Source organism: Streptosporangium heterodermiicola, assembly GCF_051390675.1.
Lineage (GTDB): Bacteria > Actinomycetota > Actinomycetes > Streptosporangiales > Streptosporangiaceae > Streptosporangium.
Map to the genome: position 1 here is coordinate 284,021 of NZ_JBPJSR010000008.1, position 55,788 is coordinate 339,808.

The window sequence follows — 55,788 nt, forward strand, 5'->3', positions numbered from 1 at the left end:
CGGCGGGGGACATGTCCAGGACCACCCTGTCCACGGCCTCGGCCAGACCGCCGATGTCCCTGGGCTCGACGATGACGGCGGTGTCGCCGACCGCCTCCAGGGTCCCGCCCGTCATGGTGGTGACGATCGGTCCGCCGCCGGCGAGCATCTTCTCGGCCAGGGCGATGCCGAACGTCTCGACGAAGTCGGGCTCGGGCTTGGTCGGCAGGACGTAGGCCGCGCAGCCGCGCATGAGCAGCGGCTTCTCGTTGTCGTCGACGTCGGTGAGGACCATCACCCGGTCGTCCTCCTTGGCCAGCGCCCGCACCTCCTCCAGCGCGGTCCCGGTGCCGGCGACGACCAGTTTCACGCGTGACCGGCAGCGCATCCGGCCGTAGGCGGCCATCAGGTCGTCGATGCCCTTGGCCCGGGTCACCCTGGACAGGAACAGGATGTAGCCGTCGCGCTCCAGCCCGCGTCTCGCGAGCGCGGTGTCCACGTCCGCCGGATCCAGGTCGAGGAAGGCGCTGGAGTCGATCGGCGGGTAGCTGACGGTCACGCGGCGCCGGCACTGTTCGGCGAACCCGGTGCCGCAGTGGGCGTCCACCTGCTCGGCCGAGGCGATGATCTCCTCGCGGGTGTACTCGGAGACCGCGACGACCTCGTCGTTGGCCAGGAACGTGGTGAACAGCACGGTCGCCGCGCCGAACCGGCCCTCCCGCAGGCACGACCGGATCACGTTGGTCACGTCGGAGCCGACCGCCTTCGCGACGGTGTGCACGTCGGGCGCGAACCCGGCCGCGCGCGCGGCCCCGACCGCGTCCATGACCACCGAGGTGTGCGGGACGAGGTACATGGACAGGCAGGTCGTGGGCACCGGTTCGGCGAGCAGCTCGACGAGGCGGCCGGTGAGCCCGGCCTGGTGGCGCCCGTCGGGCACCCGGTAGTCGCCGACCGGCTCCGGGCGCTCCACGGTGATCCCGGGGCTGTACGGCAGCAGCCGGTCGAGCGGCTTGAGCGGCAGCCCGGCCGCCTGCAGCGTCGGGATCGTCCAGGTCAGCAGCCGTACGTCGTCGTATCCGCGGGTCAGTGCCACCTCGGCGAGGTTGCGGGCCTCGCCGGAGTGGCCGCAGATGACCGGGTCGGCCCTGACCACGATGACGAGACGGCGGCGGGGGTTGGTCATCGTGTTTCCTTCGGTTTGGCGGGCGGATCGGAAAGGGACGGCGGGCGGGCCCCCCGCCCCCACCCCGACGGCTCCGGGCCCAGCCGCAGGTGCAGCACGCCGCCCCGGTGCACGGTGGCGGCGCTCAGGTGCGTTGCGTGCAGAGGCTTGCCGTCGAGGGTCGCCGACTGGACGTACTGCGCCGGCAGGTCGCGGTCGAGGCCGTCGACGCCGATCGGCGTCTCGCGGTGCCCGCTGGTCTCGACGACGAACTCGCCGCCGCCGGTCCTGAGCACGGACCTGGCGAACGCGGGCGCGTTGACCAGGAACAGGTTCTGGCCGGCGATCGGGAACAGTCCCAGCGACGCCCAGACGTACCAGGAGCTCAGGCCGCCGGAGTCGTCGTTGCCGGGCAGCCCGCCGGGTCCGGTGCCGAACTGCCAGGTCAACGCCGCCTGCACCACCTGGGCCGTACGGTCGGGCCGTCCCGCGTAGTGGTACGCCCACGGCGCTTCCATGTCGGGCTCGTTGTTCAGCCCCTCGAACCGGTTCAGGGCGTATCCGGCGGCCATCTCCGCCAGCTGGGGGCGCAGGCCGGGCTGTGTCACCGGCGCGGCGCCGAAGCCGAAGAACTGGTCCAGCATGCCGGCGAACGCCCGGTCGCCGCCGGCCAGGGCGATCCGCGCGGCCATGTCGTGCAGCAGCCGGAACGAGTAGTTCCACTTGCCGCCCTCGTAGAACTCCGAGTCGCGCAGCAGTCCCGTGCTCGGGTCGAAGGCGTTGGTCCACTGGCGGCCGCGCTCTTCGAGGTCGTCGGCCAGGCGCCGGTCGTTCAGCGCCCGGGCGACCTGCGCGGTGCAGTGGTAGCCGTAGGCGATGTCGAGGGTGTGGGTGATCGGGTGCACCACCCCGTGCTCGAAGAACTCCTCGCCGTACAGGCGCCGCAGGTCGTCGACCATGTGCACGAGCGCCCAGTTCCAGTCGAGGCCCGCCCGGCCGAGGGCGTGGGCGTCCGCCAGCGCGGTGTGCACGAGCGCGCTTCCCTGGCGGTAGAACCGGTCGGCGCCACGGGCCATCCGGTATCCGACGGGGAAGTTGCCCTCCTCCTCGCAGACCCGGATCAGCGACTCCAGCAGGTCCGCGGCCCGGTCGGGGACGATGGCCGCGAGCAGCGGCAGCTGCGTCTTGTAGATGTCCCACATGGTGCACACGTCGAACGCGAACGGCCCGGAGTTCGGCCAGAACGGGCTCTCGTCGTCGGCGAAGCACGGCTTGATCAGCGAGTGGTAGAGCGACGTCGCGAACACGGTGCGGCGGGCCGGCGTGCCGCCCTCGACCTGGACGCGGTCGAGGTGGTCGCCCCAGCGGACCCGGGTCCGGGAACGCACCACGTCGAACGCCTGCCGCGTGGGCCCGCACTCGCTCTCCAGGTTCTGCCGCGCCTGGTCGCACCCGCGCAGCGAGAACCCGAGCCGCACCTCGATCGTCTGCCCCGGTTCGGCGGGACCCATGAAGAGCATGCCGAAGGGCCGCAGCGTGGTGTGCCGGATGCTGTCGAAGTCCAGGCGGGTGCCGCCGTCGATGAGCCTGCGGTCGTACCAGAGCATCTGCCGCCAGCCCGGGCTGTCGACCTCCAGGTACACCGACAGCGGGACGCCCTCCATCACCACCGTGCCCTGGGCCCGGCCGTGGCCCATGCTCTCCACCTGCGCCCGCAACGGCACGGTACGGCCGTGCTCGATGGCGAGGCCGCCGCAGGACAGGTCGACCACCACGCGGGCGCTGCCGTGCTCGGGGAACGTGTAGCGGTGGACGGCGACCTTGGTGCCCACGGTGAGCTCGCAGCGGACCCCGGTGTCCAGGGTGGCCGCGTAGTAGCCCGCCTCCGCCACCTCGTCGTGCAGTGGCCAGGCCTCTCCCAGCGCGTCCAGCGGCTGCACCATCGGGGTGACCCGGACGTAGTTGTAGTACTTGCGGATCGCGCCGGTGCCGGACTGCTGGAAGTGGCTGAACCCGGACGCCTGCAGCCGCCCGAACATCTCCTCGGGCACGCCCTCGGTGTTCTTGGTGTACCGGCCGTAGCCGGTCGGGTACGCGCCGGAGTAGGCGCAGGCCGAGACCATGCCCAGCGGCGACGTGGCTCCCGGGTGGGTGTTGCCCACCTGCGGTTTCGGCCGCCACCAAGTAGCGGCCAGACCGTGTGCCCGAGGCAGGTCGGTGGCCGCTGTACCGATGAAAGGGTCAACGTTGTCGAGGATGGCGGAAATCTACCCAGTGTGATGCTGTCGTAGGTTTCGGGGAGATGAAATCCTCTTTTCACACAGGCTTCGCGGGCTTGCCGCCCTGTCCTATCCCCGCAGGTGAGGGGCTTGGCAGGTCGCCGGGGAAGGGAAGCAGGGGGGCACCGGGGCGTTTCCCGCCCCGGTGGGCACGTCATCGCCGGCCGCGTGCTCGGAGGCGCGCCGACGCCGGTCGGTTACCTGGTGTGTTGGACGGCCGAGGGGTGCGCAGCCGGCCGGTTGTTACCTGGCGTGGTGGACGGCCGAGAGGTCGCGCAGTCGGTCGGCCGCGCGGCTGCCGGAGGCCGCGGTGAGAACGACGAGCAGTTGCCCGAGGCCCTCGGGCAAGGAGACGATCGCGTTCGGCCGGACGTGCGCGAGGATTGTTCCCAGGGCTGTCAACCCGGGATCGCTGGTCCGGGACCGTCAGTCCGGGAGCGCCAGGCCAGGGCCGTTGGTCCGGGACCGTCAGTCTGAGGCCGTCAGTCCAGGACCGCGCCGCAGGTGATGTTGATCGCCGCCCCCGTCATGGTGCGGCCCCAGTCGGAGGCGGCGAAGACGGCCACGTTGCCGACGTCCTCCAGTGACGCCGCCCGCCCGGTCAGGGTCTGCCCGACGATGTCCCGCTCGACGGCCTCGCGCTGGTCGAAGCCGGCCGGGATCGTCTCGGGCAGGCCGCCGGTCTGCAGGGTGACGACGCGGATCCCGTACGGCCCGAGCTCGGCGGCCAGCTGGCGTCGCATCGCCTCGACCGCGTCGAACGCGACCTGCAGGCCGCCCAGGTTGTAACGGCGCGCCGAGCTCCGGTCGCCCGTCCCGCCGAACGCCATGATCACACCCGACCGCTGCCGGACCATGTGCCTGGCGGCGGCGCGTGACGTGAGGAACTTCGAGCGTACGGCGGTCACGACCGGGCTCAGATAGTCCTCGGGTGACATGTCGATCATCGGTGTTCCCTGCACGTCCCGGTCCGCGATCACGTTGAGGGACACGTCGATGCTTCCGGCCTCGGCCGCGACGGCGGCCGCGTGCTCGTCGACCGACCTCTCGTCCAGCGCGTCGACCTCGGCGGTCTCGGCCGCGCCCCCCGCGGTACGGATCTGGCCGGCGACCCTCTCCAGGGTGGCCGTGGTCCGCCCGGCGAGGAAGACGCGGGCCCCCTCGCGGCCGAACGCGCGGGCGACGGCGCCTCCGACCGAGCCGCCCCCGCCGTAGACGATCGCGTTCCTGCCCTTGAGCAACATGGCCTGCCTCCTGAGTGCCGATCGGGTGGTGTTCACCCGTACGACCCGTGGAGGGCGCCGAACTCATCGGCCGGGCCGGAAATCATCCGGTCTCGAAATCGACGGGTCTGCCCGGCTCGCTCAGTCCGCGATCTCGGTGGGGAGGCCGAACGCGGGGAAGATCTCCGGTGTCAGGAACGAGACGACCTCGGCGATCCTCGTGCCGCGCGGCGCGAGCAGGTCGAGTCCCAGCGCGACGTAGACCTTCCTGTCCTCGTCCCACGCGTAGGTGCCGAACGCGAGCTGCCCGTTCGCGTACGCGGGCAGGAAGCGCCACCGGTAGGTCAGCGGCCCCTCGACCAGGAAGGCCCTGATCTCCTCGTGACCCCCGTACCATTCCGGCAGCGGCGGCATCGCGTACCTGGCGTCGTCGGTCAGCATCGCCACGATGGCCTCGACGTCTCCGGCCTCCCACGCGGTCGCGTACCGGTCCGCCAGCTCCCGGAGCCCCTCCTCGTCCAGCCCTTCCTCGTCTGAGGAGCGTGGGCCGCCGGTGCCGGGAAGCCGGGTGCCGAGGGTCTTGCGGGCGCGCTGCAGCGCGCTGTTGACCGACGCGACGGTGGTCTCCATCAGGTCCGCGACCTCGCGCGCCGAGAATCCGAGGACCTCACGCAGGACCAGGACGGCTCGCTGGCGGGCCGACAGGTGCTGGAGCGCGGCGACGAAGGCGAGCTCCATCCCCTCGCGCGCCATGTAGCGGGCCTCGGGACCCGGCCTCTCGTCGGGGTACGGCTCGATCCACGAGGTCTCGGCGAGCGGGGCGGCACCCGGCCTGAAATCGGTGGGCAGCTCCCGGCGGCCCCGGCGTTCGATCAGCGTCAGGCACCTGTTGGTCGCGATCTTGTACAGCCACGACCGGATCGAGCCGCGGTCCTCGAACCGCTCCAGGCCCCGCCAGGCGCGTACCAGTGCCTCCTGCAGGGCGTCCTCGGCGTCGTGGACCGATCCGAGCATCCGGTAGCAGTGCGCGTGCAGCTCACCGCGGAACGGGTCGACCAGGTGCCCGAAGGCGTCGGAGTCACCCCTCCGCGCGGCGTCCAGCAGCCGCGCTCGGGGCGCGTCGGTCCCGGATCCCCACTCGGCCTCGCTCATCTCGCGGAACCTTACCGGCGAGCCCCCGCGGGCGGGGTCAGGCTCCAAGCGCGATCCACGAGTCCGCGAGCAGGGACGCGAAGGAGTTCAGCGGCGCCCTCGCGAACTCGCCCGCCCGCGCGTGGCCCTGGGCGCGGATCGACCGCTCCCAGACCAGGGTGCGAGCGACCTTGCCGACCTGGCAGGCCAGCTCCAGCTCCTCGACGAGCTCCGCGTGCGGGGCGAGGTCGCCGAACACCTCAAGGTAGGCGTCCCTGGGGCGCAAGATCGCCGGGTCGTCGGGGGCGACCCCCAGCCGGGAGCGCAGGAATCCCAGGGCGACCAGCATGCCGGCGAACGGATGGGCCACGACGCTGTCGCCCCAGTCGTAGAACCGCACCCGGAGGGCCGGAGCGGTGCCGGTCACCAGGATGTTCCAGGGGTGGAGGTCGTTGTGGTCCAGGCTCGGCGGTACGGACGCGGCGGCGAGCCGCTCACTCCACGAGACGAAGGCGCCGCGCATGGCGGTCACGCGCCGGTGGGTCTCCCTGTCGGACGGGTCGCCGTACCGCTCCACGTACTCCCCGGCCGCGTGCGCCGCCTCGTCGAAGCGTCGCGGCATGACGGCGGCGCGCATGTCGGTGACGCCGAGGGCCCGCAGGTCCCGGACGTGCGGCATGAGGTCGCGCTGCAACCGGCCGTACTCCGGGAGGACAGTCACCAGGGCGTCTGCCAGGGCGGCGCCGTCCACGCGATCCCCGAGGGGCGTCCCGCCGTCGGGCAGCACGACCCAGCCGCGCTCGACGTCGACGGCGATCGGGGGCGGGATCCGCTCCGGCGTGACCCGCAGCAGGAGCCGGTAGAGCCCCACCTCGAACGCGGTGTCCGGTCCGGGGGCCTTCAGCCACACCGGGCCGTTGGCGGTGGGCGCCCTGAGGACCGTCCCCCACGGGCGCAGGTGCGGCTGGGTGACCTCGCCGGTCCGTTCCGTCCCCGCCGCGGCGAGCCGCTCGTCCAGCCACGACACCGCGCTCCGCCGCCAGGCCGCCGACGACCAGAGCGCGGTTCCGTGCCCGGGGTCCGCCTCCCGGCTCTCCGCGCGTGTCGTGCCTGTCGTGCCTGCCGTGCCTGTCATGCGTGCCTCCTCGTGGGCCGACGGGTTCCGTCACCGCGTACAACCCGCGGAGGCCCGGGAAATCATCGCCCGTGGCCGGGTACGCCGGGCCGGGAGGGGACACGCGCCGGTCGAAGAACCGCCGGATGCCGAACCTTCGCACGTAGAGGGGGCGGAGTCCCGGCCTTCCGAAGTCCAGCGGCGCGCTCCGTGTCAGCTGGAGACCGCGCGCAGGGCGCCCGGGTGGCGGCCGGCGAGGCGGTCGAGCGCGGCGGAGGTGGCGCTGTCGGCGGGGAGGTGGACGATGAGGCGCTGGTCGTCGTCGGCGGGCAGTTCGAGGGTCTCGTACGCCAGGCGCAGCTCACCCGCGTCGGGGTGGACCAGCCGCGTGACGCCGCTGGACTTCGGGAGGCCGGGCAGGGTGTCCACCCGCCCGGAGAAGGCCGCCCCGGCGGTGACGGCCAGCTCGTCGGCGAGCGTGGCGATGTGCCAGTCCGCCCGGAACGGCCCCTGCTTGAGGGCGGCGACCTGTTCGTCGGCGACCCGGTCCCAGTCGGGGTAGGCGGTCCGCGCCCGGCCGTCGGCGAACACGAAGCGGGCGAGGTTCGGCGGGCTGCCGTCCAGCAGGCCGATCGGCCCCGCCAGCCGTTCGTACCCCGCCGTCCAGGCGAGGATCTCGCTCAGCCGGTTGAGGAGCAGGGCGGGGGCGGGCTCCAGCCGGTCGAGCAGCGCCCGCACGGTGGGGCGGACCGTGCGGGCCGGCATCGTGGCGCCCATGCAGGTGAAGCCGCCGTCGGCCGCCTTGGAGATCCGGTGCAGGTGGACGCGTTCGCTAGTGGTGAGCCGTAGCGCGGAGGCCAGCGCGGAGAGCACGGGCGCGGACGGGCGGCGGTCGCGTCCCTGTTCGAGGCGGGTCAGGTATTCGACGCTGACCCCGGCGAGCGTGGCCAGCTCGGCCCTGCGCAGGCCCGGCGTGCGGCGGCGGGGGCCGGTGGGCAGCCCCACCTCGGCGGGGGTGACGGCTTCACGGCGGATGCGCAGGAACATGCCCAGCTCGTTGTCGCTCACGTTTCGAACGTAACAGCCGTGGCCACCGGGGTCGTGGCCCTGCCACTACCAGTCTCGGCCCGGTCTTCCTGGTCCCCGCCCCGCCCGGCAGGTTGGGGACGTGACCTTCACGGTCGCCTCCGACCCGCATCTCCTCTCCTACAGGGAGCACAGCAATGCCCAGTGAGACCCTCAACCTCGCAGTGATCATCGGTAGCGTCAGGGAGGGCAGGTTCGGCCCGGTGGTCGCGAACTGGTTCGCCGAGCGGGCCGAGCGAGACGGCCGGTTCGCGGTGGATCTCATCGACCTCGCGGACACGCCGCTGCCGCTCGAACTGCCGTCCCTGCCGCCCGCGCTCGAACCGAACATGGCCCGTCCCGCCGAGATGGCGGACCTCACCCGGCGTATCGGGGCGGCCGACGCGATCGTCGTGGTGACGCCGGACTACAACCGGAGCTTCCCGGCCTCGCTGAAGGCCGCCATCGACTGGCACTACACCGAGTGGGAGGCCAAGGCGATCGGCTTCGTCGGCTACAGCGGGGCGAGTGGCGGCCTCCTCGCGATAGAGCAGCTGCGCCAGGTCTTCGGCGAGTTGCACGCTCACACGGTCCGCGACTACGTCAGCTTCCCCCGCTACTACGAGCTGTTCGGCCCCGACGGCGTCCTCAAGGACCCCGAGGGCCCGGACCACGCCGCGAAGGTGCTGCTCGACCAGCTCCTCTGGTGGGGCTCGGTCCTGCACGACGCCCGCCGCGACCGCCCGTACGCCGCCGAGGGGTCCGAGGGGTCCGAGGGGTAGGGCCCGCCGGAGAAGCCGTTTGCCGTGGCCGTTCGCCGGGTCAGGCTGCCGTCACGATCCGGCTGATCTTCACGGATCTCACGAGATCTCCACGGTGCTTCCCTGGAGGACCCGGCCGAGCTCGGCGGCCGTCTCGTCCATTTGCTCGGTGGTGACGTGCTCGCCGCACGTGCCGTTCATGAGCCCGAACACCCGGGGTCCCCGCAGCTCGCCCGGCAGGTCGCCCATGCGCGGCACGATGTGGAAGTGCACGTGCTCGAAGCCTTCGAGCTCGGCGAACTGCACCACGTACGTCTTCACGCAGCCGGTCACCTCGTGGAGCGCCCGCGAAAGCCGGGCCTGCCAGAGGCCGAGGGAGGACGCCTCGGCGTCGGTCAGGGCCGCGACGGTCGTGACGTGGCGCCGGGGGACGAGCACCAGCCATCCGGGCAGCGCGCTGTTGATCGCGTGCGCCACCCGCCAGTGGTCGTCGAACGCGATCCGCTCCCGAGGGGGCGACACGTCGAACCGCGCTTCCTGATCGCACGGATAGCAGCCCGTGGAAGTCATCATGACGCCGATGTTACGAGATCTCATGACTTCGCTTGCCAGTTCGAGTCAAAAGGGATGCGGGGGGCGGGAGATGTCGTTTTCCGGAGTGCCCGTTCGTCATGAAGACGGGGCCACACGGGACCACCCGGGTCCGGCCGATGGGGCGGGCCGGAACCGGGTGGCCCCGTGGGTTCCCGGGTGTCTCAGTGGAGCAGTTCGAAGAGCGTGAGCCACCGGTCGGGATGGACGAACGCCACCACGGTGTCGCGGTCCACCCGCGCCTCCGCGAACGCGGCGTCGACCCGGTGGGGGGCGTACCGCATCCGCAGCGAGGCGCGCAGCGAACCGCCCAGCCCGGTGAAGCCGTGCTCGACGAACTCCCGCCAGGCCGCGTCCCGGCCGCCGTCCAGCAGCGGGACGGGGCGCGACACGATCCGCAGGATCGCCGAGTCGACGGCGGGCACCGGCCGGAAGCTCTCGCGCCCGACGCGCCCGGCCAGCTCCCAGGAGTGGCCGGGCCACGTCAGCACGGTCAGCTTGCTCCAGCGGCCGAAGTCGCCGGAACGCTTGCGCGCGTACTCCAGCTGGGTGAGCAGGGTCGCCGAGGTGAGCGCGGGCGCGCGCAGACACCGGTCGACGATCCTGGAGGTGATCGAGTACGGGATGTTCCCGGCGACCGCGAACGGCCCGCGCGGGAACCGCGCGGTCAGGAAGTCACCCCTGACCACCTCGATCCGGTCGTCGTCGCGGGTGCGGGCGGCGAGCCTGCCCGCGTACAGCGGGTCGATCTCGTACGCCACGACCCTGTCGCAGCTTCCCGCGAGGGCGAGGGTGAGGACACCCTCTCCCGCGCCGGGCTCCAGGAGCAGCCCGTGCGATCCGGTCGCCCTCGCCATCCGCCGTACGGCGCGCGGATCGACGAGGAAGTTCTGCGAGAGGGTGCGTCTGGCCCGGTCGCGGCCACCGCGGCCACCGCGGCCACCTTGGCCACCGCCGTTCCCGGCCTTTCTCTGGGTGTGTGAATGGTTTCCGTGCGCGAAGGAGCGCGTCACAGCTTTCGCCCTTTCGGGTCCGAGATGAGGAAAGGTCTCGGAGGCCCTGGGCGCGCATCGGGGACGCGTGGAGAACGGAGAGGAGGTGACGCGTCCCTAGCGGACCAGAGCCCGGCGGCCGCGGGGACGGATCACGTAGCCGACCATCTGGCAGGCGAAGTACAAGCACATGGCACTAGACGGTACGAGCCGTCTCGCTGCCTCGCAACGGGTTTTCCACCGGCTTCCGCCGACTCCTACCGGCTCCCGCCGGGCGGGGAGGTCAGCCCGAGAACAGGCGCCCCGCCGCGTCGCGGGCGATGAGGAAGCCGACGATGCCCAGGGTCCAGCCGATCGCGGAGGCCGAGTTCCTGCGCATCCAGGCGCGCAGCCGTTCCAGCTTCGGGTCCAGCCAGCCTCCGGCGACGGTCTTGACGCCGAGCAGCACGAGCGGCGGCAGGATCATCACGAGCACGTAGGCCGCGAGCAGCGGCACCCATTGGGTGGCGGGCAGGCCCGCGCCGGTCATGAAGCCGATCGCGCCGAGGTAGGGGACCATCGTCGCGACCTCCAGCAGGGCGGCGGTCAGCCCCAGGAGGACCATCGCCCCCGGCCCGCCGAGGCGGGGCTCCCAGCGGCTCGGCCCCTCCCTCTCCTTCCGCTTCTTGGAGTCGAAACGGAAGCTGAGCAGGAACAGCCCCACGCCGATCACCAGCTGGATCCAGTAGGCGGTACGGCTGTACAGGGCCTCCTCGAAGGTGTCGAGGGCCGCGGCCAGCCCGAGCATCAGCCCGACGCCGACGGCGAAGTAGAAGGCGGCGACCGTGGCGAGATAGACCAGCAGGCGGCCGGTCGGTGACCGGTCGGAGGCGAGCAGCAGGTAGGCGGGGATGCCGAGGGTCCCGAAGCTCGTGCTGTCGACGAGCGCGAGGGCTCCCAGGGTCAGTACCAGTTCGGTGGTCAACTTCGCTCTCCGTCGGTGACGCCGGGGGACGCGGCGGCCCCGCCTGCCCCGCCTGTTCCGGTGCCGCTCCGGGTCAGGTGCCGTGGCCGTGAGGGCGGGTACGGGGGCCGCGGAGGCGGAGGCGGGGGCGGGGGGATCGGCGGGGCTCCGGGGTCCGCTTCTTCTCACCTCCGATCATGCGACGCCGGACCCCGCGTGACCTCCTGCGCGACGCCGAAGCCGCCGTACATCTTTCGGACTACGGCCCGTCGTTCCGCGTCGCGTCGCGCGGTTCGTCACAGCGGATCACAGCAGGTCACGGCAGGGAGGGCGTGCCGGGCAGGCCTCGCGAGATGCGGTCGCGCAGCCAGTGGTACGAGGCCTTCGGGGTGCGCGTCCCCGTGGGGAAGTCGACGTGCACGAGCCCGAAGCGCTGGCTGTAGCCCTCGGCCCACTCGAAGTTGTCCAGCAGGGACCAGACGTAGTAGCCGCGCACGTCCACCCCCTCGGCCCGCGCCCGCTCGACGGCCCCGATGTGGCCGTCGAGGAAGTCGATCCTGCCCTGGTCGTCGACCGTGCCCCCGGGGCCGGGCTCGTCGGGCTGGGAGCAGCCGTTCTCGGTGACGTAGACCGGGGGGAGGGCGTCGCCGTACCGGGCCCTGAGGCCGGTGAGGAGTTCGCGCAGGCCGTCCGGGACGACGGGCCAGCCGAAGGCGGTGGTGGGGTAGCCGGTGACGCCCGCGTCCTCGAAGGGAAGACCCTCGCCGGTGGGCGCGGTGATCCGGGTGGGGTTGTAGTAGTTGATGCCGAGACCGTCGAGGGGGGCGCCGATCAGCTCCAGGTCGCCGTCGCGGACGCAGTCGAGGCTCACCCCGTACGTGGACAGGTCGGGGTAGGCGCCGAGGAGCACGGGGTCGTTGAACAGCCGGTTGTGCAGGACGTCGTAGGCGTCGGCGGCGGCCAGGTCGGCGGGGCCGGAGGAGGCGGGCCAGACCGGGGTGCAGTTGTTGGTGATCAGGACCTTCTCCGCGCCGCGCGCCCTGAGCTCCCGTACGGCCAGGCCGTGCCCGAGCAGCTGGTGGTGGGCGGCCGGGAGCGCGTCCAGGATCAGGGTCCTGCCGGGGGCGTGGGTGCCCAGGGCGTAGCCGAAGACCATGTGGATGAAGGGCTCGTTCAGGGTGATCCACAGGGGGATCCGGTCGGCGAGCCTGTCGGCCACGGCCGCCGCGTACTCGGCGAAACGGCACGCGGTGTCGCGGTTCAGCCAGCCTCCCTCGTCCTCCAGGGGCTGGGGCAGGTCCCAGTGGAAGAGCGTGGCGGCGGGGACGATGTCCTTCTCGCGGAGCGCGTCGGTCAGCCGGTCGTAGAAGTCGAGGCCCGCCTGGTTGATCGCGCCCTTCCCGTCGGGCTGGACGCGCGGCCAGGCGATGGAGAAGCGGTAGGAGTTCACCCCGAGGCCGGACATCAGCGCGATGTCCTCCGGCCAGCGGTGGTAGTGGTCGCAGGCCACGTCTCCGGTGTCGCCGTCGCGGACGCGGCCGGGTTCGCGGGTGAAGGTGTCCCAGACCGAGATGCCCCGCCCGTCTTCGGCGACGGCGCCCTCGATCTGGTAGGACGCGGTTGCCGTGCCCCACAGGAACATCCCGACCTCCAAATAGCGTGAGTCTGGCTCATGTTAATCCCCCGGGTCAGTCGTGGGGGATGATGGGGAGATGACGAACGTCTCCGGGGGAACGCTTCGCCGCCGACCCGCTCAGCGCCGCAGCCTGGAACGGGTGGAGCGCATGCTGGACGAGTGCGCGCGGTTACTGGACGAGGTCGGCTACGAGGCACTGACCACCAAGGAGGTCGCGCGCCGCGCAGAGGTGCCAATCGGCACTTTCTACCAGTTTTTTCCCGACAAACAGGGTCTTGTACGCGCGCTGGCGCTACGCAATCTGGAGGCGTTCCTCGGCCGGGTCACGGCCAGGCTCTCCGAGGTGCGGTTGTCCGAGTGGACGGAGATGGTCGACCTCGCGATCGACGAGTTCGTCGCGATGAAACGGTCCACGCCGGGGTTCGCGGTCGTCGACTTCGGGGGGGTGTTCGCCTCGCCCGGCGGTCCCATCCTCATGGGGACCCGCCGCATGCTCGACGCCGCCCTGGAGAACAACGCCATCGTGGCCGACCGGCTCCGCACGATCACCGTCGAGCTGGTCGGCGCCCCGCTCGGCCCCGAGCTCGACCGGGTCCTCTTCGTCGCGGTCGAGGCCGCCGACGCGGTGCTCAAGCTCGCCTTCCGTTCCCTGCCAGACGGTGACCCCGAGCTGATCGTCGAGTGCAAGCACCTGGTCCGCCGCTACCTGTCGGCGCACCTGCCCCAGGAATGACGGCGCCCGCCGCCGGGGGCTGCGGGCGGGCGCCGTCCGGGTGGGCGTGGTACGGGGTCGCCGGCGGACGGTGGTGTCCGGGCGGACGCGGGTTGTCGGTGAGCGGTGTCCGGGCGGGTGCGGTACGGGGGCCGCCGACGGGCGGCGTCCGAGGGGGGGCGGGTTGCGGGGCGGGTCGTCAGCGGGCGGCGTCCAGGCGGGCGCGGTGCTCGTCGTCGAGTTTGAGGTCCAGGGCGCCCAGGGCCTCCTCCAGCTGGGCGAGGGAGCTCACGCCGACGATCGGGACCGTCGTCACGTCGCCGCCGATCAGCCAGGCCAGCACCACCTGGTTGACGGTCGCGCCCAGCTCGCCCGCGATCTCCCGCAGCACGGCGAGCCCGCGCTCGGTGCCCGGGTGACGGTAGATGTCCTGGATCGGCCGGTCCTCGCGGGTGTAGGCGCCGAACATCAGCGTGTTGTACGCCCACAGGGTCAGTCCGGGCTCCGAGCGCAGATAGTCGAGCATGTCGTCCTGGACCAGCACGTGCCCCGACTCCGGCAGCCGCACCCCGGGCCGGGGCCGCAGGTAGGTGTGGCGGAGCTGGACGTTGGTGTAGAGCGGCCAGCCGTTCGCCCGCGAGGTGGCGCGGGCGCGCTCCAGGCGCCAGGCCGGCACGTTGCTCGCGCCGATCTCGCGGACCTTGCCCGCCCCGGCCAGCTCGGCGAAGGCGCCCAGGGTCTCCTCCAGGGGAACGGAGCGGTCCTCGATGTGCGCCCAGTACACGTCGACGTGATCGGTGCCCAGCCTCCGCAGGCTGCCCTCGGCGGCGGCGGCGATCGCCGTGGCGGACAGGCCCTCGGCGGAGTCCAGGGTCCGGTCACCGGGGACGGTCGGCCGTCCGCCGCACTTGGTGCTCAGCACCATCCGGTCACGGTTGCCCCGGGCGGCCAGCCAGCGTCCGATGGCCAGCTCGCTCTCGTCGCCGGTGGCACCCTCGTTCCAGAACGGGTAGTTGTTCGCGGTGTCCAGCAGGGCGCCTCCGGCGTCGGCGAACCGGTCGAGGATCGCGAAGACGGCCCTGTCGTCGAGGACGGTGCCGAAGGGGATGGTGCCCAGGGCGAGGGGGATGCGTGTCATGAAGGCCACCCTGGATGCTGGAGTGGACTCCAGGGCAAGTGGATTATCGGGAAACGGCAGGATTTGACCTTGAGGGGGCTCCAGGTGACATGCTGCCTGATGTGAGTGTGTACACACCGGGACAGGTGGTGGAGGAGACCGGCTTCAGTCTCGACACGCTTCGTTACTACGAGCGGATCGGGCTGCTTGAGTCGATCGGCCGCAACGCGGCCGGGCAGCGCAGGTTCACCCAGGAGGACGTCGGCTGGCTCGGCATGATCCGCTGCCTGCGCGACACCGGCATGCCGATCGCGGAAATGCTCCGCTTCGCGGAGATGACCAGGGCGGGCGACCACACGGTCCGCGACCGCATCGCGCTGCTCGAAGCCCACGACCGGCGGGTGCAGGAGCAGGTCGAGAACCTGCGCGAGAGGCAGGTGGCGATCCGGAACAAGATCGCTTACTACCGCTCGGTGGTCGACTAGAGACCAGGCGCTACCCAGCCCCGCTGGCTTCCCCCGCCCCGCTCGCCTCGCCTCGCCGGGTGACCGGACGGCGCGCGGTTCGTGCCCGCGCCAAGCCCCGGTTCGCGCCCGCGCCGAGCCCTGAGGCTTCCGCGCCGAGCCCCGGCGCCTCCGTGCCAGGCCCTGGAACCTCCGCGCCGAGCTCCGGGGCTTATGGCCGTTCGGAAGCCGTACGACGGCTTTGCCCCTGGTCGAGGTGCCCTTTTCGGTCCGGCTGTTAAACCGGTATCGAGGTCGGGTGTCCGGGGAGGGGCCATGGTCGCACCGCGCGCGCGCCGGATCGACATTCCGCTGCGCCACGTCGCGCTGATGTGCGGGGGGATGCTGTTCGCCCTTCTCGCCAACGTGACCTACATCCAGGCCCTGGACTCCGAACGGCTCCACGAGGACCCGCGCAACAAGCGGACGATGATCGCGCGCTTCGAGAGCCCCCGGGGCAGGATCCTGCTCCGCGACGGAACCGTCGTCGCGTCCAGCCGCAAGGCCAGGAACACCACGTATCGATACCGCAGGGTCTATCCCGGCGGCCCGATCTACGCGGCGATCACCGGGCATTTCTCGCTCTACGGCACCGGCGGCGTCGAGCAGGCCGAGGAGGCCCTGCTGTCCGGGAACGACCCCCGGGTGAAGGTGCGCGGGCTGGTCGACGGCACCAGGGGCGGCGCCACGCTCAGGCTCACCGTCGACCGCGGCGCCCAGCGGGCCGCCTACGACGCGCTGCGCGCCACCGGGAAACCCGGCGCCGTCGTCGCGATCGATCCGCGCACCGGCGCGATCCTGGCCATGGTCTCCCTGCCCTCGTACGACCCGAACCTCTACACGAGCTTCGACGCGGCCAAGCTCGACCGGGTGGACAAGCGGCTGCGGGGCGACCCCGGGGACCCGCTGCTGAACCGGGCGATCCAGCGGAACTACCCGCCGGGATCCACCTTCAAGATCGTCACCGGTGCGGCGGCGCTCGGCTCGGGGCGCTACGACCTCGACACCCGCGTCGGCGCCCCGAAGTCCTTCCGCCTCCCCGGCACCGGCACCTACCTGCGTAACCTCGGCGGCGCCGCCTGCTCGGGCGGCGCGCTACCCCTGCTCCAGGCGTTCAGGTTCTCGTGCGACACCCCCTTCGCGAAGATGGGCGTCGACCTCGGCCAGGACGCGCTGCGCGAGCAGGCCGAGGCCTTCGGGTTCGACACCGACGACCTGCGGGTGCCCATGCCGGTGGCCAGGAGCGTCTATCCGCCCGAGCTGGACGACGCGCAGACCGCGATGTCGGCGCTGGGCCAGTTCGACGTCCGGGCCACCCCGCTCATGATCGCGATGATCGCGGCGGCGGTGGCCAACGACGGCTCGCTGATGCGCCCCCACCTGGTGGACGAGGTCCGTCTCGCCGACGGCACGGTGATCGACGTGACCGAACCCTCCCCGTACCGCCGCGCGCTCGGCGCCGAGGAGGCGGAACGGCTCACGGAGATGATGATCGCCGTCACCGGGAAGGGAGGGACCGGTGCCGCCGCGGCCGTCCGGGGCGTGAAGGTCGCCGGGAAGACCGGCATGGCGGAGAACGCCGTCTCGGGCGAGGACCACGCGGTCTTCACCTGCTTCGCCCCGGCCGTCTCCCCCCGGATCGCCGTCGGCGTCCTGGTCGAGGGCGGCGGGCCCGGCGGGCGGGTGGCGGCTCCCGTCGCCAGGGCCGTCATCGAGGCGTTCCTGGGCGGCCAGACCGAGTAGGGCCCGGCCCCGGGCGATACCGGGCGGGGAAGGCTCCCGCCCGGAGGCCAGGCGGAGGTCGTCGAGGCCGCCGTGGAGACCGCCGCCGGGACCGTCCCGGAGACGTCAGGCCGAGCATGCCCGTCGCCGGGACGGTCCCGGGAGGGTCACGCCGAGTAGGCCCTGGCCTGGAGGCCGTAGAGGTCGGCGTAGATGCCGTCGAGCGTCATGAGCTCGTCGTGGGTGCCGTGCTCGACGACCCTGCCGTGGTCGAGGACGTAGATCCGGTCGGCGTAGCGGACGCTCGCCAGCCGGTGGGTGATCAGCAGCACGGTGCGCCCGTCGGCGTGCCGCCGGATGCGTTCGAACAGGGCGTGCTCGGCGCGGGCGTCGAGGGCCGCGGTGGGTTCGTCGCAGATGAGCAGCGGGGCGTCCCGGTGGAAACCGCGGGCCACCGCGATCCGCTGCCACTGGCCGCCGGACAGCTCGTGGCCGTCCTTGAAACGCCGGTCGAGCAGGGTGCTGTAGCCGTTCGGCAGCTCGGCCACCACCTGGTCGGCGCCCGCGACCTCGGCCGCCGCGACGAGCGCGGGCTCCCCCTTGTCGGTGCCCATGCTGATGTTGTAGCGGGCGGTCAGCGGCCAGCGCGTGTGGTCCTGGGCGATGACCGCGATGCGGTCGCGCAGCTCGTCGGGGTCGACGTCCGCCAGGTCCGTGTCGTCCCAGCTGACCCGGCCGCCGTCCGGTTCGTACAGCCCCGACAGGATCTTGGCCAGCGTGGTCTTGCCCGAGCCGTTCTCCCCGACGAGGGCGATCACCTCGCCCCTGCCGATGGTCACCGTGAGCCCCTGGAGCGCCGGTCCGGCCGAGCCCGGATAGGTGAAGACGACGTCCTCGGCGGTGATGCGCTCGAAGCTCTCCGGCGCCGTCGCCGGGCGTCCGGCGGGCAGCCTGCCCTCGGCCTCGGAGCAGAAGTCGAGGAAGTCGGTGAAGTACAGGCCCTCCTCGTAGAGGCGGTTCGTGGCGTACATCAGGTTGGCCAGATAGGTCTGGCCGGAACGGATCGCCAGCACGGCGGTGCCCGCGACCGCCAGGGGCACCGCGCCCACCGCGAGCAGCACGCCCAGGGCGACGTAGACCACGGCGGTGCCGACGCCGCCCAGCGCCTCGCCGACGACCCGTGCGAGGACCTGCCGCCTGGCCAGGCCGAGCATGACGGCCTGCTCGGCCGTCGCCACCGCGTCGTACATCCGCATCAGGAAGCCGCGCATGGTGAACGAGCGCACCTCCGCGGCCGGATCGCGGTCCGCGAGCAGCTCCGCGATGATCCACTTGCGGCGCCTGGCCGGGATCAGGGCGTACATCGTCGTGTAGCGCATGCGCGCCGAGCGGACCGCGGCCCACGCGTCGGGCAGCACCGCCAGCACCAGCAGCGGCAGCAGGACCGGGTGGAGCACCCCCAGCACGCCCGCCGCGGCGACGATGCCGATGATCGCGGTCAGCGTGTCGATGGCCGTGCCCACCACCTCGTCCGCGACGGCGACCCCGCGCGACCTGGCCCGCTGGAGCGCGTCGTGGAAGTCGGGGTCGTCGAAGGCCGTGAGGCCGACCCGGCTGGTCAGCCCGTACAGGCGCTCCTCGGCGATCCGGCCCACCTGGGGTTCGAGCCGCGACTGCGCCCAGCCCGCGCCCGCCTGCGTGAGGGTGCGCAGGGCCGCGGCCACCCCCACCAGGATCAGGCTGGGCAGGGCGGCCCGCACCCGGTCGGGCGTCGGCCCCGCCTCGAACAGCGCCGACAGCACCCCGGTCGTGGCGAGCAGCCCGAACGCGGTGAACACCCCGCTCAGCAGGCTCAGGGTGATCGCGACCGCGGTGTCGCGGGGACTGGCCGCCCACGCCAGCCTGACGGCCTGCGACACCAGCGCCGGAAGCCTGCGTGCGATGGTCAGGAAGCCGACCTTCGCCATCTTGTCGGTGTGGGCGTACCAGCCGGAGACGCTGATCTCACCTATCTCGGGAACCGGGTCGGCGGGGGAGTCTGTCATGGGAGCAGTGTGAGTCGCCGCACCGGCGATGGCCACCGGGTGAGCGCCGGATGGCCGTGGGCGGTCACGCCGGGGCAGGGTAATCCATAGGCCGGAAAAGGCCTAAGACTGGGCATGGTTCGGTAATTGATGTCACACTTTCTGTGACGGTTCTACCCGCGACCTCTCCTAAGAGCCGATGACCCAGGACACCTCACACGCCTCCCTCACCGGGGGCAACCTTCCCCTAGAGCCCAACGGTTTCGTGGGGCGCGAAGCCGACGTGGAAGAGCTCATCGACCTGCTGGGCGTCGCCCGGGTGGTGACGCTCTGCGGGGCGGGCGGCATCGGCAAGAGCAGGCTCGCGGTCCGGGTCGCGAGCCAGGTGGCGGGGGAGTTCCCCGGCGGGGTCTGGCTGGTCGAGCTGGCCGACGCGGTGCGCGGCGACCAGATCGAGCCCAGGGTGGCCGCCGTGCTCGGGGTCAAGGCAGAGCCGTCCCGCGCGCTCGCCGACACCCTGATCGACGCGCTCGGCGACCGGCGGCTGCTGCTGGTGATGGACAACTGCGAGTCGCTCATCGAGGAGTCCGCGCGGTTCTGCCGCGCCGTGCTCACCGTCTGCCCCGACGTACGCGTGCTCACGACCAGCCGCGAGCCGCTCCGGGTGGCGGGGGAGACCGTGTGGCGGGTGCCGCCGCTCACCCTGCCCAGGAGTGACGGCCACGACCTCGGCACCAGTGAGGGCGTGCGGCTCTTCCTCGGCACCAGCGAGGCGGTGCGCCTCTTCGCCGACCGCGCCACCGCCGCCTCGCGGGCCTTCTCCGTCACCGAGCAGAACGCGGCCGACATCGCCGGGCTCTGCGAGGCGCTCGACGGGATGCCGCTCGCCATCGAGCTCGCCGCCGCCCTGTGCAGGGTGCTGACCGTGGAGCAGATCAACGCCAGGATCAGGGACAGGTTCCGGCTGCTGTCCGCGGGCGACAGGACGGCCCCGGCCAGGCAGCAGACGCTCAGGGCGACCGTCGATTGGAGCTACCAGCAGCTCAACGAGCCCGAGCGGATCCTGCTGCGCCGCCTCGCGGTCTTCACCGGCGGGTGGACGCTCGACATGGCCGAGCAGGTCTGCGCGGGCAACGCGCTGTGGGCGGAGGACGTCCTGGGGGTGCTCTGCGACCTGGTCGACAAGTCGCTGGTCCTGGCCGACGCCCAGGTGGCCGGCGAGACCCGTTACCGCATGCTGGAGACGATCCGCGAGTACGCCACCGAGCAGCTCGACGCCTCGGGAGAGGAGCCCGAGTTCCGGCGGCTGCACCGCGACCACATGATCGAGTTCGCCGCCCGGATCCACCAGACGATCGTACGGTGGCCCCGCCCGGCCTGGACCGAGATCTGCCCGATGCTGGTCCTGCTGGACGAGCTCCAGGCCAACGTGTGGGCGGCGGTGCGCTGGTCGGTCGAGTCCGCGGGCGACCCCGAGAGCGCGCTGCGCCTCCTCGTCCTGCTGCGCTGGCCGATCATCGCCGGGGGCAGGTTCACCCCGGCCGACAAGTGGCTCGACCGCCTGCTCGACGCCGCCCCCGAGGAGCTGACGCCGTGCGTGCGCGGCGACGCGCTCGCGCTGCGCGGGCAGGTCGCCTTCGGCCAGGGCGACCCCGACACCGCGCAGATCGCCTGCGCCGCCGCGGTCGACCTGTGCCGCGAGGCGGGCCTGTACGGACCGCTCAGCGGCGCGCTCGCCATCCTCGCCTGGGTCGCCATCTACCAGCGGCGCCCCGAGCGGGCCAGGTCCCTGCTGGACGACGCGCTGGAGGCCGTACGCACGATCGACGACCCCTGGCACGAGACGGTCATCCGGTCCATGGAGGGCACGTTCGCGCTGTCCGAGGGCAGGGCGAAGGAGTCGCAGCGGTCCTTCGAGGCCGCGCTCGCCATCGCCCACGAGCTCGACAACCACTGGGCCGCGCCGGTCGCCCTCATCGGCCTCGCCCAGGTCGCCTGGCTCCGCGGCGACCTGGCGGAGGCCCGCGCCCACTACGAGCGCGCCCTCGACATGCTCCAGGACATCACCGCCCACTGGCAGGCCATCACCTGCCTGTCGGGGCTGGGCCGGATCGCGCTGGCCCAGGGCGACCTCGCCGCCGCGCGGGGCAGGCTGATCGAGAGCCTGCGGCTCTGCATCGGGACCGGCCAGCGGCTCGGCGTGGCCCGCCGCATCGAGACGCTCGCGCAGCTCGCGCTCGCCGAGGAGGACGACCGCCGGGCGGTGCGCCTGGCCGGGGCCTCCGCCGCGATCAGGAGCGCGATGAGCGGCGCCGTGCTGCCCCCCGGGTTCGGGGCGCGGATGGAGGAGCTGCTCCAGCCCGCCCGGGTGCGCCTCGGCGACGCGCTGGTCGCGCAGCTGTGGGCGCACGGCCAGGAGATGTCCCAGGAACAGGCGGTCCGCTACGCGCTGCAGTTCGACGAGCCGTACGAGACGCCCCTGCTGCTCGGCAAGCAGGTCGTCGCCCCCATGACCACGCTCACCTGCCGGGAATGGGAGATCGCCGAGCTGATCGCCAGGGGGATGAGCAACAAGGCCATCGCCGACGAGCTGGTGATCAGCCCCGCCACCGCGGCCCGGCACGTCGCCAACATCCTGGCCAAGCTCGGCTTCTCCTCCCGCACGCAGGTCGCCACCTGGGTCATCGAACAGAACCGCTCCTAGCCCGGCGCGACCGGACCGCTCCTAGCCGGGTGAGCGACCGGCTCGCCCGCTCACCCGGCTTCACGGGCTCGTCCGGCGCCCGTGAGTTCTACATACTCCGGGATACACATTCGCGGGTGTGAAGATACATCCCGGGATACGCACTCCGGAGCATGTGTCGCGCCCGCCGCGCACCGTACGTTTTCCTGGTGTTCGACCGATGACGTCCAGCCTTCCGCACCGTGCCGGTCACAGTTCCGGTCCGGGACGGCAGGTCCACACCATCCCGGGCGTCTCGGTCGAGCACGCTGCGGACGTCGCGTGGCCCCGTTGATGGCCGAGGTCTTCTCGGAGGGGTGGGGACCTGGGCCATGGGTCACGTGACAGCGGGCTCGAGTCGCGCAGGGCTCGGGCCCGCCCAGCGTTCTCCAGGTTCTTCTCCTGGTTTCTCCTTCCGGTCGCGGCGTCGGGGGCCGCGGACCGGGCACCGTCCAAGGGACGCCGGGTTTCGTGGATCCTCCGAGAGGCTTCAGAGAGGTGCCGGGACGCCGGGACGCCGGGACCGTGAACCGGGCGACAGGGCTCGTGGGCCGGGCATTCCTCAGGGGGCAGGAGGCCAAGGGGCCAGGGGCAGGGGCGAATACACAATCATCTACATACATCTGCGGATGCCCGCGTGGATCGAGCGGCCCTACCGTCGGCGGCATGAGACCCACCTCGCCGTCCACCAGCTGCACCCTCACCGAAGCGGTGTTCGGCTACGCGCACGGTCGAGGTGACCGGCCCGCCCTGATCGACCTCGGCGCCGGAGTGGTCTACGGCTACCGCCGGCTGGCCGCGGAGGTGACGCGGGGAGCCTCGGGCCTGGTGAGGCGGGGTGCCAGGCGGCGCCAGGTGGCCGGGATCCACGTCGACAGCGCGGTGGCCCAGACGCTGGCGGTGCACACGGTCATCGCGGCGGGCGGGGTGGCGGCGCCGATCACCTCCGGATGCGAGGAGATGGCCGACCTGCTGGCCGAGTGGGACGCGCGGCTGCTCATCACCACCCCGCGCCTGGCGGACGCGTCGTTGCGGGCCGTGGAGGACTCGCGGGTCCGGCAGGTGATCGCGTTCGGCCAGGCCCGTGACACCGTCGACTTCGCCGACCTGCTGCTCCTGGAGCCCGTCCCGCTGCCCTTCCTCGACCCGGCGGTGCAGCCCGCCCTCCTGATCGACGACGGGGGCGTGCTCACCCACCACGACCTGATCGTACGGATGAACGTGCTCGACGAGGGCGCCGAGCTGGGGAAGTCGGACGTCCTCCTGGTGACCTGGCCCCTGCGGTGCAGCCTGGCCATGACGACCCTGATCGGGCTGGCCCTGATGCGCGGCTCCCTCGTCGTCGTGGCCCCCGGCCTCTCGCCCGACGAGCTGTCGGCGACCATCCACGACTTCGGCATAACCGTCGTGGCACTGTCCGACGGGGCTGTCCAGCGCGTCTGAGGCGTTCGCCCGGGTCCCCGGCGTGTTCGGGCCGCCTCGCGGATCCCTGACGGACGGCGGTGTCCACGCGTCCCCGGAGCTTCGCGGGACGGCGGTCCCAACGTGTCGCCGGAGCCCTGGAAAAGCGGCTGACCTGGGCGTTCCACCTGGGCCGATTCGCGTCCGGCGGCGTGTGCTCCCGTCCCGTGGGTAGTTAACGACCAGCATGTTCTGCAAAAGGGGATCGTTCTCATGGCGCGCATTCTGATCACCGGCTCCACCGACGGCCTCGGGCTCATGGCCGCCCGGCTGCTGGCTCACGACGGCCACGGCGTCACGCTGCACGCGCGCAACGACACCCGCGCCGACGACGCGCGCGACGCGCTGCCGGAGGCGGAGGCCGTCCTCGTCGGGGACCTGACCACCATCGAGGGGATGCGGTCCGTGGCGGCCCAGGCCGACGAACGGGACCGCTACGACGCGATCATCCACAACGCCGCCGTCGGATACCGGGAACCGGACAGGATCGAGACCGCCGACGGCCTGTCCCACGTGTTCGCGGTCAACGTGCTCGCCCCGTACCTGCTCACGGCACTGATCACCCCACCCGCCCGGCTGGTCTACCTCAGCTCCGGCATGCACCGCGGCGGCGACCCCAAGCTGGACGACCTCCAGTGGAGCACTCGAAACTGGGACGGCTCACGGGCGTACGCCGACAGCAAGCTGCTGGACGTCGTCCTGGCGTTCGCGGTCGCCCGCCGATGGCCGGACGTGCTGTCCAACGCGCTCGAACCCGGCTGGGTCCCGACGAAGATGGGAGGGCCGGGCGCGCCCGACGATCTCTCCCTCGGGCCCGTGACGCAGGTGTGGCTGGCCACGAGCCAGGACCCCGAGGCCACCGTGACCGGCAGCTACTTCCACCACCAGGAGCCGCGTTTCGCCCACCCCGCCGCGCGATCGCCCGAGGTGCAGGACGGCCTCCTCGACGCGTGCGCCAAACTGACCGGCGTCCCGCTCCCGTCACACTGACGGAGGAGATCGACGCGCTCCCGCTGGGCCGATCCCCGCGGCCTGGACGGCATCGCCACGCGGCTACGCGCCGCCGGGTACCGCGGTGCTCCCTGAAGCGGTGCTCCCTGAAGCGGTGCTCCCCGAATCCGGTTCTGGTGTTCCGGCTTCTCAGGGGCGCAGGCCCGAGGGGCTGACCAGGGAGTCGCCCAGCGCGGTGCGGTGGTAGAGGACGCCCCGGCCGGTGCGGCTCCCGGTGACCAGGCCCGCCCCGCGCAGGGCGGAGATGTGGCCGCCCACGGTGCCCAGGCTCAGCTCCAGCAGGGACACGAGCTGGGTGGTGGTCGCCGGGGTCGCCAGCTCCAGCAGGAGGCGGCTCCTGGTCCTGCCGATCAGCCCGGCCAGGCCGTCCGGCGTCTCGGGCGGGATGCCGGTGCCCCGGGCCGGATAGCTGATCGCGTACGGCCAGTGGTTCTCCAGGTAGGAGCCGATCCCGGTGGGGAACACGGTCGGCACGAAGAGCAGCCCGCGCCCGTCGAGCTGGTAGGTCGTCTCGTCATCGCCCTTGGAAAACACCTCGATGACACCGTCGGGACGCCACCGGACCCGGGGGTTGAGGTCGTCGAGTGCCGAGGCCCAGCCGTAGGTCGCCAGGCGGCCCGCCCGCTGGACCACGTCCCGCTCCAGGATCGCGTGGAAACGCGGCCACGCGGGGGAGACGATCTCCTTCCAGATCGCGGTGAGCGCCTCGGCGAACAGCCCTACGACGTCCGGTGAGAACAGCACGTCCCTGACGGGCTCCGGGAGGCGCGGCATTCCCTCCAGGTTCCTGGCGATCTCGTCGTGCGCCCGCGCCACCGGGGTGGCGCGCACCACCGCGATCTCCGCCTCGAACGGGGTGTTCACCCCGGCCGGCGGCGGCGCGGGGAAGTCGGCGTTGTAGTGCCGCTCGCGGAACAGCGCCACCATCGCGCCCAGACCGGGGTGCGTGCGCAGCAGTTTCCCGTACGGCGCCCGCATCCTGCCCGCCCACGCCCGCCACTCTCCGGCCTCCCTCCTGCCGGAGAGGATCCAGAGCGCGTGGTGGGTCACGATGAGCGGGGAGATGGCGAACCTGCTGGCCATGATGTCGTGCGGGGTGACCTCGATGCGGAATACCACTGGATGACCTTTCGGATATACCCGAAAGCTTAGCCAGCCGTCCGGGCATCTCCCAGCATCGTCTCCATGACCACACAAGAGCGCGGCGCGACCTATACGGAGGTCTTCGCGAGCCGGGAGTTCCGTGTCCTGTTCGGCGGCTTCACCCTCCTGGTGGCGGGGGACCAGGTCAAGATGCTGGCCCTGTCGGCGCTGGTCTACGCGCGGACCGGCTCGCCGGGGTTGTCGGCGGCGACGTACATGGTGGGCTTCCTCCCGTACATCGTCGGCGGGACGTTCCTGCTCTCGCTGGCCGACCGGATCCGGCCGCGTGCGCTGATGGTCGCCGGTGAGCTGCTGCGGGTGGTGACCTGCCTGCTCCTGGCCTTCGCGGGAATGCCCGTCTGGGCGATGCTCGCCCTGGTCCTGGCCACCGGGCTGTTCTCGCCGGTCTTCGGCGCGGCGCGCACCGCCCTCCTGCCCGACCTGCTGCCGGGCGACGCGTTCGTCCTGGCCAGGTCCGTGCTGAACGTGACGTCCGCCGGAGCCCAGATCGGCGGCCTGGCGGCGGGCGGCGCCATCCTCGCCCTCGCGGGACCCACGGGGGCGCTCGCCGTCACCGCCGCGCTGTCCGCCCTGGCGGCCGTCGTGCTGCGCTACGGCCTGCCCGACTTCCCCGCCAGGAACGAGGGGAACGCGGGCGTCGCGGGCCCGAAGGGGGAGGGGGCCGTACGGGAGACGCTGCGGGTCAACCGGGCCCTGCTGGCGGACCCCCGGGTGCGTGGACTGCTGCTCGCGCAGTGGCTGCCGGTCTCGCTCGTGGTGGGCGCCGAGGCGATGATGGTCCCCTACCTGGGGAACGCCGCCGGGTTCGCGCTCGCCGCCGCCTCCGTCGGCCTGGCGGCCGGAAGCTTCGTCGTCGGCCGGTTCGTCTCGCCCACCGGCAGGGAAAGGCTGGCGTTCCCCCTCGCGGTCGTGTCGGGCGTTCCCCTGTTCGCCTTCGCCGTCCAGCCGGGGCTCGCCGGGGCCGCGCTGATCGTGATGCTCTCCGCGGCGGCGTCGACCGCCTGCCAGCTGGGGTTGCAGCGGTGGTTCGTGGACGCGGTGCCCGAACCGGTCAGGGGGCAGGCGTTCGGCCTGGCCTCGGCGGGGATGATGACCGGCCAGGCCCTGGGCGGCGCCCTGGTCGGGGTCGCCGCCGAGGTGACCTCCCCGCACATGGCCGTCGTCCTCACGGGAGCCGCGACCGTCGTCTCCTCTCTCGCCCTGCACCGGTCGCTGAGAGCCGGTGCGCGGCGGCCCGCGTGACGACGTTCGCCCGAGGGCCGGGTACGGTCCCGTCCGTGGGCCGGGTCCGCGAACCCGGGGCTCCCGGGGTCCCCGGCCGGGGCTCAGTGGCGGGGGCCGGACCATTCGCGTGAGGCGCGGACGCGCAGGCGGCCGTATTCGAGCTCTCCGGTGATCCGGACGTGCAGCCCGCCCGGACGTGCGCGGCCGGGTACCGAGCAGTTCACGCTGCCCCATCCGGTGCGCACCCCGTCGACGTTCGCGGTCGCGCCGGGCGGCAGGATGATCGTGGCGGAGCCGTAGGGGAGCCGGAGCTCGATGTCGATCTCCGGATGCCGTACGACGGCCTCGGACAGGTCGAGCCGCGCCCCGCCGTACTCGGACTCGACATACAGCAGGCGCGGGACCTGCCAGTCGCCCGACCGCTTGATACGGCCGCCCGTGGTCGTCAGCCGGAGCACGTCGTCCGGGGTGTCCGGGCGGCCGGGGGCGTCCGGCAGGTCGGCGACCAGCGGCAGGAGTTCGCCGTGGGACTTCGCCGTGAGCGCGCGTTCGAGCCGTTCCTCCATCTCGCCGGGGCCGAGGCGGCCGTCGGCGAACGCCTGCTGGAGCTGCTGCACGACCCTGTCGCGCTCTCCGTCGGAGACGCGTATCCGTGGTTCCATCTGCGTCCTCATCTGCCTTTCCTCACCGAGCCGGATCACTGGCTGACGGCCTTCTTGTACAACCAGATGGACAGGGGCACGAACACGACCAGGAGCACCGCCGACCAGAGCAGTGTCGCCGGGACCGCGTGCTGGAGCGGCCAGGCGCCGGGCACCGGCATGGCCGCGTCGGTGTTGCCGAAGAGCTCGCGGGCGGCCTGGACGACCGTGGAGACGGGATTCCACTCGGCGACGAACCGCAGCGGTCCTGGCAGGCGGGTGCTGTCGACGAAGGCGTTGGACAGGAAGACCAGCGGCATCGACACGATGGTGGCGATGTTGTTGAAGATCTCGGGTTTGCGCAGGGCGAGCGCGACCGTCGCGGTCACCCACGAGAACGCGTACGAGAACAGCAGGAGCAGCAGGAAGCCCAGCACGGCCCGATGCGGCTCCGAGTGGATGCGCCAGCCGACGGCGAGCCCGACGAGGGCCATCGCGACGATGCTGCTCACGTTCATCAGGACGTCGCTGGAGGTCTGGCCGGTCAGCACCGCCGACGGGGACATGGGCAGCGTGCGGAACCGGTCGAAGATGCCCTTCTGCAGATCCTGGGTGAGCGTGTAGCCGGTGATCTGCGCGCTCGTCACGATCGTCTGGACGAAGATTCCCGGGATCATGTACTCCTGGTACGACATGCCCGGCAAAGCCATCATGCTGCCGAAGACGTACGCGAACAGGAGCACGAACACGATCGGGAGGATGATCACGCCGCCCAGCAGGTCGGGTGCTCGCTTGATCTTGAGGACGTTGCGTCTGGTGATCGTCATGCCGTCGGCGATCGCCAGCTGGAGAGTGTTCATCGGGTGGGCTCCTTCGTCGCGGTGAGGTCGCCGGCCTGGTGTCCGGTGAGGGTGAGGAACACCTCGTCCAGCGTCGGCCGCCGCAGCCCGGCGTCGCGTACGGCGACGCGTTCGGCGGCCAGGTGGCCCAGGGCCCTGGTGAGTGAGGCCGTGCCGTCGCTGACCGGGATCGTCAGCTGGAGCGCGGTGGTGTCGGCCCGCATCTCCCCCACGGCGAGGGGGGCCAGCGCGCGCCGTACGGCGTCCAGGTCGGTGGCGCTGGTCACGGTCAGCTCGATGCGGTCGCCGCCGACCTGGTCCTTGAGCTCGTCGGCGGTGCCGAGCGCGATCACGCGGCCGTGGTCGACCACCGCGATCGTCCTCGCCAGCCGGTCGGCCTCCTCCAGGTACTGCGTGGTGAGCAGCACGGTGGTGCCGTCGGCGACGAGCTCGGAGATGACGTCCCACAGGCTCGCGCGGGCCCGGGGGTCGAGGCCGGTGGTGGGCTCGTCGAGGAACAGCACCGGCGGGTCGGCGACGAGCGCTCCGGCCAAGTCGAGGCGGCGTCGCATGCCGCCGGAGTACCCCTGTACGGGGCGGTCGGCGGCCTCGGCCAGGTCGAAGCGTTCCAGCAGCTCGCGGGCCCGCCGCCTGCTGCGCTTGACGCCGAGGTGGTAGAGGCGGCCGACCATCTCCAGGTTCTCGGCACCGGTGAGGTGGTCGTCGACGGCGGCGTACTGGCCGGAGGCGCCGATGTGGGCGCGCAACCGCTGCGCGTCGGCGACGACGTCGAACCCGGCGACCGTGGCGCGGCCCGAGTCCGGTTTCAGCAGGGTTGTCAGGATCCGCACGGTCGTGGTCTTGCCGGCGCCGTTGGGGCCGAGCAGGCCGAACACCGTGCCCTGGGGGACGGACAGGTCCAGCCCGTCGAGGGCGACGACGTCGCCGTACTTCTTGACCAGCCCTTCGGCGGTGATCGCGGGGGGCATGCGGTTTTCTCCTTCGTCTCGTTCGTGTCGAGGGGATGAGGGTGTGACGGGGTAGGGAGACGGCGGAATGGGGAGGACGGGCGGGATGAGGGCGTGACGGGGTAGCGGGCGGTCGCCTGGCGACCGTCCGGGGGTGTGGTGATCGGACGGGGTTAGATGTCGAGGTCCTCCACGACGGGACGCTCCGCCATGTCGGCGATCAGGTCGTAGAACTCGTCCGGGACCTTGCCGCGCAGCTCCTGGAAGGTGTTCACGACCTCAAGGGTGGCCTCGCCCTGGACGAAGCCCCAGGTCGAGTCGGCCAGGCCGAGATAGGTCCGCCAGGCGCCGCGCGAGAGGAGACCCTCCAGCCAGTTGTCGGCTCCCGAGGTCAGGCTGTCGGTCCAGTCGGGTGAGCGGTCAACGTGCAGGACGTATTTGTCCTTGCGGGAGCGGTACACCCGGAACATCTCCACCCGGCTGCCCGTGGTGCGTCCCCACTCGCCGAGCAGCACCCCGGAGAAACGCTGCTTGCGGCCCGTGCCGCCCTGGCCGACCTGCACGATGATCTCTTCGTAGCCTTCTTGGCGGCCCTCCTCCATCTCGACGTAGCGCCGCAGCGCCACGCCGATCGCCGTCGACAGCTTGCCTCCGGCGAGCTCCTGCGCCCGCTGGAACAGGGGCAGGTCGTCGTCCGAGACGTAGATCGTTTTGTTGGGCATCGTTCCATCCTCATCCCGTATACGTATAAGGCTACGTATAGAGTGAGGCGCGTGGCAAGACTCTTCTGAAATTTCGCGTTATGTCGTGACTTTCCGCCGGGTGGTCACCGTCGTGGAGGAGGATCGGCCCAGGTGGATCGGGTTTCGTGCCGGGTGAGGAGGTATCACCCCTCGAAAGGGAGGATGGGGACACGGGAGAACACGCCGACGTCCCAGCGTTCGACCGGGGGTGGCGGAGGTGTCGGCGCCTGGATTCAGGCCAGGGCGTCGAACTCGCCGTTCTTGACGCCGCCGACGAAGGCTCGCCACTCGCCGGGGGTGAAGGCCAGGCGGGGGCCGTCGGGGTTCTTCGAGTCACGCACCGCGTACGCGCGGTCGTGTCGCTCGTCTCCGCCCGTCGAGATCACCGCGACCTCGACGCAATCTTGTCCGTTTCCGCTCCGCGAGCTCTTGCGCCACACTTCGCCGGACCGCTCTGACGCGGACATCATGGCCTCCTGACATCAGGTCTTCAATCTAGGTCGAAAGCGCCACCTTTGACACCGCTGACGAAGGCTTGCCAATCATCTGGAGAGAAGATCAACGCGGGGCCGTGTGGGTTCTTGCTGTCGCGAACGGCCACGATGCCGGTGAGGTTGGCGACCTCGACGCACTGGCCGTTGCCGCCACTGCGGCTGCTCTTGCGCCACTCGGCGTGGGACAGCTCTGGTGCGGTCATCCCGCCTCCTAACGTCAGGCCTTCTGCACGAAGTCGGCAGTCAGCTTACGTGAGGCTTCGGGGCTGAGTGCCAGGTCGCGAAGATAGTCAAAGACCAGGTTATACCGGTTGATCTCGACGTCTGCCTCCAGAAAAAGATCACCGGCCATGCTTTCGAGGTACACGATGTCCGGGTCAGGCTCCGTGAAGTGAAGGACGGCGAACGAGCCCTGTATGCCGGGGTAGGCGCCGACCTCAAATGGGATGACCTGGAAGGTCACGTTGGACATGGCGCTGACTTCGATCAGGTGCTCAAGCTGCTTCCGCATGATCTTCGCGCTGCCGACGCGGCAATGCAAGGAAGCTTCGGAGACGATGGCCGACAGCTGAAGAGGGGTGCTGCTCGTTAGAAGCTTCTGGCGTTCCAGCCGCGCTCGCACCCGGCTGTCAACGTCATCACCGCTAATGGTAGGCAGTACGCCCCTGACGAGTGCCTCGGCGTACTCCTGAGTCTGGAGAAGGCCGGGCATGTAAAGCGACTCGTAGTTTCGTACGGATTCCGCTTCTGACTCGAACCCGATGTACGTCGTGTAGTGCTCGGGCAACTCGGAGGGGAACGAGTGCAGCCATCCGCGCTGTGCGGCCTCCCGAGACAGCGCTATGAGTTCTGTGCGCCGGGGCTCCGGGACACCGTAAAGATCGAGAAGCGTCTGAAGGGTGCGGGCCTGCGGACGGGCTTTGGCGGTCTCAATCCGGTACAGGGTGACGGTGTTGATGGACGTGCGAGTTGTCACGTCCTCTCGCGTCATCTGTGCGGAGTCGCGAAGTTGTCGCAGCTCAGCGGCGAGGCGGCGGAGCCGAACAGTTGAGACGTGGCGACGGCCGGACACGGGTCCCCTTCTGGCTGGATGGCGCAACCCGAGTTTGCCGGTGATCGCGTCGCAAGACAACTTAGGTAAAGATGAGTTCGCAACGTTGCGAAAGCATGGCAGCGCATGCAAACTTGAGTCGAAGCTTCCATGCTCGGCAATCGCGGGCACGGAAAGTCATCAGATGGTTACCTGCCGACAATTTCGGCTGTCCAGCGGGGAGTGAGGCGAAGTGCGCGATCCGCAGCAAGAGCAGTACATCCACCTGGTGAAACTCGGTTGAGACCTGCGGGTTCTCGGGGTTTCCAGTTCGCTGGTCGTTCCGGCGGCCGGGGCGCCGCTGCTGGAGGTCATGACCACCGGTGGGGTACGGGTGCGCGTCCAGGTGATCCGCCGCGCGTGTGGGTGGGCCTTCGTCTGGCGGCCGTGGTGGTCGGTGATCTGGCGGCGTGGCGAGTGGGTCCCGGCGGGGGCCGACAACGCGGCCGACATGATCGCGTCGGCGGTGGCCGCGTGAGCGCGCCGGAGCGAACCGGCCACGGCACGACGGTCGCGGTGATCAGGCGCTGGGACGGTGCGCGTCGCGGGGCAGCGCGATTTTCCAGGAGTCGCGCGGTCGGCGGGGGCCGCTCGCGGGTGGGTGGTGGAACTGCTGGGCGGCCACGCGCCCGCAGGGCTGCTGGAGACGGTCGAGCTGCTGGTCGGCGAGGTGGTGACGAACGCCGTGCTGCACAGCGACTCGGCCGGGCCCGAGGGGCTGGTGACGGTCTGCGTGAGTCTCGGCCGCGACCTGGTCCACATCGAGGTGATCGACGACGGCTCGGCCGTCAACGTGCCCGAGGTGCGGGCGACCGACGGCGAGAGCCTCAGCGGGCGCGGCCTGGGCTGGGTGAACCTGCTGGCGAGCGCCTGGGGCAGCAGTCAGGACGAAGGCGGCGGAGCGGTCTGGTTCCAGCTCGCGAACGATCGAGCCTCGGGACCCGGCGCCCGCCTTTCCGGCTGATGTCCCTCACGGCCGGATCCGGGCATCCGAAGTGGCCGTGGACGGCGGGTCAGGGGCGGGCCAGGCGGTCGTACACGGTCGCGGCCGTCAGGCCGTAGGCCAGGTGCGGGACGATGTCCGACACCCACGACGACACGCTCCAGTCGCGCGGGTCGGTCAGGCGCAGCGCGGTGAGAGGGACGACGCTCGCGGCCATCGCCATCGCCGACAGCCCCACGGCGGCCACCGGAAGCGGAACGCGCCGGTCTCCGGCGAGCAGCCCGTACAGCCCGCCGACTCCCAGGCCCGTCGCGTACCCGAGCAGCGCGCCCAGCCCTTCGCGCCTGCTGTCGGCGGTCTCTCCCGAGCCGAGGCCGACGTCGGCACGCTCGGCCAGCTCGCCCGCCGCCCGGGCCGGTAGCCCGCTCGCCGCCCGCCCGCGTACGACCATGTCCAGGTAACCGGCGACGTCCAGCGCGGTGGTGCCCGCCGCGCCCGCGAGAACTCCCGCCGTCAGGGTCACGGCCGCCTCCCGGCCGGTACGGCCGGATCGTGAACACGTCCCGGTCTCGCGATGGCCCGCGCCCGCGGGTACCGCCGCTGGACGACCGTCCTCCACCCCTGTGACATGCGTCCTCCCCCGAGTCGGCAATGAGGTCGGTATGCCCGCCACCGTCACGGTCAATCCCGCGCCGACGTGCGCCTTCGTAAGGCGCGTGACGGAGAACGGCGGTTCGGGTCACGCCTCGCCGCGGTGAAACGGGCGGGCGAGCAGGCCGGTGATCACGACTTCGAGCGTCTCGCGGAGAGCCGTGGCGAAGTCCAGCCGCATGGCGGCCAGCGACGGGTCGGCCTCGTAGGCGGCCAGCATCGCGGCGGCCGGGCGCGAGTGGGTCCACACCGCGCCGGTCACCATGACGGTGGCGGCGGCGAGCCTCATCGCGTCGTGCGCGCCGAGCTCGCGGAGGTGTTCGCCGACCAGCCGGCTCAGGGTGCCGGCGTTGGCGACGGCGGCCCGCTTGTACTGCGCGGCGACCTGCGGGGAGACGTTGTGCTCCAGCACCGAGGCCTGGGCGGCGGCCAGGTCGCACAGCACCGGGCGGTCCGCGAGCGTGGTGGCGAGTGTGGCGGCCACCCGGTCGCCGCGCTCGTACGGCGTGGCGGTGCCGGTCCCGGTGCCGGTGCCGACCGCGGCGGTGAGCGCGCCGTCGAGGTGTTCCAGCCACTCCCGTGAGGCCACGTCGAGCAGTTCGAGCAGCACGGCCTCGCGGGACTCGAAGTAGCGCAGCACGTTCGACTTGGCCAGGCCGACGCGGCGGCTCAGCTCGTTGAGGCTCACCTGCGCCACCGGCATCTCGGCCAGCATCGCGGCGGCGGTGTCCAGGATCGCCTGCCTGCGCACCGCGCGCTGCTCCTCACTGCGTGCGCGCTGGAAGGTCGTCATCCCCGCAGTCTACAGACCGATGGTTCCTTGTTAAGAGACCGGCAGTCTGCTAGCGTTCACGACAACAGACCACCAGTCTTTAAAAGAGCCGGTCTTTGAAAGAACCAGAAGGAGCCGCCATGTACGCCGTCCCCGACCAGAGTGGGAAGTTCGCCGTCGTCACCGGCGCCAACAGCGGCACGGGCAAGGAGGCCGCCCGGCGCCTCGCCGACGCCGGGGCCCGCGTCGTGATGGCCGTCCGCACGGTCGCCAAGGGCGAGCGGGCCCGCGCCGAGATCCTGGCCCGGCACCCGCACGCCCGGCTGGAGGTGCGCCGGATCGACCTGGCCGACCTCGCCTCGGTCGAGGAGTTCGCCGACGGGATCCTCGCCGAGGGGACCCCGCTGGACCTGCTGGTCAACAACGCCGGGGTGATGTCCCCGCCCACCCGCCTGACCACGGCCGACGGCTTCGAGCTGCAGTTCGGCAGCAACTACCTCGGCCCCTTCGCGCTCACGGTCAGGCTCCTGCCGACGCTGCTCGCCGCCACGGCGCCACGCGTGGCCACCATGAGCAGCGGTACGGCCCACTACGGCCGGATCCGCTTCGACGACCTCCAGGGCGAGCGCCGCTACCGCCCCAACCTCGCCTACGCCCAGTCCAAGCTCGCCGACCTCATGCTGACCCGGCATCTCGCCGCCCTCGCCGTCCAGCGCGATTGGAACCTGCTGAGCACCGCGGCCCACCCCGGCTACACGCGCACGAACCTGCAGACGGCGGGCGCGAGCCTCGGCGGCGGCAGGCGGTCGCGCCTGTCCGCCCTGCTCGGCGCCCTCGATGTCCTGCCCTCGCAGGGCGTCGAGCAGGGCACCGAGCCGCTGCTGTACGCCGCGACCAGTCCCGACGCCGTCGCGGGCGGTTACTACGGCCCCGGCGGAAGGTTCGGGCTGGTCGGCCCCACCGTCACCGCCCGGCCGCCCCGCAGGGCCCTCGACCCCGCGACCAACGCCCGGCTGTGGGCCGAGTCCGAACGCCTCACCGGCGTCGCCCTGCCGGCCCACGTCGCCTGACCACCGCCGGGTGTTCGGACGGGCCGCTTATTTCGTACGGGAGAGCCGGTCTCGGTGGGAGGCCCCCTGTCCGGGCGCACCGCTCACCTCGTACGCGGAGAGCGGTCACGGCGGTCACGGCGGTCACGGCGGGAGTTCTCCCGAGCCCCGGGGGATGAGCCGGGTCGGCAGCTCGACGCGTTCGGGAGGGCCGAGGTGGCCGGAGAGGCGGCGGAAGAGCAGTTCGGCGGCGGTGCCGCCGAGCCGGACCGGATCCTGGGCGACCACGGTCACGCCGGGGTCCAGCAGGTCCGCCAGCTCGAAGTCGTCGAAGCCCACCAGGGCGGGCCGGTGTCCCGTGCGCAGCGCGGCCACGGTGATCCGGCCGTTGCCGGTGAACACCGCCGTGGGCGGGTCGTCGCCGGAGAGCATCCGGACCAGGGCGGGACCCGCCTGCCGGGGCGGGCCGGTCGCGACCAGGGAGGCGTCGAAGGGCAGGCCCGCCTCCGCGAGGGCGCGACGGTAGCCGCGCAGGCGCTCGCCCGAGGTGAAGATGGACGCGCTGTCGCCGACGAAGGCGACGCGGCGGTGACCGTGCCGGATCAGGTGGGCCACCCCCGCCCGCGCGCCCCCGGCGTTGTCGCAGAGCACCGTGTCGGCGTCCAGCCCGCCCGGCCGGTCGGCGAAGACGGCGGTGACGCCCGCGTCGAGCTCGGGCCGCAGATAGTCGTGGTCGGTCCCGGCGGGCACGATGATCAGGCCGTCGACCCCGCGGGAGCAGAAGGCGAGCGCCAGTTCCCGCTCGCGCCGGGGGTCCTCCCCCGAGGAGCCGCTGAGCAGCAGCGAGCCGTGCCGGAGCGCCACGTCCTCGACCGCGCGGCTGAACCCCGAGTAGAAGGGGTCGGCGACGTCCTCGATGACCAGGCCGATGCTCGCGGTCCTGCCCCGGCGCAGGACGCGGGCGCTCTCGTTGCGGCGGTAGCCGAGCCGCTCGATGGCGGCCGTGACCCGTTCCGCCGTGGCGGGGTTCACCCCCGGCTCACCGTTGACGACCCGGGACACGGTCTTCAGCGCCACCCCGGCCATCGCCGCGACGTCCTTCATGGTGGGACGTCCCCGCGAACTCTCTGTCACGGCCTGATCATCGCCCAGGTTCGGCGTGGTGACAACGTTGTCATCGAGGTGATGTGTCAGGGGTGGCGGGCGACCGGCACCGCGGGCCTGGCCCGATACGTTCTCGCGGGGCAGCGGGTAACGGCGGCCGGGGTGTGCGAGGGAGAGGGGGGCAGGGTCAGCGGCGGGACAGGGCGCCGCCCTTGACGCCCGAGGCGTGCAGGTCGGCCTCCACCCGCGCGGCGGTGGCGAGCAGCGGCGGGAGCAGGTGGCGGCGGGCGGACTCCGGGGTCGTACGGCTCGCGTGGGAGGAGATGTTGATCGCGGCGGTCACCCGCCCCGAGCGTTCCCTGACCGGGACGGCGATCGAGCGCAGGCCCTCCTCCAGCTCCTGGTCGACCATCGCCCAGCCCTGGGCGCGGACCCTGCCGAGCTCGGCCCCGAGGGCGTCGGGAGAGGTGATCGTCTTGGGGGTGAACCGGTGGAACTCGACGTGCCCGAGGTAGGCGTCGAGGTCGCCGGGCGGCAGCCAGGCCAGCAGCACCCTGCCCATCGAGGTGCAGTGGGCCGGGAAACGGGTGCCGATGTTGATGGTCACCCGCATGATCCTGCTGGTCGCCACCCGGGCCACGTAGACGACGTCCTCGCCGTCGAGCACCGCCACCGACGCCGACTCGTGCACCTCGGCGACGAGGCGTTCGAGGTGCGGCTCGGCCACCTCGGGCAGCGAGAGGCTGGACAGGTAGGCGTACCCGAGATCGAGGACGCGGGGGGAGAGCGCGAACAGCCGCCCGTCGGTCCTGACGTAGCCGAGGTCGACGAGCGTCAGCAGGAACCGCCGGGCCGCGGCCCGGGTCAGGCCGGTCGCGCGGGCCACCTCGCTGAGCGTCAGCTCGGGGCTCGTCGCGCTGAACGCCTTGATCACCGAGAGCCCGCGTGCCAGCGACTGCACGTGGTCCGAGCCACGGTCAACCGGTTCGACCATCCCCGCCCTCCTCGTTCCGGTCGAACTCTAGCGCCGCCCGTGCCACCGCGAACGCCCGGTTGGCGGCGGGCACGCCCGCGTAGATCGCGCTCTGCAGCAGCACTTCCTTGATCTCCTCCTCGGTGAGGCCGACGCGGAGCGCCGCCCTGACGTGCATGGCCAGCTCGTGCTCGTGCCCGAGCGCGGAGAGCATGGCCAGCGTGATGCAGCTGCGGGTGCGCCGGTCCAGGCCGGGACGGGTCCAGATCTCACCCCAGGCGTATTCGGTGATGAACTCCTGGAAGTCCGCGGTGAACGGGGTGGTGCCCGCGACGGCGCGGTCCACATGCTCGTCGCCGAGTACGGCCCGGCGCGTCGCGTCCCCGGCGGCCCACCCGGTCGTGCCGTTCGTGTCGTCCGTGCCGTTCGTTTCTCCGGTCTTCCCGCTCATCTGCCCGCTCTCCCGGTCGTTCGTGTCTTCCCGCTCATGTGCTCGCTCTCCCGGTCGTTCGTGCCGGTGTCCGTTCGCTCATCCGCCGGCTCCCGTGAGGTTCCGGTGGGCGGCGAGCGCCCGGTCGACGAAGGTGGCGGCGGAGCCGAGGGCGCCCGCCGGGTCGAGGGCCGCGTCGATCTCCCCGGCGGTCAGGGACACGCCGGGGTCGGCGAGCAGGACCTCCCGCAGCTCCGCGCCCTCCTCGGTGGCGCGGGCGCAGGCGGCGTCCACCAGCCTCCGGGCCTCCGGGGTGCCGCCGAGGCGTGCGACGACCTGCTCGGCCATGAGCAGCCCCCGGGTCGCCCCGAGGTTGGCGCGCATCCTGGCCGGGTCCACGGTCAGGCCCTCCAGCACCTCGCGGAGCCAGGCGGCGGCGCTGCCGGTGAGCCTGAGCAGCTCGCCCAGCGTCTCCCACTCGGCCTGCCAGGGGCCCGCCGCGCGCTCGTGCTCCTGGACCATGCCGTCCAGGACCGAGGCGACCAGCCCGGGGGCGCGCTGGACGCAGGCGAGCACGGACATCGAGCCCACCGGGTTGCGCTTGTGCGGCATCGCGCTGGAGGTGCCCCGGCCGGGCCCGGTGGGCTCGGCGACCTCCGCCACCTCGGTCTGGGCGAGCAGCTTCACGTCGTTCGCCACCTTGCCGAGCGTCCCGGCGGCGGTGCCGAGCGCGCAGGCGAGCCGGGCCACCGGGGTCCGGTCGGTGTGCCAGGGGACGACCGGCTCGGCCAGCCCCAGCCCGGCCGCCAGGAGGGGCGGCACCTCGTGGCCCCGCTCGCCGAGGACCGACAGGGTGCCCGCCGCCCCGCCGTACTGGACCGGCAGCGGCACCTCCGCCAGCCCGGCCCGCGAGCGGTCCAGCGCGCTCAGCCAGCCCGCCGCCTTCAGCCCGAACGTGATGGGCACGGCGTGCTGCAGTACGGTGCGCCCGGCCATGACGGTGCCGCGATGGCCGGACGCCAGCCGCGCGCAGGCGTCCGCGCAGGCGGACAGGTCGGCCAGGATCGGGGCCAGCGCGCGGCGGGCGACCAGCATGGCGGCGGTGTCGTTGATGTCCTGGCTGGTGGCGCCGTGGTGGACGAACCGCCGCAGGCCGGGCTCGACCCGCTCCCGCAGGGCGGCGACCAGGGGGATGACGGGGTTGCCGGTCCGCGCGGCCCGCTCGCCCAGCTCGGCGACGTCGTAGAGCTCGGGGCGGCAGGCCCCCGCCAGCGCGGCGGGCACCTCGGCGGGGACCAGGCCGATCCCGGCCTGCGCGCCGGCCAGCGCGGCCTCGACGTCCAGCATGGCGGCGAGCCACGCGACGTCCGACACCTCCGCCGCGGCCTCGCCCCTGGCGAACATCCCGGAGAACAGGCCGGGGCGCGGTCCGTCGTGCGCGGAAGAGGGAGAGGTCATGTCCACCTCCGGGTGGTTCGGGCACCGGTCATGGCCGCTCAGGGACCGATTCCCTCAAGGACGACGGCGAGTCCCTGGCCCACGCCGACGCAGATGGCGGCCAGGCCGTACCCGCCGCCCCGGAGGTGCAGCTCGTGGGCGAGGGTGCCGAGGATACGCGCCCCCGAGGAGCCGAGGGGGTGGCCGAGCGCGATGGCGCCGCCGTTGACGTTGACGATCTCGGGGTCGAGGTCGGGCCAGTCGGCGAGGCAGGCCAGCGACTGGGCGGCGAACGCCTCGTTGAGCTCGACCACGCTCAGGTCGGACCAGCCGACGCCCGCCCGCTTGAGGGCCGTACGGGCCGCGTCGACAGGTCCGATGCCGAACAGGTGGGGCTCGACGCCGATCACCGCGCGGGAGACGATCCTGGCCAGCGGGGCCCGCCCCGACCGGGCGGCCCCCGCCTCGTCGCCGACGAGCAGCGCGGCGGCGCCGTCGTTGAGCGGGGAGGCGTTTCCCGCGGTGACGGTGCCGCCGGGGCGGAAGACCGGCTTCAGGCCGGCCAGGGACTCCTCGGTCGAGTCGGCCCTGACGGACTCGTCGCGGTCGAGGGCGTCGAGCGGGACCACCTCGCGGTCGAAGACGCCGCGCTCCCAGGCCGCCGCCGCGCGCCGGTGGCTGCGCAGCGCGAACCGGTCCTGGGCCTCGCGGCCGATGTCGTAGCGGTCGGCGAGGATCTCGGCGCCCTCGCCCAGGGCGACCGTCCACTCGGCGGGCATCCGAGGGTTGACCATGCGCCAGCCGAGGGCGGTGTCGTGCAGGGTCCGCTCTCCCCGGTCGAAGCCGCGCGCCGGTTTGGGCATCACCCACGGCGCCCGGCTCATCGACTCGGAGCCTCCGGCGACCACCAGGGACGCGTCGCCCACGGCCACCGCGCGGGAGGCGGCGATCGCCGCCTCCAGGCCGGAGCCGCACAGCCGGTTGAGGGTCGTGCCGGGCACCGTCACCGGCAGCCCGGCCAGGAGTACGGCCATCCGCGCGACGTCCCGGTTGTCCTCGCCCGCCCCGTTGGCCGCGCCGAGGAACACGTCCTCGATGGCGGCGGGGTCGAGGGCGGGGGAACGGTCGGCGAGCGCGCGGACGACGTGCGCGGCCAGGTCGTCGGGGCGGACGCCCGACAGCGCCCCGCCGTACCGGCCGATGGGCGTGCGGACCGCGTCGAGGATGTAGACGTCGTTCACGATCGGGGACTCCTGTCCGCCCGGTGGCTGGGTGCTCGGGTAGTGCCAGGACATATGTTCGTTATGCGAACGAATGTTCCCTCAATGAACATACTGATTCGCCGTCCGGGCGGTCAACTCGGCGGGGCGCGGCTCCTTGACACACTTGATATCAGCGGCGTAACTTCCGCGATATGCCTCGTTCGTCCGGAGAATCATTGTTCGCATAACGAACTTCACCCCTCCCGTCCTTCCCTCCGGGAGGTCCTGTGCGCCATCCCCCAGCCGTCCCGACTCGCGGGCAGCCCGCCGGGGACGGGCGTACGGCGCGCTGTCGGGGAGCTTTTTCGTACCCGGCTCCGGCGCGGTGGCGCGGGCGTTCGCGATCTCGCGGCTGACGGCGACCGCCGGACGACAGTCGTGCGGCCGAACATGACAAAGGAGACGACGCTATGCCGCTTATGGATGCCAAGACGTGGGCCGGGCAGGTTTTCGGGGACGGCTGGGTCACCTCGCACGCGGGTGACGCGGCCGTGGTCGAGCCCGCCACCGGCGCGGAACTCGGCCGGGTCGGCGTGGCCGGGGCCGAGGACGTGGCGGCGGCGGCCGTGCGTGCCGTACGGGCGCAGCGGGAGTGGGCGGCGACCTCGTTCGAGGAGCGGGCGGCCGTGCTGCGGCGGGCCGGGCTGCTGTTCGAGGAGCACGCGGAGGAGATCCAGGACTGGCTGGTCCGCGAGGCCGGGTCGATCCGCCCCAAGGCGGGGGTGGAGACGCACGTCGCCGCCCAGGAGTGCCACGAGGCCGCCGCGCTGGCGTCGCAGCCGCTGGGGGAGATCCTGCCGACCGTCAAGCAGCGGCTCAGCCTGGCCCGCCGCGTACCCGCCGGGGTGGTCGGGGTGATCTCCCCGTTCAACTTCCCGCTGGTCCTCGCCATCCGCTCGGTCGCCCCGGCACTCGCCCTGGGGAACGCGGTGATCCTCAAGCCCGACCCGCGCACCGCCGTCTCCGGTGGCGTCGTCATCGCCCGCGTCTTCGAGGAGGCGGGACTGCCGTCCGGGCTGCTCCACGTGCTGCCGGGCGGGGTGGCGGCGGGGCAGGCGCTGGTCGGCGACCCGCTGGTACGAGTGATCTCCTTCACCGGCTCGACCTCGGCGGGCCGCGCGGTCGGGGAGGCGTGCGGGCGGCTGCTCAAGCGGGCGCACCTGGAACTCGGCGGCAACAGCGCGCTGATCGTCCTGGACGACGCCGACCTGGACCTCGCGGTCTCGGCGGGCGCCTGGGGCTCCTTCCTGCACCAGGGGCAGATCTGCATGACCACCGGACGCCACCTGGTGCACTCCTCGATCGCGGAGGAGTACGTGGCGCGGCTCGCGGAGAAGGCCGACCACCTGCCGGTCGGCGACCCGGCGGGCGGGCAGGTCGCGCTCGGGCCGCTCATCGACGCCGGTCAGCGGGACAAGGTCCACGGCCTGGTCACCGCGAGCGTCGACGCCGGGGCCCGGCTGGCCGCGGGCGGTACTTACGAGGGACTCCTCTACCGGCCCACGGTCCTGGCCGACCTGCCCGCGCACTCTCCCGCGTACGTCCAGGAGGTGTTCGGCCCGGTCGCGCCCGTCGTGCCGTTCTCCACGATCGAGGAGGCCGCCGCGCTGGCCTCCGACAGCGAGTACGGCCTGTCGCTGGGCATCCTGACGCGCGACGCGATGCGCGGCCTGGCGCTGGCCGACCTCGTTCCCACCGGGATCGTGCACGTCAACGACCAGACGGTGGACGACGAGGCGGTGGCCCCGTTCGGCGGGGTCGGCGCGTCGGGCACCGGCTCGCGCTTCGGCGGGGGACGGGCCAACATCGAGGCCTTCACCGAGACTCGCTGGGTGACGATGCAGGGAAATATCGCGACGTATCCCTTCTGACGGGCAGGACTCGGATACCGGCCGGGCCGGGGCGTGCTCGGTGGACCACCGGGTGAGCGGGGGATTGGTGTTTAACCTCCCCCGGTGGTGCGCTGTGAGGCCTATGGGAGAGTTGGGCGGTGTCCAAGCAAGGGGGAAGTGTGTCGCGGGTGTCGCCGGTGTCGCGGGTGTTGCTCATCGCGGGGTTCGTGCTCGCGGCGCTCAACCTGCGGCCCGCGCTGGCGGGCGTCTCCCCGGTGCTGGACGAGATCATGGAGGATCTCGGGCTGAGCGCCGCCGGGGGCGGGGCGATCACCACGGTCATGGTGGTCTGCCTGGGAGTCCTCGGCCCGCTCGCCCCCCTGCTCGCCCGCCGCTTCGGCCTGGACCGCACGCTCATGGCCGGGCTGCTGATCCTGGCGGCCGGGGTGGCGCTGCGCGCCACGGGAAGCGTTCCCGCCCTCTACGCGGGCGCGGCCGTCGCGGGCACGGCCATCGCCGTGATGAACGTCGCGATGCCCGGCGTGGTCAAACAGCACTTCCCCGCGCGGGTCGGGCCTTTCACCGCGGTCTACGTCTCCTGCCTGGTGCTGGGCGCCGCCGCGGCGTCCGGTTCGGTGGTCCCGATCGAGCGGGCCACCGGGCTCGGCTGGCGCGAGGTGACGGCGATGACCGCGATCCCGGCACTGGCCGCCGCGGCGCTCTGGCTGCCCCAGGCCCTGCGCCGCCCCGCCCGCCCGGAGGTCGCGCCCAGGCCGTTCGCCCTGCTGCTCCGCAGCCGGGTGACCTGGTACGTCACCGTCTACATGGGCCTGCAGTCGCTCACCTTCTACATCATGCTGGCCTGGATACCGACGATCTTCAAGGACGCGGGGCTCCCCGCCGACCAGGCCGGATACATGCTCAGTCTCACCAACCTCGCCCAGGTGGCGGCCACGCTGACCGTCCCGGTGCTCGCGGGACGGGCCCGGTCGCAGGTGCCGTACGTCACCGTCGCGACCGTCCTCACGATCGCCGGATACCTCGGCGTGCTGATCGCCCCCGCCGCCCTGCCGTGGCTCTGGATGATCGTCCTCGGGGTGGGGCAGGGCGCCTCGATCGCGCTCGCCCTGCTCATCATCACGCTCCGCGCGCCCGACACGGTCTCGGTCACCGCGCTGTCGGCCGTCGCCCAGTCCGTCGGCTACACGCTGGCCGCGCTCGGACCGCTCCTGATCGGCGCGCTGCACCAGCTCTCGGGCGGCTGGACGCTGCCGCTGCTGGCCGGGCTCGGCGCGTGCGGCCTGCAGCTGGCGGCCGGGTTCCTGGCCGGGCGCCCGGTCACGCCGTCCGGCGCCGGAGAGCCTCGCCCGTCCGAGGGCTCGCCCTCCCTGGCCTGACCCGCGCCGGGGCCCGCCTCCCCCTGCCCGCGCCGGATACTCACCTTCCCCGGTCCGGCCCGCGCCGGGGTTCCCTCTTCCCGGCCTGATCCGCGCCGGGGGATCCACCTTCTCCGAGCCTGACTCACACGCCGTGAACGCGCAGGTCAGCGGGGTTATACGGCCTCTTGTGGCTTCCCTGGAGGGCGCGTGGCGTCGGACGGGGCCGCCACCGGATGACCGGGGGGCGGAGCCGCGTCTCGCGGCACGCCGTACGGCATCGCGTTCACCCGGATCAGGGTGGCCATAGGAAGCCCGCAGGAAGCCGCCCGCGCGTCCCGTTCCCTTCGCGAGTCGTTGTTCCAATGGTCATCCGGGCGGCCTACGTTCCTGAACATGATCCGTAGGCTTCTGGCCGCGGCGCTCGCGGTCCTCGCGACCGGTACCGTCGCCGTTGTGCTGCAACAACCCGAACCCGCCACCGCCGAGCCCCGCGGCCGCGAACCCGTCGTCATCGGCCACCGGGGCGCCAGCGCGCACCGGCCCGAGCACACCCTGCTCGCGTACGAGGCCGCGATCGCGCTCGGTGCCGACTACATCGAGCCCGACCTGGTCTCCACGAAGGACCGCGTGCTGGTGGCCAGGCACGAGAACGAGATCGGCGGCACCACGGACGTCGAGAACCATCCCGAGTTCGCGGCGCGCCGGACGACGAAGACCATCGACGGCACCCCGATCACCGGCTGGTTCACCGAGGACTTCACGCTCGCCGAGCTGAAGACGCTCAGGGCCGAGGAGCGCATCCCTGACCTGCGCCCGGACAACACCGCCTTCAACGGCCTCGCGGAGATCCCGACCTTCGACGAGGTCGTCGCGCTCGCCAAGCGGAGCGGGGTCGGCGTCTACCCCGAGACCAAGCACCCGAGCTACTTCGACTCCATCGGCCTCTCCCTGGAGGAGCCGCTGCTCGACGTGCTCGCCCGGCACGGCTGGCGCGGGAGCCGGGACCCGGTCTTCATCCAGTCCTTCGAGACCGCCAACCTGCGCGCGCTGAGCAAGAGGACCAGGCTGCCGCTGGTCCAGCTGATCACCGCCACCGGCGCCCCGTACGACTGGGTGGCCGCCGGAGACCCGCGCACCTACGACACCATGGTCACCCCCGCCGGGCTCCGCGACGTGGCGAGCTACGCGGACGGCGTCGGCGTCGACACCAGGCGGATCGTGCCCACCGGCCCCGACGGCCGCCTCCTGCAGCCCACCCCGCTCATCCGAGACGCCCACCGGGCCGGTCTGAAGGTCCACACCTGGACCGTCAGGAACGAGAACTCGCAGCTCCCGGTGGACTTCCGGCTCGGGAACCCGGCGAGCCCGGCCTACCCGCGCGCCACCGGCAACGTGATGGGCTGGCTGGAGAGGCTCTACTCCCTCGGCGTCGACGGCGTCTTCGCCGACGACCCGGGCATGGCCAACGCCGTCAGGGCACGCGTCTTCTGACACCTCCTGCCCCGGGACGGGGGTCCCGCGACGGCGAGACCCCCACCCCTTACTTTCCGCGCGTCTTCTCCACCGTCTCGGCCATGCGTGGAGCTTCGTTCATCGGCGCTGAACTCACCGGCTTTTTCGCGGCACGTTTTTCTTTACCCGAGCCTCTCGATCGTCCTAGGATCTGAATCGCTCTGTCCACGAGACGAGCCGCGTGCACCGTACGGGTGAGCACGCAGGCCGCGTTCCCAGCAGGCCGCGAATCTTATTCACCCAGGTGATCTATGCCCTCACAGACGTTGGTTCGGGGCTCTGGGTGATCAAGGTCGAGCGAAGGGGAACGTGTGAGCGAGTCGACTCATCGGGCGCTTCTGGTCATCATCGCGGTGCTCGCCGGTGTGATCATCAGTTTGATCGCGGGCATTCTGTCCACCGCGGGCGGGGCCGCAGTCTCCTCGGCCATCCTGCTGGGTGGTGCCGCCTTCGCGGGGGCGGTGACGCTCCTGCTCGCGATCTTCTACGCGCTCAGGCTGCTGTGACGAACGTCTGGGGCCGTGGCGAGGCGCCCGGCCCCCGTACGACCGCCGCACCCGTCAACCGAACGGGTGCGGCGGGAGCGGGACGGCGGAAGGGGTCAGGCGACCTCGACCATCTGCTCGGCGTCGTCCATGGGGCGCAGCTCGTCGGCGTAGCTCACCGAGACGCGGCGCATCACGCCGCTGTCGCTGATGGAGTACTGGCCCAGGCGCCACAGCGGCGGCGAGTACGCGTGGATGGAGACGCTGCCGTGCACCGCGCCGGTGAGCCGGTGGATGTGGTCGGGGCCGAACGAGAAGGACTCGCCCTCCGAGATCACGGTCTCCAGGTGCTCGCCGCCGATGCGGGGGTTGCACTCCAGGAGCGTCCCCGCCACCACGCGGACCGCTCCCGAGGAGGTGTCGTGGTCGTGCCAGCCGGTGTCGTCCTCGGGACGCCAGCACAGCAGCCAGACGTCCACGTGGGAGTCGCGGTAGAGGGAGGCGAAGTGGCGCCCGCCCTCCTCGGGGAACTCCACCTGGTCCGCCCACCCGGACGGGTCGGCGGCCAGCTCGTTGACCAGGTCGAGGAGCTCGCGCCGGTCGAGGGCGCGCGCGGGCAGGGCCTCGTAGCTCATGAGGTCTCACCGCCGGACGGCCAGGAGCCCGCGACGTCCACTCGCCCGGCGTGACTGACATGACCGGCGTGCCCGGCGGCTCGTACGCGCCGCTCGCTCACGGCTTGGTTCGCCGGGAGCGCACAGCTCTCGCGGCCCTGGTACTGGTTCACTTGCGCGACTCCTTTCCGTTCAGCAGGCGGTTCGGGTTGGTGACCGCGACGGCGTGCCAGGCGGCGTCGCCGAGCGCGGGGTCGGGTGCGGTGGCGTAGGGCTGGTCGGAGCCGCTCACCACGATGTCGACGCCGAGTTCGCGGACGACGGCGTCGATGGCGCGCGGGCCGTAGGAGGAGGTCTCCAGGAACATGTCGGGATCGACCTGTCCACGGCCCTCGCCGCCCCGGCTGGCCAGGCGCTCGGAGTGGAGCGGGGCCAGCCCGGCGAGCAGCGAGAAGCAGACCCGCAGGCGGGGGTGACGGGCCCGCCCGAAGGCGGCGAAGGCGTACCACGCGGCGTGCATCTGCTGCACGTACGGCACGACGGCGGGCCACCAGCCGGGCCCCTCGGGCTCGGTGGCGGGGCCGGGGTGCACGAAGAGCGGCAGGTCGCGCTCGGTGAGCACGTCGAGCAGCGGGGCGACCCGGGTCAGTCCGGCGGCGTCGCGCACGGCGGTCGCGGGCAGCTGGAGCCCGGCGAGCCCCGGCCGCACGTCGTTTCGTACGCCGTCTCGCGCGTCGAGGGCCTTGGCGAGCCTGGCGGGGTCGATCTCGCTGAGGCAGGTCGCCGCCCAGGCGCCGAAGGGCGCGGGCAGGGCGAGGGCGTCCTCGTGGTAGGCGTCGATGATCGGCCAGGCCTCGCCGGGCGGCAGCGACTCGATGCCGAGCGGGCTGGACAGCGACACGAGGGCCAGGTCGAGCCCCGCGTTGAGCGCGAGGCGCCCGGCGAGGTCGTGGTCGGCGGGGTCGACCTCGTAGGCGGGCTCACCGTCCAGGTGGAGGGTCCAGCCGTCGAGCCGGGGCGCGGTCGTGCGACGTCTGAGCGCGTCCACGAACGCGGGCGTCCACAGATGCTGGTGAACGTCGACGGTCACGACGGGTCCCCTCCTTTCGCGTCTTCGAGGTATTCCCTACCTAGAATAGGGGTAAACGCCCCCACCTCGCTACATCCAACAGTGACACGGTTCAGTGAACCGTTTCAGTGAACCGTTTCACCTGGCTTCGTGTCAATACCTCCCGATCTCCCGCGACGCCGCCGATCGCGCGGGTGGCGCGCCTGTCGAGGCCCCGAGGAATAGGCTGGTCCGATGCCCCAGCCCCGGAAACGAGCGACCATACGGGAGGTGGCGAAGGCCACCGGCCTGTCGCCCGCCGCCGTCTCGTACGCCCTGCGCGGCCTGCAGGTTTCTGAGGAGACCATCGAGCGGGTGCGTCAGGCCGCGGCCGAGCTCGGCTACGAGGCCGACCCCATCGCCCGTGCCCTGGCCAGCGGCCGGACCGGCATGATCGGCCTGCTCTGCGGCTCCCTGGAGGACCTCTGGCAGCAGGCGCTGGCCGTCGGCATCGGCCGCGCGCTCAAGGACAACGACCGCTACGCCCTGATCCTGGACGCCGCGGGAGACCCGGCCAGGGAGCACACGCTCGCCAGGCAGCTCCGCGACCAGCGGGTGGACGCGCTGATCGTGCAGCCGGTCGACCCCGCGGCGCCGCTCTGGGCCGAGCTGTGCGAGGGACTGCCGGTGGTGTCGATCGGCGACGCCCTGGCCGGGGCGCGCGCCGCGGGCGAGGTCGTCTTCGACAACCGCGCCGGGGTGACCCTCGCCCTGGAGCACCTGCGCCGGAGGGGGCACCGGCGCCTGGCCGTCCTCACCTCGACACGGGCCAGCACCCCCGACCGCCCCGCCGACGTGCACGTCCTGGCCGAGGCCGGGCGGCTGGACCTGGACATCGAGATGGTCACCTCCTCGCAGTCGCTGGCGACCGCCACCCGGGTCGCGGGCGAGATGCTCGACGCCGGTCACCGGGCGTTCTTCTGCTTCGCCGACTCGATCGCGTACGGCGTCTACGCGGCCTCGGCGGAGCGGAAGCTGGGCATCCCGTTCGAGGTGTCCGTGATGGGCTACGACGACCATCCCATGTCGGGCCTGCTCACCCCCGGCCTGACCACGGTCGACTGGGACATCGACGGCATCGTCCGGGCCGCCGTCCGCATCGTCGTGGCCGCCGCCGACGGCAACCCGCGCCGCCGCCGCATCGTCCAGGCGCCCCAGCTCCGCGAGCGCGGCTCGGTCGGCTGACTCACGGGCTCCTAAAACTGACTCATGGGCTCCGAAGGCTGACTCACGGGCTTCGAAGGTCGAGGCCGGGCAGGAGCCCGCGCGCCGCGTCGAGGTCGGCGTCCAGGGGACGGTCCTCCATCGCGGGATCGAGCGGCAGGTCGCAGGGCAGGCCGCGCCGCCGCAGGGCCCGTACGGAGGCCACCAGCTCGCACGCCAGGACGATCTCCAGCGGTTCGGCGGCGGCGAGCGTGGAGCGGGCCGCCTGCGGGGTGAAGCTCGCGTGGTCCTCGGTGCCCAGGGAGAGCACGGCCCCGCCCAGGGTGACCGGGGCGGCCAGGTGGCGCAGCTCGGCCAGCGCGGAGTGCGCGACGTATTCGAGGATCATGACCCCGGACAGCCCGGGACGTTCGGCGAGGAAGGGGAGCAGGCCCGTGTGGGCCGGATCGTTCAGGGTGGCGAGCCTGGCGGCGCTCAGCGTCGCGGTCTGCACGAGCGCGGCCCGCAGGGCGTCGAGGGCGAGCGCGACCCGCGCCGAGTGGAAGTTGCCGTTGTGCCAGGCCCTGCCGTCGGCGATCAGCGGGTTCTCCGGGGCCGCGTTCATCTCCTCGGCGACCGTCCGCTCCGCCCGGCCGAGGGCGTCGAGGACGGCGCCGTGGACCTGCGGGAAGGCGCGGTAGCCGTACGGGTCCTGGACGCGGCGCGGGCTGGTGGAGCCGACCAGGGCGCGCAGCCCGGCCGCGACCCCGGTCTGCTCGGGGCCGCGTTGCACGACGGGGGAGAGCGGTTCGAGCGAGGCGTCGACCGCACGGAAGGAGTGGGCCGCGACCGCCGTGGCGGCGGACAGCAGGACGCCCAGGCGATGACAGGCCAGCGCCGCGTCCGCCAGGGTCGCCGCGCCCGAGCTGATGAACGGCAGCGCGTCACCGGAGGCGAGCGCGAACCGGGGCACCGGATCCCCCGCCCGCGTCGTGGAGCCCCCCGCGTCTGCAGTTCGGGCCTCGGAGGGCGGGGTCCAGGGAAGCTCGCCCAGGAGGCAGAGCGCGGTGGTGGCCAGGGCGGTGAGGTCGCCGGTGCCGATGGCGCCGTAGGTGCGGATCGGCGGGGTGAGACCCCGGTTGACGACGGCGGCGAGCACCGGCAGGAGCGCGGGGTCGACCCCCGAGCCGCCGGCGAGCAGCTGGTTGAGGCGGACCACGAGGGTGGCGCGGGCGCGGAACGCCTCGACGGCCGGTCCGGCGCCGCCCGCGTGGCTGCGGAGCAGGTCGAGGCCGGTGTCCTCGGCCGCCACGTCCTTGTTGGCGCCCACACCGGTGGTCCGGCCGTACACGGGCCCGTCGAGCAGGCCGGCCGTCCGCCATGCCGCCTCCGCGCGGCCGGTGGAGCCCAGCGCGATCCCGGAGCCGTGGGCCGCCCGGCCGACCTGCTCGCAGGTCAGGTGGGCGCCGTCGAGGACGACGGTCATCGGTTCAGTCGCCGACGATCGCGTCGAGGATCAGGTCGAGCAGCCAGCTGACCAGGCCGATGACGATCGCGCCCCAGAACGCGGCCCAGAAGCCGTCGACGTGGAAGGGCAGCCGGAACTGCTCGGCGATCCAGCTGGTCAGCAGCAGCAGCCCGGCGTTGACCACCAGGGCGAACAGGCCGAGCGTGAGGATGTAGAAGGCGCAGCCGAGCGTCGCGATGATCGGCTTCAGGACCGCGTTGACGACCCCGAAGACGAAGGCGACGGCGACGAGCGTGCCGATCTCCCTGACCGGGGTCCGCGCGGACACCGTGATGCCGTCCACGAACTGGGTCGCCGCCCACAGGGCGGCTGCCACCACCAGTATTTTGATGATTATTTTCACGTTTCGGGATCCTCGCATGGATGGCCGGACGGGCGGTAGGTTCGCGCCCTAAATATGGATATATACGCATAACGGGTGATTTGCTGGTCGGCCGCGTATCCGCCGGTCCGGTCACCTCGGGCGGTGAGGACGCGGCGGCCGGGACGTACGGCCGGCCCGGCACCCGCGGAAAGTTTCGCATCCGTGACCGTATGCGGTCATGAAAGTGGCGAGATCATGTCAGGCGTGCCGCTCCCCGGCGGGGAGAAACGCCGCCGGATGGGAAGGTCCCAGATGAGGAGCACGAATCGCCGAGGGGGCCTCATCATGTCCAACGTCCGATCATCCACCGGTCGACCGGAAAAGCCGTCCGCCGGAGCCGGGACGACGCCCGGGGCCGGGGCCGACGCGCACTCCGTCCCCAAGCCGGGCCCCCCGCCCAAGCCCGGGCCTCCTCCCAAGCCGGGACCCCCGCCGAAGCCCGGTCCGCCCAAGCCCGGGCCTCCGCCCAGGCCGGGCCCCGATCCCGGCCCGGGAACGGAGCCCGACACGGGAACCGGGGACACAGGGACAGGGGACACAAAAAGCGCTGAGGGCGCTGAGGGGCTCGCGTCGCGGGCGGGGCACACCTCCGCGAACGGCGCGAAGGCCGGACCCGCCGGTCGCACGCCGCACGGGGAGGGGAGTACGACCTCCAGGGAGATCCGGCTCGCGTCGCGGCCCTCCGGGTGGCCGACCCCGGAGAACTTCGACCTGGTGGAGGTCCGGCTGCCCGCCCCCGCCGAGGGGGAGGTCCTCGTCCGCAACCTCTTCATGAGCGTCGACCCCTACATGCGGGGGCGGATGAACGAGGGCAAGTCCTACACCCCGCCCTTCCAGGTCGGCGAGCTCCTCGACGGCGGCGCTCTCGGCGAGGTCGTCGCGTCACGCGCGCCCGGCCTCGCGCCCGGGGACACCGTCACCCACAGGTCCGGATGGCGCGAGTACGCCGTCCTCGACGCGAAGGAGGCCCGCCGGGTCGAGGAGATCCCCGGGGTGCCGCTCTCCGCCTACCTGGGCGCGCTGGGCATGACCGGCCTCACCGCGTACGTGGGCCTGCTCGACATCGCCGGCTTCAAGGACGGCGAGGCGGTGTTCGTGTCCGGCGCGGCGGGGGCGGTGGGCAGCATGGCCGGGCAGATCGCCCGGCTGAAGGGCGCCTCGCGCGTGGTGGGCAGCGCCGGGTCGCGGGAGAAGGTGACCCACCTGGTCCGCGACCTCGGCTTCGACGCCGCCTTCAACTACCGCGACGGAGAGATCCACGAGCAACTCGCCAGGGCGGCCCCCGGCGGGATCGACGTCTACTTCGACAACGTCGGCGGCGAGCACCTGGAGGCGGCCATCGACGAGCTGAGGACGTACGGCAGGGCCGCCATGTGCGGGTCTATCTCCTCCTACAACGCCACCGAGCCGGTCCCCGGCCCGAGGAACATCGGCCTGACCGTGGGAAAGCGGCTCACCCTGCGCGGATTCCTCGTGTTCGACCACCCGGCGCGGCTGCCCGACATGATCGCGGAGGTGGGCGCCTGGCTCCGCGAGGGCAAGATCACCTTCACCGAGACCGTGGTCGACGGCCTGGAGAACGCCCCGAAGGCGTTCATCGACATGCTCCGAGGCGCCAACACGGGAAAGATGCTGGTCCGATTGGTGCACTGAGGGTGCATACCGTCAATTGCGCATGACGGCCATATTCTCGGGGCAGAAGGGGCGTGAGGGGGTGGGTCTGTTGGAAACGGACGAGCTTGAAGCGCTGTCGGCCCAGGAACTGCATGATCGCGCGGTCCACTACGCCGTGCACCACGGAGATCTCGGCTTCCTGTGGGAGCTGCTCACGCTGATTCCCGCGGCGGAGGCGTCCGCGGGGAACGAGGACCAGACGACCAACGACCTCAGCCGGGTCTCGGCCCTGCTCAGCGACGCGATGGCCTCGGGCCACGGGGAACTGGGCGAGGCGCTGCGGCCGTTCTACATCGAATACCTGTCCAAACATCCGGAGGCCTGAGGCGGGCCGGGCTCCCGCCCTCACCCGGGCGTTCCTCCCTTCGCGGGCCTCTGTAGGGTGATCCGCAGATTCAGGGGGAGGAACGCCATGGCACAGGTGAGAGTGGAGCGGACCGACGACGGGTTCGTGGCCCGCAACGACCGCGGAGCCGAGGTCGCCATGGGCGGCGGCGACGAGCAGGGGGTGTTCACCCCCGTCGAGCTGCTGCTCGCGGCGCTCGGCGGCTGCAACATCGTCACCGTGGAGCCCCTGACGGCCCAGCGCGGCCACCGGATGACCCGCCTGGCGATGACCGTCCAGGCGGAGAAGGTCGACTCGTCCAGGCTGGGGACGATCACCGTCACCTACGACGTGGAGCTGCCCGAGGGCGACGAGAAGGCCGCCGAGGTCCTCCGCGCCGTGGCCCACCGCGTCGAGGAGAAGTACTGCACGGTGAGCCGGGCCCTGAGGGACAACATGGAGATCAACCTCGAACTCCCCTGACGCTCCCGCTGCGACCCCTGTCGGGAGACCCCGCCGGGAGATTCCGCGCCCGCGCGCGTCCTCCTTACTCCCCCGGCACTCCCCGGCACTCCCCAGCACTCCCCGGCACTCCCGGGCACTCCCAGGCCGGGAACCTGGTGATCTTCGCGACCCTGGCCCGGACGGCCGGAGGGCCCGGGGCGGGTGCCCGGAAACCAATGGAATCGCCTCCTCGATGCCGAGTCCTCGCGTATCCGCAGGGGCTGGCGGCGCTTCGGTGATACCGGGTCAAGGTTGGGTGTAGGCGCAAAATCAACCTTTGGATGACGCGCCCGTTACATTTGGCTAGGTAGTGTTGTTGCAGGTCGAGGGGTCTGCGAAGCCCGGGGGGAGCGTTGCAGAGACTTTTCACCGGATAAGGACGCGAGGGGGATCGCGTTCCTGAGCGGAGCAGCCGGAGTCTTGGGGGAGACGATGGCAAAGCCCGCGAAGAGGTCGGGGCCGGACAGTTGGGGGACTGTCCGGCCCCGCACCTGTTTGAGGACCGGACGGCCTGATTCCTCCTGGCGACGGACGGGCGAAGGACGGATGGCAGACGTGCGGCGGGCGGGGACCGAACGGGATCAACCGGGGTGCGAGCGCGCTGAGGCTGCTGCTAGAGTTACCCCCGTTGCAAGCGCCGCTAGCTCAGTTGGTTAGAGCAGCTGACTCTTAATCAGCGGGTCCGGGGTTCGAGTCCCTGGCGGCGCACCACAACCCAGACCAGCGCGTTCCCGGTTCGTCACGGGGGCGCGCTGGTCTGTTTTCGTCCCGCACCGGTCCGGTCACCCGGTGACCGGCGTCGACGGACCGGGCCCGGAGAGTCGAAGATCCCTCACCCCGGAGTCTCACGCCCTCGGAGTCTCGCGGCCCTGGAGTCCCATGGCCTTGGAGTCTCGCGGTCTCGGAGTCTCATGGCCCCCGGCGCCTGTCGGTACGCGCGGTGCTTCTTGGTACATACGGCGCTTCTCGGTACGCACGAACTCGCGCTCGCGCTCGTCCAGCGGGTCCTCCCCGCGGCGCGCTTGGTCATCGGCGGCGTCATCGGCGGTCAATCCACGCTTGCGATATACCTCACAAATCCGGCATATGGCGCACGCTGTTATCCACCAATCATCTCGGACGACCATCCTCGCGATTAAATCCCGGTAGCGCCGCCGCCTATTGCTTCCGTTGTTTCACCGGAACCCATGGCATCAAGCTACAAGTTAGGGCAATCTCGTTCCCAGGAATTTCTGATCGTGAGTTCAGGGAGTGTGCCGGTTGCGCGTGCTGATCCGGGTGGAAAACGATGGCGGCGGCGGCCTCGCAAGGTGGCTGGCGAACGATCCGGTGGCCAAAAGCGCCGAGTTCTCCCCGGTGGGAGACCCCGAGGAGATGGGGGCCGGTGAGGTTATTCAGGCCACCGTGGAAAGTGCGACCGCGCTCGGAGGACTCGTCGTCGCGATCGCCGCATGGCGGGACTCCCGTCGCAACAGCGCGTTTTCGCGACAGCCTCGTGTGCGGATCGAAAAGAACGGCGTCTCGGTGACGGTCGACGGCGATCCGGAGGAAATCGAGCGGATCATTCGGGCTCTCACCCGGCGGGACGAACCCGGTGACGACAAACCTGGTGACGGCGAACCCAGTGACGGCGAACGCGGTGACGACGGACCCGGTGACGACAAACCCGGTGACGACAAACCCGGTGACGACGGCCACCCGAGCGCGATCCCGTGACCATGCCGAGTCCCGACGGCTCCCGGGCGGTGCTGATCGGGACACATTCGGGATGTGGGGATCTCGGGCTGGCGGACCTGCCCTCGGTGAAGCGGAATCTCACGGAGCTGCGGCGGCTTCTCACCGACGGGACCGCATGGGCCCTGGCACCCGAGCACTGCGTGTCCATACCGCAGCCGGAATCCTCCAAGGAGGTGCTGTGGCTCGTCGAGAAGGCCGCTCTTGAGACGACCGACACGCTGCTCGTCTACTACTGCGGGCACGGGCTGCTGGCCGGGCGGGACGAGGAGCTGTTCCTGGCACTCTCGGGCGCCAGATGGGCGGACGAGTGCCTGCGGTACGAGGCGCTGAGGACCAGGCTCAGGGAGGCCGGCCGCAGGGCGAGCCGTACGGTCGTCATCCTCGACTGCTGCTTCAGCGGCCGCGCGCTGCCCGGCCGCCTGGGGGAGACCGTGCTCCCCCAGGAGATGATCGAGCGCGCCGTGCGACTCAAATCAGACATCAAGGGTGCCTGCATCCTGACGGCCGCCGCCGCGACCAGGAAGGCGCTCGCCCCGAAGGACGATGATTTCAGCGCCTTCACCGGTGAGCTGATCGAAGTCCTGCGCCACGGGATTCCCGGTGGCGCGGAGTTCCTCGACATGACCGCGATCTACGGCGAGGTCGCCGAACGCCTGGCGCGGCGCCCGGGAGTCCCCGAGCCCCAGTTCGGGACGTGGGAACACGGTGGCGGCATCGTCCTGACCCGTAACAACGCCTTCCCCCGGCCGCCCGGAGCGGCGGAGAAACGCCCGCGCGACGACGCGTCCGCCGATACCTGGCGACACCGGGTCCGCCGTGAATACAAGGATCCGCTGGCGGTGTCGATGGCGGTCTTTCTCGGCTCCGTCGGCGGTGCCACCATCTACGGCTCGTCGAAAACGGCCGCCACCGGCCTGGCCGTCGGCGTGCTGACCTTCGTGGTCATGTACGGAGTTCGCCTTCTGCTCGCGGTGACGCTCTCCGGAAAACCGTATGTCCCACCAGAACCGGTGCCGGAGACAGTGAACCCGTAACCCGCTCCCGACACGGTTCGGCCGGTCCCTGATGCCCTTTATGGCAGTGACCCCTTCAGTGACTCTCTCAGTGATTGCCCGTCGTTGACGCTTGGAGACGTGCGTGGATTCTCGTCGGTCCCCTGTTTCGCCCTGGATTCCCTACACCGTCGCGATAACCGCGAGTCTCCTGGTCATCTCCGTCGCGTACTGGTACGTGAACGGTCACCCGTCATCGTCCGATCCTTCCCTGCTGCCGTGCGTTCAGTTGAATGTGACCTCCTCGACGGAGAAAAGCGCGCTGATCGGCTCCCTGGCCGAGACCTATGGGAAATCCAACCCCCGGATCGGGTCCGGCCGCTGCGTCACCGTGTCCGTCGACCCCTTCACGTCCGGTGCCGCCAAGAAGGCCATAGCGTCGAACTGGTCGCCCGACGACGCCAGAGGGCATACGAGAAAACCGCATGTGTGGCTGCCGAGTTCGTCGCTCTGGATCGTCGAACTGCGCGCCGACACGTCGTACGCGGACAGGGACGAACTTCCCGGGACCTCCCGTTCGATCGCGAAGAGCCCGATGGTGATCGCCATGCCGGAGGAGATGGCGAGGGCGATCGGCTGGCCGGAGAAACAACTTC

Annotated in this window: 54 protein-coding genes and 1 tRNA gene (2 of these 55 only partly in view); 23 read left to right on the plus strand and 32 right to left on the minus strand. The window is 71.8% G+C overall.

Annotation, left to right across the window (positions count from 1 at the left end; genetic code table 11):
• From ACSC1Q_RS19775 to ACSC1Q_RS19805, 7 genes are all read right to left on the minus strand, one after another.
• Positions 1-1,165: the 5' portion of a glycosyltransferase gene (locus ACSC1Q_RS19775; protein ID WP_436760171.1), read on the minus strand. The gene continues 110 nt to the left of window position 1, outside the view; only the first 1,165 of its 1,275 coding nucleotides appear in the window; the start codon lies at positions 1,163-1,165; its stop codon lies beyond the left edge, outside the window.
• Positions 1,162-3,411, minus strand: a complete 2,250-nt coding sequence (locus ACSC1Q_RS19780; protein ID WP_436760266.1) for a GH92 family glycosyl hydrolase — start codon at positions 3,409-3,411, stop codon at positions 1,162-1,164. Before ACSC1Q_RS19780 ends, ACSC1Q_RS19775 begins: the two co-directional genes overlap by 4 nt.
• Before the next feature lie 255 nt (positions 3,412-3,666).
• Positions 3,667-3,825, minus strand: a complete 159-nt coding sequence (locus ACSC1Q_RS19785; RefSeq protein ID WP_436760172.1) for a hypothetical protein — start codon at positions 3,823-3,825, stop codon at positions 3,667-3,669.
• An 80-nt stretch (positions 3,826-3,905) separates the two neighbouring features.
• Entirely contained in the window at positions 3,906-4,667 is a 762-nt protein-coding gene (locus ACSC1Q_RS19790) for an SDR family NAD(P)-dependent oxidoreductase (RefSeq protein WP_436760173.1), read from the minus strand.
• 120 nt (positions 4,668-4,787) lie between these two features.
• Positions 4,788-5,798, minus strand: a complete 1,011-nt coding sequence (locus ACSC1Q_RS19795) for a sigma-70 family RNA polymerase sigma factor (RefSeq protein WP_436760174.1) — start codon at positions 5,796-5,798, stop codon at positions 4,788-4,790.
• 37 nt (positions 5,799-5,835) lie between these two features.
• Complete coding sequence (locus tag ACSC1Q_RS19800; protein WP_436760175.1) at positions 5,836-6,912, minus strand: phosphotransferase family protein; 1,077 nt, start codon at positions 6,910-6,912, stop codon at positions 5,836-5,838.
• A gap of 192 nt (positions 6,913-7,104) precedes the next feature.
• Positions 7,105-7,959: a helix-turn-helix domain-containing protein gene (locus ACSC1Q_RS19805; RefSeq protein WP_436760176.1), complete on the minus strand. Its 855-nt coding sequence runs from the start codon at positions 7,957-7,959 to the stop codon at positions 7,105-7,107.
• A 155-nt stretch (positions 7,960-8,114) separates the two neighbouring features.
• Between ACSC1Q_RS19805 and ACSC1Q_RS19810 the strand changes: the two genes are divergently transcribed.
• Entirely contained in the window at positions 8,115-8,738 is a 624-nt protein-coding gene (locus ACSC1Q_RS19810) for an NADPH-dependent FMN reductase (RefSeq protein WP_436760177.1), read from the plus strand.
• Between the two features lie 78 nt (positions 8,739-8,816).
• Here the strand turns inward: ACSC1Q_RS19810 and ACSC1Q_RS19815 are convergent, their stop codons facing one another.
• From ACSC1Q_RS19815 to ACSC1Q_RS19830, 4 genes are all read right to left on the minus strand, one after another.
• A complete protein-coding gene (locus ACSC1Q_RS19815; protein WP_436760178.1) occupies positions 8,817-9,290 on the minus strand; it encodes an HIT family protein in 474 nt (157 codons plus the stop codon).
• Between the two features lie 182 nt (positions 9,291-9,472).
• A complete protein-coding gene (gene erm / locus ACSC1Q_RS19820; protein ID WP_436760179.1) occupies positions 9,473-10,321 on the minus strand; it encodes an ErmE/ErmH/ErmO/ErmR family 23S rRNA (adenine(2058)-N(6))-methyltransferase in 849 nt (282 codons plus the stop codon).
• Positions 10,322-10,583: 262 nt separating this feature from the next.
• Positions 10,584-11,264: a GAP family protein gene (locus tag ACSC1Q_RS19825; RefSeq protein ID WP_436760180.1), complete on the minus strand. Its 681-nt coding sequence runs from the start codon at positions 11,262-11,264 to the stop codon at positions 10,584-10,586.
• Positions 11,265-11,559: 295 nt separating this feature from the next.
• Complete coding sequence (locus tag ACSC1Q_RS19830) at positions 11,560-12,885, minus strand: GH1 family beta-glucosidase (RefSeq protein ID WP_436760181.1); 1,326 nt, start codon at positions 12,883-12,885, stop codon at positions 11,560-11,562.
• Between the two features lie 70 nt (positions 12,886-12,955).
• Between ACSC1Q_RS19830 and ACSC1Q_RS19835 the strand changes: the two genes are divergently transcribed.
• Positions 12,956-13,612 (plus strand): TetR/AcrR family transcriptional regulator, encoded by a 657-nt coding sequence (locus ACSC1Q_RS19835; protein WP_436760182.1) that lies wholly within the window; start codon positions 12,956-12,958, stop codon positions 13,610-13,612.
• A gap of 178 nt (positions 13,613-13,790) precedes the next feature.
• Here ACSC1Q_RS19835 and ACSC1Q_RS19840 read toward each other — a convergent pair whose 3' ends face one another.
• Entirely contained in the window at positions 13,791-14,729 is a 939-nt protein-coding gene (locus ACSC1Q_RS19840; protein WP_436760183.1) for an aldo/keto reductase, read from the minus strand.
• 101 nt (positions 14,730-14,830) lie between these two features.
• Here ACSC1Q_RS19840 and ACSC1Q_RS19845 point away from each other — a divergent pair, with 101 nt between their 5' ends.
• Positions 14,831-15,193: a MerR family transcriptional regulator gene (locus ACSC1Q_RS19845; RefSeq protein ID WP_436760184.1), complete on the plus strand. Its 363-nt coding sequence runs from the start codon at positions 14,831-14,833 to the stop codon at positions 15,191-15,193.
• 294 nt (positions 15,194-15,487) lie between these two features.
• The gene (locus tag ACSC1Q_RS19850; protein WP_436760185.1) at positions 15,488-16,954 is read left to right on the plus strand and encodes a peptidoglycan D,D-transpeptidase FtsI family protein; all 1,467 of its coding nucleotides are present in this window, start codon (positions 15,488-15,490) and stop codon (positions 16,952-16,954) included.
• A gap of 146 nt (positions 16,955-17,100) precedes the next feature.
• On the opposite strand, the gene ACSC1Q_RS19855 is transcribed toward ACSC1Q_RS19850, so the two are convergent.
• Complete coding sequence (locus ACSC1Q_RS19855) at positions 17,101-18,978, minus strand: ABC transporter ATP-binding protein (protein WP_436760186.1); 1,878 nt, start codon at positions 18,976-18,978, stop codon at positions 17,101-17,103.
• Between the two features lie 178 nt (positions 18,979-19,156).
• On the opposite strand from ACSC1Q_RS19855, the gene ACSC1Q_RS19860 reads away from it, so the two are divergent.
• From ACSC1Q_RS19860 to ACSC1Q_RS19870, 3 genes are all read left to right on the plus strand, one after another.
• Complete coding sequence (locus ACSC1Q_RS19860) at positions 19,157-21,661, plus strand: tetratricopeptide repeat protein (protein ID WP_436760187.1); 2,505 nt, start codon at positions 19,157-19,159, stop codon at positions 21,659-21,661.
• A 684-nt stretch (positions 21,662-22,345) separates the two neighbouring features.
• The gene (locus tag ACSC1Q_RS19865; RefSeq protein WP_350969555.1) at positions 22,346-23,122 is read left to right on the plus strand and encodes an AMP-binding protein; all 777 of its coding nucleotides are present in this window, start codon (positions 22,346-22,348) and stop codon (positions 23,120-23,122) included.
• 231 nt (positions 23,123-23,353) lie between these two features.
• Complete coding sequence (locus tag ACSC1Q_RS19870) at positions 23,354-24,130, plus strand: SDR family NAD(P)-dependent oxidoreductase (RefSeq protein WP_436760188.1); 777 nt, start codon at positions 23,354-23,356, stop codon at positions 24,128-24,130.
• A 150-nt stretch (positions 24,131-24,280) separates the two neighbouring features.
• On the opposite strand, the gene ACSC1Q_RS19875 is transcribed toward ACSC1Q_RS19870, so the two are convergent.
• Positions 24,281-25,270 (minus strand): ArsR/SmtB family transcription factor, encoded by a 990-nt coding sequence (locus ACSC1Q_RS19875; RefSeq protein ID WP_436760189.1) that lies wholly within the window; start codon positions 25,268-25,270, stop codon positions 24,281-24,283.
• Between the two features lie 66 nt (positions 25,271-25,336).
• On the opposite strand from ACSC1Q_RS19875, the gene ACSC1Q_RS19880 reads away from it, so the two are divergent.
• A complete protein-coding gene (locus tag ACSC1Q_RS19880) occupies positions 25,337-26,557 on the plus strand; it encodes an MFS transporter (protein WP_436760190.1) in 1,221 nt (406 codons plus the stop codon).
• 83 nt (positions 26,558-26,640) lie between these two features.
• Here ACSC1Q_RS19880 and ACSC1Q_RS19885 read toward each other — a convergent pair whose 3' ends face one another.
• The 7 genes from ACSC1Q_RS19885 to ACSC1Q_RS19915 form a co-directional block, all read right to left on the minus strand.
• Positions 26,641-27,213, minus strand: coding sequence for a DUF1707 SHOCT-like domain-containing protein (locus tag ACSC1Q_RS19885; RefSeq protein ID WP_436760191.1), 573 nt, complete (start codon positions 27,211-27,213; stop codon positions 26,641-26,643).
• 23 nt (positions 27,214-27,236) lie between these two features.
• Entirely contained in the window at positions 27,237-28,040 is an 804-nt protein-coding gene (locus ACSC1Q_RS19890) for an ABC transporter permease (RefSeq protein WP_436760192.1), read from the minus strand.
• Positions 28,037-29,008 (minus strand): ATP-binding cassette domain-containing protein, encoded by a 972-nt coding sequence (locus ACSC1Q_RS19895; RefSeq protein WP_436760193.1) that lies wholly within the window; start codon positions 29,006-29,008, stop codon positions 28,037-28,039. Before ACSC1Q_RS19895 ends, ACSC1Q_RS19890 begins: the two co-directional genes overlap by 4 nt.
• A gap of 152 nt (positions 29,009-29,160) precedes the next feature.
• Positions 29,161-29,709, minus strand: a complete 549-nt coding sequence (locus ACSC1Q_RS19900) for an EXLDI protein (RefSeq protein WP_436760194.1) — start codon at positions 29,707-29,709, stop codon at positions 29,161-29,163.
• A gap of 254 nt (positions 29,710-29,963) precedes the next feature.
• On the minus strand, positions 29,964-30,200 hold the full coding sequence (locus ACSC1Q_RS19905) for a DUF397 domain-containing protein (RefSeq protein WP_436760195.1): 237 nt from the start codon (positions 30,198-30,200) through the stop codon (positions 29,964-29,966).
• 20 nt (positions 30,201-30,220) lie between these two features.
• Entirely contained in the window at positions 30,221-30,427 is a 207-nt protein-coding gene (locus ACSC1Q_RS19910; RefSeq protein ID WP_436760196.1) for a DUF397 domain-containing protein, read from the minus strand.
• 14 nt (positions 30,428-30,441) lie between these two features.
• Positions 30,442-31,296 carry a helix-turn-helix domain-containing protein gene (locus ACSC1Q_RS19915; RefSeq protein WP_436760267.1) on the minus strand — a complete coding sequence of 285 codons (855 nt, stop codon included), beginning with the start codon at positions 31,294-31,296 and terminating at the stop codon, positions 30,442-30,444.
• A 331-nt stretch (positions 31,297-31,627) separates the two neighbouring features.
• Between ACSC1Q_RS19915 and ACSC1Q_RS19920 the strand changes: the two genes are divergently transcribed.
• Both ACSC1Q_RS19920 and ACSC1Q_RS19925 read left to right on the plus strand, forming a co-directional pair.
• On the plus strand, positions 31,628-31,792 hold the full coding sequence (locus ACSC1Q_RS19920) for a hypothetical protein (RefSeq protein ID WP_436760197.1): 165 nt from the start codon (positions 31,628-31,630) through the stop codon (positions 31,790-31,792).
• A gap of 57 nt (positions 31,793-31,849) precedes the next feature.
• Entirely contained in the window at positions 31,850-32,278 is a 429-nt protein-coding gene (locus ACSC1Q_RS19925; protein ID WP_436760198.1) for an ATP-binding protein, read from the plus strand.
• Between the two features lie 49 nt (positions 32,279-32,327).
• On the opposite strand, the gene ACSC1Q_RS19930 is transcribed toward ACSC1Q_RS19925, so the two are convergent.
• On the minus strand, positions 32,328-32,780 hold the full coding sequence (locus tag ACSC1Q_RS19930; protein ID WP_436760199.1) for a hypothetical protein: 453 nt from the start codon (positions 32,778-32,780) through the stop codon (positions 32,328-32,330).
• Positions 32,781-32,996: 216 nt separating this feature from the next.
• Positions 32,997-33,701, minus strand: a complete 705-nt coding sequence (locus ACSC1Q_RS19935) for a TetR/AcrR family transcriptional regulator (RefSeq protein ID WP_436760200.1) — start codon at positions 33,699-33,701, stop codon at positions 32,997-32,999.
• Between the two features lie 119 nt (positions 33,702-33,820).
• On the opposite strand from ACSC1Q_RS19935, the gene ACSC1Q_RS19940 reads away from it, so the two are divergent.
• On the plus strand, positions 33,821-34,750 hold the full coding sequence (locus ACSC1Q_RS19940; RefSeq protein ID WP_436760201.1) for an SDR family oxidoreductase: 930 nt from the start codon (positions 33,821-33,823) through the stop codon (positions 34,748-34,750).
• 123 nt (positions 34,751-34,873) lie between these two features.
• Here the strand turns inward: ACSC1Q_RS19940 and ACSC1Q_RS19945 are convergent, their stop codons facing one another.
• The 5 genes from ACSC1Q_RS19945 to ACSC1Q_RS19965 all read right to left on the minus strand — a co-directional run bounded on the left by ACSC1Q_RS19945 (position 34,874) and on the right by ACSC1Q_RS19965 (position 39,914).
• Positions 34,874-35,863, minus strand: coding sequence for a LacI family DNA-binding transcriptional regulator (locus ACSC1Q_RS19945; RefSeq protein WP_436760202.1), 990 nt, complete (start codon positions 35,861-35,863; stop codon positions 34,874-34,876).
• Positions 35,864-36,020: 157 nt separating this feature from the next.
• Positions 36,021-36,827, minus strand: coding sequence for an IclR family transcriptional regulator (locus tag ACSC1Q_RS19950; protein ID WP_436760203.1), 807 nt, complete (start codon positions 36,825-36,827; stop codon positions 36,021-36,023).
• Positions 36,811-37,257: a 4-carboxymuconolactone decarboxylase gene (pcaC, locus tag ACSC1Q_RS19955; protein ID WP_436760204.1), complete on the minus strand. Its 447-nt coding sequence runs from the start codon at positions 37,255-37,257 to the stop codon at positions 36,811-36,813. Before pcaC ends, ACSC1Q_RS19950 begins: the two co-directional genes overlap by 17 nt.
• A 78-nt stretch (positions 37,258-37,335) precedes the next feature.
• A complete protein-coding gene (pcaB, locus tag ACSC1Q_RS19960) occupies positions 37,336-38,694 on the minus strand; it encodes a 3-carboxy-cis,cis-muconate cycloisomerase (protein ID WP_436760205.1) in 1,359 nt (452 codons plus the stop codon).
• Positions 38,695-38,732: 38 nt separating this feature from the next.
• The gene (locus ACSC1Q_RS19965) at positions 38,733-39,914 is read right to left on the minus strand and encodes a thiolase family protein (protein WP_436760268.1); all 1,182 of its coding nucleotides are present in this window, start codon (positions 39,912-39,914) and stop codon (positions 38,733-38,735) included.
• 431 nt (positions 39,915-40,345) lie between these two features.
• Between ACSC1Q_RS19965 and ACSC1Q_RS19970 the strand changes: the two genes are divergently transcribed.
• The 4 genes from ACSC1Q_RS19970 to ACSC1Q_RS19985 all read left to right on the plus strand — a co-directional run bounded on the left by ACSC1Q_RS19970 (position 40,346) and on the right by ACSC1Q_RS19985 (position 45,164).
• Positions 40,346-41,806, plus strand: a complete 1,461-nt coding sequence (locus tag ACSC1Q_RS19970) for a benzaldehyde dehydrogenase (RefSeq protein ID WP_436760206.1) — start codon at positions 40,346-40,348, stop codon at positions 41,804-41,806.
• A 188-nt stretch (positions 41,807-41,994) separates the two neighbouring features.
• A complete protein-coding gene (locus ACSC1Q_RS19975) occupies positions 41,995-43,164 on the plus strand; it encodes a CynX/NimT family MFS transporter (protein ID WP_436760269.1) in 1,170 nt (389 codons plus the stop codon).
• Between the two features lie 375 nt (positions 43,165-43,539).
• A complete protein-coding gene (locus tag ACSC1Q_RS19980) occupies positions 43,540-44,637 on the plus strand; it encodes a glycerophosphodiester phosphodiesterase (RefSeq protein ID WP_436760207.1) in 1,098 nt (365 codons plus the stop codon).
• 332 nt (positions 44,638-44,969) lie between these two features.
• Positions 44,970-45,164, plus strand: coding sequence for a hypothetical protein (locus ACSC1Q_RS19985; protein WP_436760208.1), 195 nt, complete (start codon positions 44,970-44,972; stop codon positions 45,162-45,164).
• A 95-nt stretch (positions 45,165-45,259) separates the two neighbouring features.
• On the opposite strand, the gene ACSC1Q_RS19990 is transcribed toward ACSC1Q_RS19985, so the two are convergent.
• Positions 45,260-45,778 carry a cysteine dioxygenase gene (locus tag ACSC1Q_RS19990; RefSeq protein ID WP_436760209.1) on the minus strand — a complete coding sequence of 173 codons (519 nt, stop codon included), beginning with the start codon at positions 45,776-45,778 and terminating at the stop codon, positions 45,260-45,262.
• Positions 45,779-45,926: 148 nt separating this feature from the next.
• Complete coding sequence (locus tag ACSC1Q_RS19995; RefSeq protein ID WP_436760210.1) at positions 45,927-46,847, minus strand: amidohydrolase family protein; 921 nt, start codon at positions 46,845-46,847, stop codon at positions 45,927-45,929.
• A gap of 213 nt (positions 46,848-47,060) precedes the next feature.
• On the opposite strand from ACSC1Q_RS19995, the gene ACSC1Q_RS20000 reads away from it, so the two are divergent.
• Complete coding sequence (locus tag ACSC1Q_RS20000) at positions 47,061-48,050, plus strand: LacI family DNA-binding transcriptional regulator (RefSeq protein WP_436760211.1); 990 nt, start codon at positions 47,061-47,063, stop codon at positions 48,048-48,050.
• 43 nt (positions 48,051-48,093) lie between these two features.
• Here the strand turns inward: ACSC1Q_RS20000 and ACSC1Q_RS20005 are convergent, their stop codons facing one another.
• Positions 48,094-49,494, minus strand: a complete 1,401-nt coding sequence (locus ACSC1Q_RS20005) for an aromatic amino acid lyase (RefSeq protein ID WP_436760212.1) — start codon at positions 49,492-49,494, stop codon at positions 48,094-48,096.
• A 4-nt stretch (positions 49,495-49,498) separates the two neighbouring features.
• Positions 49,499-49,879: a phage holin family protein gene (locus ACSC1Q_RS20010; RefSeq protein ID WP_436760213.1), complete on the minus strand. Its 381-nt coding sequence runs from the start codon at positions 49,877-49,879 to the stop codon at positions 49,499-49,501.
• A 681-nt stretch (positions 49,880-50,560) separates the two neighbouring features.
• On the opposite strand from ACSC1Q_RS20010, the gene ACSC1Q_RS20015 reads away from it, so the two are divergent.
• From ACSC1Q_RS20015 to ACSC1Q_RS20045, 7 genes are all read left to right on the plus strand, one after another.
• Positions 50,561-51,553, plus strand: coding sequence for an NADP-dependent oxidoreductase (locus tag ACSC1Q_RS20015; RefSeq protein WP_436760270.1), 993 nt, complete (start codon positions 50,561-50,563; stop codon positions 51,551-51,553).
• Between the two features lie 61 nt (positions 51,554-51,614).
• On the plus strand, positions 51,615-51,899 hold the full coding sequence (locus ACSC1Q_RS20020) for a hypothetical protein (protein WP_436760214.1): 285 nt from the start codon (positions 51,615-51,617) through the stop codon (positions 51,897-51,899).
• Positions 51,900-51,986: 87 nt separating this feature from the next.
• Positions 51,987-52,382 (plus strand): OsmC family protein, encoded by a 396-nt coding sequence (locus ACSC1Q_RS20025; protein ID WP_436760215.1) that lies wholly within the window; start codon positions 51,987-51,989, stop codon positions 52,380-52,382.
• A 655-nt stretch (positions 52,383-53,037) separates the two neighbouring features.
• Positions 53,038-53,114 (plus strand) — tRNA-Lys (locus ACSC1Q_RS20030).
• 555 nt (positions 53,115-53,669) lie between these two features.
• Positions 53,670-54,119: an effector-associated constant component EACC1 gene (locus ACSC1Q_RS20035; protein WP_436760271.1), complete on the plus strand. Its 450-nt coding sequence runs from the start codon at positions 53,670-53,672 to the stop codon at positions 54,117-54,119.
• Positions 54,120-54,121: 2 nt separating this feature from the next.
• Positions 54,122-55,174 (plus strand): caspase, EACC1-associated type, encoded by a 1,053-nt coding sequence (locus tag ACSC1Q_RS20040; RefSeq protein ID WP_436760216.1) that lies wholly within the window; start codon positions 54,122-54,124, stop codon positions 55,172-55,174.
• Between the two features lie 103 nt (positions 55,175-55,277).
• Positions 55,278-55,788 carry the 5' portion of a vWA domain-containing protein gene (locus tag ACSC1Q_RS20045; protein WP_436760217.1) on the plus strand. The gene runs 1,310 nt beyond the window's last position, so only the first 511 of its 1,821 coding nucleotides appear in the window; it begins with the start codon at positions 55,278-55,280; its stop codon lies beyond the right edge, outside the window.

Excerpts from the sequence above, each read along its gene's own strand:
- ACSC1Q_RS19790 (WP_436760173.1), bottom strand. The coding sequence starts at position 4,667 with ATGTTGCTCAAGGGCAGGAACGCGATCGTCTACGGCGGGGGCGGCTCG.
- ACSC1Q_RS19795 (WP_436760174.1), bottom strand. The coding sequence starts at position 5,798 with ATGAGCGAGGCCGAGTGGGGATCCGGGACCGACGCGCCCCGAGCGCGG.
- ACSC1Q_RS19800 (WP_436760175.1), bottom strand. The coding sequence starts at position 6,912 with ATGACAGGCACGGCAGGCACGACAGGCACGACACGCGCGGAGAGCCGG.
- ACSC1Q_RS19810 (WP_436760177.1), top strand. The coding sequence starts at position 8,115 with ATGCCCAGTGAGACCCTCAACCTCGCAGTGATCATCGGTAGCGTCAGG.
- ACSC1Q_RS19815 (WP_436760178.1), bottom strand. The coding sequence starts at position 9,290 with ATGATGACTTCCACGGGCTGCTATCCGTGCGATCAGGAAGCGCGGTTC.
- ACSC1Q_RS19830 (WP_436760181.1), bottom strand. The coding sequence starts at position 12,885 with ATGTTCCTGTGGGGCACGGCAACCGCGTCCTACCAGATCGAGGGCGCC.
- ACSC1Q_RS19835 (WP_436760182.1), top strand. The coding sequence starts at position 12,956 with ATGACGAACGTCTCCGGGGGAACGCTTCGCCGCCGACCCGCTCAGCGC.
- ACSC1Q_RS19840 (WP_436760183.1), bottom strand. The coding sequence starts at position 14,729 with ATGACACGCATCCCCCTCGCCCTGGGCACCATCCCCTTCGGCACCGTC.
- ACSC1Q_RS19850 (WP_436760185.1), top strand. The coding sequence starts at position 15,488 with ATGGTCGCACCGCGCGCGCGCCGGATCGACATTCCGCTGCGCCACGTC.
- ACSC1Q_RS19855 (WP_436760186.1), bottom strand. The coding sequence starts at position 18,978 with ATGACAGACTCCCCCGCCGACCCGGTTCCCGAGATAGGTGAGATCAGC.
- ACSC1Q_RS19860 (WP_436760187.1), top strand. The coding sequence starts at position 19,157 with ATGACCCAGGACACCTCACACGCCTCCCTCACCGGGGGCAACCTTCCC.
- ACSC1Q_RS19865 (WP_350969555.1), top strand. The coding sequence starts at position 22,346 with ATGAGACCCACCTCGCCGTCCACCAGCTGCACCCTCACCGAAGCGGTG.
- ACSC1Q_RS19870 (WP_436760188.1), top strand. The coding sequence starts at position 23,354 with ATGGCGCGCATTCTGATCACCGGCTCCACCGACGGCCTCGGGCTCATG.
- ACSC1Q_RS19880 (WP_436760190.1), top strand. The coding sequence starts at position 25,337 with ATGACCACACAAGAGCGCGGCGCGACCTATACGGAGGTCTTCGCGAGC.
- ACSC1Q_RS19885 (WP_436760191.1), bottom strand. The coding sequence starts at position 27,213 with ATGAGGACGCAGATGGAACCACGGATACGCGTCTCCGACGGAGAGCGC.
- ACSC1Q_RS19890 (WP_436760192.1), bottom strand. The coding sequence starts at position 28,040 with ATGAACACTCTCCAGCTGGCGATCGCCGACGGCATGACGATCACCAGA.
- ACSC1Q_RS19895 (WP_436760193.1), bottom strand. The coding sequence starts at position 29,008 with ATGCCCCCCGCGATCACCGCCGAAGGGCTGGTCAAGAAGTACGGCGAC.
- ACSC1Q_RS19900 (WP_436760194.1), bottom strand. The coding sequence starts at position 29,709 with ATGCCCAACAAAACGATCTACGTCTCGGACGACGACCTGCCCCTGTTC.
- ACSC1Q_RS19905 (WP_436760195.1), bottom strand. The coding sequence starts at position 30,200 with ATGATGTCCGCGTCAGAGCGGTCCGGCGAAGTGTGGCGCAAGAGCTCG.
- ACSC1Q_RS19910 (WP_436760196.1), bottom strand. The coding sequence starts at position 30,427 with ATGACCGCACCAGAGCTGTCCCACGCCGAGTGGCGCAAGAGCAGCCGC.
- ACSC1Q_RS19920 (WP_436760197.1), top strand. The coding sequence starts at position 31,628 with ATGACCACCGGTGGGGTACGGGTGCGCGTCCAGGTGATCCGCCGCGCG.
- ACSC1Q_RS19935 (WP_436760200.1), bottom strand. The coding sequence starts at position 33,701 with ATGACGACCTTCCAGCGCGCACGCAGTGAGGAGCAGCGCGCGGTGCGC.
- ACSC1Q_RS19940 (WP_436760201.1), top strand. The coding sequence starts at position 33,821 with ATGTACGCCGTCCCCGACCAGAGTGGGAAGTTCGCCGTCGTCACCGGC.
- ACSC1Q_RS19950 (WP_436760203.1), bottom strand. The coding sequence starts at position 36,827 with ATGGTCGAACCGGTTGACCGTGGCTCGGACCACGTGCAGTCGCTGGCA.
- pcaC (WP_436760204.1), bottom strand. The coding sequence starts at position 37,257 with ATGAGCGGGAAGACCGGAGAAACGAACGGCACGGACGACACGAACGGC.
- pcaB (WP_436760205.1), bottom strand. The coding sequence starts at position 38,694 with ATGACCTCTCCCTCTTCCGCGCACGACGGACCGCGCCCCGGCCTGTTC.
- ACSC1Q_RS19970 (WP_436760206.1), top strand. The coding sequence starts at position 40,346 with ATGCCGCTTATGGATGCCAAGACGTGGGCCGGGCAGGTTTTCGGGGAC.
- ACSC1Q_RS19980 (WP_436760207.1), top strand. The coding sequence starts at position 43,540 with ATGATCCGTAGGCTTCTGGCCGCGGCGCTCGCGGTCCTCGCGACCGGT.
- ACSC1Q_RS19990 (WP_436760209.1), bottom strand. The coding sequence starts at position 45,778 with ATGAGCTACGAGGCCCTGCCCGCGCGCGCCCTCGACCGGCGCGAGCTC.
- ACSC1Q_RS20000 (WP_436760211.1), top strand. The coding sequence starts at position 47,061 with ATGCCCCAGCCCCGGAAACGAGCGACCATACGGGAGGTGGCGAAGGCC.
- ACSC1Q_RS20005 (WP_436760212.1), bottom strand. The coding sequence starts at position 49,494 with ATGACCGTCGTCCTCGACGGCGCCCACCTGACCTGCGAGCAGGTCGGC.
- ACSC1Q_RS20025 (WP_436760215.1), top strand. The coding sequence starts at position 51,987 with ATGGCACAGGTGAGAGTGGAGCGGACCGACGACGGGTTCGTGGCCCGC.
- ACSC1Q_RS20040 (WP_436760216.1), top strand. The coding sequence starts at position 54,122 with ATGCCGAGTCCCGACGGCTCCCGGGCGGTGCTGATCGGGACACATTCG.